This is a genomic window from Pseudomonas baltica (assembly GCF_014235765.1).
In the GTDB taxonomy this organism is placed as follows: domain Bacteria; phylum Pseudomonadota; class Gammaproteobacteria; order Pseudomonadales; family Pseudomonadaceae; genus Aquipseudomonas; species Aquipseudomonas baltica.
The window spans coordinates 230687-288357 of the sequence record NZ_JACMYH010000002.1 but is presented as its reverse complement, the minus strand read 5'-3'; the positions used below and the strand labels follow the sequence as shown (position 1 = coordinate 288357).

The window sequence follows — 57671 nt, the reverse complement described above, 5'->3', positions numbered from 1 at the left end:
CAGGTTCGACGAGTTGTCACAGCAAGCGAGACATCCCGCGCTGCTGCGCTTTTACCGAGCCGGTGTGGTGCCTGCACACACGCCTGTTGAACATGTGCATTTTCTGGCACTGGACGTAGAAACCACGGGCCTTGATGCGCAAGCACACAGCATTGTCAGCATTGGTCTGCTACCGTTTACCCTTCGGCGTATTCAGTGCCAGCATGCGCACTACCAGGTCATACAGCCCGTTTCAGAGCTGAGCGGAAAATCAGTCACGTTCCACCACATCACCCATACAGAAGTTGCCAACGCACCAACATTCGAAACGATCTACGAGACGCTTCTGAGCGCGATGGCTGGGAAGGTGATGGTCGTCCATTACCGCAACATTGAGCGTGCATTTCTCAACCGGGCATTTCTGAATCATTTGGGTGAAGGGCTGCAATTTCCGGTCATCGACACAATGCAACTCGAGGCCAGATTGTATCGCCAGAAACCCGGCTGGCTGGGGCGACTGTTGCGCCGCCCTCCACCATCGATTCGCCTGGCCGACAGCCGAGCCCGGTACAACCTGCCGATGTACCACGCCCATCACGCTCTTACCGATGCACTGGCGACTGCCGAGCTGTTGCAGGCTCAGGTCGCGACGCACCATAGCCTCTCAACGCCTCTTGGATCGCTTTGGAGCTGAGCGACGCAATGGACGCCTAGATCGGTCAGTGGTCATTCCTGTCAGAATGGCTGGCAGTCTGCTTACGGCTCCCTGTAGGGTAACTATCTAACGTCTCCCTGGCCGGGACGCTTTCGATGAACACCGTCCGGGAAGGGTGAGCAAAGGTCACACCCAATTCAGCGAAGGCGTCGACAATGGCCAGGTTGATTGTTTGCTGAACCTCCATGTACACGTTGTAGCTAGGGTCGAGCACAATGTAGACCGTTTCAAATTCCAGGGCACTGCTACCGAAGTTGCGGAAATGGCAGCGGTCAAAGCGGGCGAGCTTTTGCTGCCGGATGATGCCTTCGATACGTTGCGGGACCTCGCGGATCTGTTGAGCTGAACAGCCATAAGTCAACGCCAGCTCGAATACAATTCGGCGCTCCTGCAGCCGCTTGTAGTTCTGAATGGTGCTCCCGATCATCTCGGCATTTGCCATGACAATCTGCTCACCTCCCAGGCTGCGGATGCGCGTGGTCTTTAGGCCCACGTGCTCGACTGTTCCCGAAAGCGAGCCGACAACAATGAAATCTCCCACCTCGAAAGGCTTGTCGACTGCAATGGACAGCGACGCGAAGACGTCAGCCAGAATGTTCTGTACCGCCAGCGCAACCGCGATGCCACCCACACCCAGACTGGCAACGAAGGCCGTGATGTTGACGCCTACATTGGAAAGCATCGCCAGGACAACGACTACCCAAAGAAAAACTTTGGCGCCCCACAGACTCAATGTCGCAAGTGCGCTGCCCTGATAGGTTTCCGCAGTGCTGTGGCGGCGAAAGTAGCGGGCAAGCGCCAGCGCCAGTGCCCGGTTAACCCACAACCCGACTTGCAGGGCAGCGACCACAAACCAGAGACTGCTTACCCGCCCCAGCCAGCGCTCGGGTAAATCCAGAACACCGACACCGATGAGAATCGAGGCCAGCAACAGCAACGTATTACTGGTGCCCGATAACACTTCGACAGCAATGTGACTCAGGTGCGTATTTGGCTGGGCTGACTGCTGCCTGAGTCTTCTTAAGAAGAATCCAATTACTGTCCTCGCCAGCACAAAGCTGACGACTATCAGCGAACCCGCGAAGATCCAGTTAGCTAATGAAATGCCCAGAAATGAGTAATTGATGAAAAAGCTGACGACGTCTTGAAACATGCAGTCCTCGGTCTGATGCAGAGGTGCGCCCGGAATAGGCTGCACCCCTGCCTTTGAACGTTGGGGGAAGGTAGAGAATCAATGGCCTCGCTATCGAGGCTCCGACATGAGTCCTTTTACCAATGAAATACAACCAATCATCAGCACGATGGCGAACGGCAAACCGGTTGACACCGCCATCGCCTGGAGGGCAACAAGGCCGCCCCCCAAGAGCAATGCGATCGCGATTACACCTTCGATAACCGCCCAAAATACCCGCTGCGGGACTGGCGCATCGACCTTGCCGCCAGCGGTGATGGTGTCAATCACCAATGAGCCAGAGTCCGAAGAAGTGATGAAGAATACGATCACGAGGACGATGCCCAGAAATGAAGTGATCTCTTTGAGGGGTAATCCTTCAAGCATCGCAAATAGCTTCAATTCCAGTACAGCGTCCTTGACTCCGACCAGCCCCTGCAAAGTAGCCTGATCAATGGCTGTACCGCCGAAGGTAGTCATCCATAGTACCGATACTACCGAAGGCACGAGCAGTACAGAGATAAGGAACTCCCTTACGGTACGGCCGCGACTGACACGCGCGATGAACATGCCTACAAAAGGCGACCAGCTTATCCACCAGGCCCAGTAAAAGGCAGTCCAGCCCTGGGTGAACTCAGTGTCAGTGCGTCCGAAGGGATTAGACAGTGCGGGCAGATACTCCACATACGTCACTAGGTTTTTGAAAAAGCCGGTGAAGATCGCCAGTGTGGGACCAACCACAATAATGAACACCAACAGCAGCAACGCCAGCCCCATGTTTATCTGGGAGAGCATCTTCACACCCTTGTCCAGACCAGAAAGCACGGACCAGAGCGCAACCAGCGTGATCCCTACGATCAACAAGACCTTGCTGAGGTTCGTGGACTGAATGCCAAACAGGTATTGGAGGCCGGCGGCAGCTTGCTCTGCGCCAATCCCAAGGGAAGTTGCCAGGCCGAACAGCGTCGCGAAAACAGCGAGAATATCGACGATATGTCCCGGCCAGCCCCAGACGCGCTCGCCCAGCAGTGGATAGAAAACCGATCTTATCGAAAGCGGCAGACCTTTGTTATAGGAGAACAATGCCAGCGACAGCGCGACGATTGCGTAGATGGCCCATGGGTGCAAACCCCAGTGGAAGATTGTGGCCGCCATCGCCAGGTCCGCTGAAGCCTTGGCGTCCCCTGCCGCTCCGTTGAGTGGCGCCCAATCCGTGCGGGCACCGCTGGCATCAACGGCGACGCCACCCATGGAGGCCGCGAAATGAGACATAGGTTCGGCAACACCATAGAACATAAGGCCAATGCCCATGCCTGCGGCGAAGAGCATTGAAAACCAGCCGACATAGCTATGATCAGGTTCTGCGTCTCTGCCACCCAATCTGACCTTGCCCAAAGGCGAGACGATAAGAGCTAGGCACAACACGACAAAAATATTGGCAATGCTCATGAAGAGCCACGCAAGATGCCCCGTCAACCAGTTTCGAATTGCACTGAATAGCGGTTCTACTTCGTTTTGCAATGCCAGCGTCAAGACGACGAAGAGCAAAATTGCAGCGGCGGAAATGATGAATACTTTGCCGTGGATATCAAGGGAGAAAGAGAACTCACCCTTGATGTTGTCTTGCCCGATAACATAATCGGTATCGATGAGGTTTGCAGCTCCGCTAGGGGCCGGGATGCCGTCATCACTGGCGGAGGGACCTTTAACGGTCGGATCATCCACAGGTTCTTTACCCATGAGGGGCTCCTTGTTCGAAAGCGCTGATGCGTGATGGTCGTTTGTCACCTTACTGAGTGGCATAACCGGAGGGATGAATTTCCATCGTAACAAAAGATACCGGTTTGTGCTCGCGGGGCCGATCGGCGATCTGAGCGAACCCGGCCCTGAAAGACGCAATGAATGGCCGCAATATTTCAAACTATGATCTGCATGAATCCAGATCATGGCTGTTGAAAACATGAAAATTTCGACTATTACTCTGCTCGTCCTGATTTTGAGCATCATCGTCATACTGCAGATGGGCAAGCTGCGCGATACAGAAAATGACGTCGAGCTCAACTAGATGCGAAGTATCCGGCAAACCTCCCTAATGAACGTCTGCGCGCTTCGCCTGCGGCTCGCAACGCAGCGGGCACCTCCACTCAGGGTGCGCAGATCAACGTCCTATGAATCGCCCCGGATTTTCTAGACACTCTCCAAACTCAGGAAATAACGTTTCTCATACTCTACTGGAGACAGCTGCATAGCACTGCTGTGCCGGCGTTTAGGGTTATAGAACATTTCGATGTAATCGAAAATATCACTTCGGGCGTCTTCGCGCGTTGTGTAGATCTTTCGTCGGATTCGCTCCCGCTTCAAAAGCTGGAAAAAGCTGGAAAAAGCTCTCGGCTACGGCATTGTCGTAGCAGTTTCCTCGTCGACTCATGCTGCTGATTACATTGTTGGTCTTCAAGAAGCTTTGCCAGTCTGAGCTACTGAACTGACTGCCTTGGTCTGAGTGAATCATCACTTGCTGCTGTGGTTTGCGTCGCCATACAGCCATCAACATCGCATCGATAGCCAGGTCGCTGCACATCCTTGGCTTCATTGACCAACCAATTACTTGGCGTGAGAACAGATCCAGCACTACTGCCAGGTAGAGCCATCCTTCATAGGTGCGGATGTAAGTGATATCTGTCACCCAGACCTTGTTCGGCTCACTGACCTTGAACTGCCGCGCGAGGTGATTGGGCGAGGCCACTGTTGGTTTTCCACCGTAAAACCCTGGGCGCCGCCGATAGCCCGTTTGCGAACGCAGCCCCTGCGCCTGCATCAAGCACCCGACTCGATTCCGACCGCATTCCTCTCCCAGCTCACGCAGGTCATCGTGGATTTTGCGGTAGCCGTATACACCTCTGCTTTCCAGCCAAGCGTGTTTGATCAAACCAAGCAGACGTTGATCTTCTTTTGCTCGGGCAGATTGAGGCTCGGCCAGCCAGGCGTAGTAGCCGCTGGGGTGCACCTTGAGGGTTTGGCAAAGGCGCCGCACCGGATAATCAGTCGAGTGCTTCTTGATGAAGGCGTACTTCAGCCGCACTGCTTGGCAAAGTACGCGGCGGCCTTTTTTAAGATGTCTCGTTCTTCAGTCACGCGCTCGAGTTCAGCGCGTAGCTTGCGAAGTTCGGCCTGCTGATCGTCATCTTGCTGACGCTGCTCTTGGGGCTTGCTGTAGACCTTGATCCAGGCGTAGAGGCTGTGCACGGACATGCCCAGGCGCTGGACGACATCGGCTACAGGTTTGCCTTTTTCGGTCACCTGCTTGACCGCTTCGATCTTGAATTCTTCGGGGTAACGCTGACGACTCATGGCACCTCCTATTTGGGCCTCATTATGAGGCTTGGAGGTGTCTACGAAACCAGGGGCGATTCAGTTCGGAGCAACGCTATATTGAAATGGGGGACCGGATAGAGAACAACAAACCTCAGAAAGCAGAAAGCCCCGCATGGCGGGGCTTTCTGACTGCGATATGGCGGTGAAGAAGGGATTCGAACCCTTGATACAGTTTCCTGTATACACACTTTCCAGGCGTGCTCCTTCAGCCACTCGGACACTTCACCGTTTCTCGGCGCACCTGTTCGGTGTGTCGAGGCGCGCTAATGTAGTCGATAGCGTTCGTGATGGCAAAGCTTTTCTGCAAGTTTTTCATGCGCTTAAGCCCAGCGCCAAATTCCCTCGGGCCTGTCAGCGTGACCGGCCAGTCAGTCACGGCGCTTTACCCAGCCGGCAAGGCTGGGTAACGTCGGCGCCACAACACGACAAGGAATACCGGCATGAGTGAGCTGATCGATTACCAACTCGAGGGCGGCATCGTCACCTTGACCCTGAACAACGGCAAGGTGAACGCCATCTCGCCTGCCGTCATCGCGGCGCTCAACGAGGCTCTGGATCGGGCCGTAGAGGCGCGCGCCGTGGTGGTCATCACCGGTCAACCCGGCATCCTTTCCGCAGGTTACGACCTCAAGGTCATGACCTCGAGCCCGGAGAATGCGATCAGTCTGGTCACCCAGGGCTCTACCCTCGCCCGTCGGCTGTTGAGCCATCCGTTCCCGGTCATCGTGGCCTGCCCAGGACACGCCGTGGCCAAAGGTGCGTTCCTGCTGCTGTCGGCCGATTACCGGATCGGCGTGGAAGGCCCGTTCCATATCGGTTTGAACGAGGTGCAGATCGGCATGACCATGCACCACGCCGGCATCGAGCTGGCCAGGGATCGCCTGCGCCGTTCAGCCTTCCAGCGCTCGGTAATCGGTGCGGAAATGTTCGATCCTGCCGGGGCGTTGCAGGCCGGTTTTCTCGATGAGGTGGTGCCGCCCGAGCAGTTGCAGGCCGCCGCCCTCGCTGCAGCGCAACGCTTGCAGAAGCTCAACATGAAGGCCCACGCCAGGACCAAACTCAAGGCACGTAAAGCGTTCCTGGAGACCTTGGACGAAGCCATCCGGATTGACCAGGAGCAAGGCTTCTAAGGCGCGTCAGTACGAGCGGTAGGGACCCTTGCCCACACGTTGGGCCTTCACTGTGGCGGGCGTGAGCAGGCCGCTGCGCAGTGCACTGCGCGATCGATGAACTGAACCGCGAACTGCGCCGCGCCGGAACACTCCTATCCACAGCAGGCCCATACCGGGTCGCCCTGCCAATCTAAGAAGTGAGCATCATGGGCCGAGTGGTCGCCGCCGCGGTATACAGCGCGGGCAAGAAGATTACCGACATCAGCCTCGACGACGGCGCGCAATGGGCGCGGCGTCCGGGGCATTTCGTATGGATCGGCCTGGAACAGCCCGACGCCGAACAGATGAGCCAACTGCAGAAACAGTTCGACCTGCATGAGCTGGCCATCGAAGACGCCCTCGAGGTGCACAGTCGACCCAAACTCGAAACTTTCGGCGATGCACTGTTCATCGTGACCTATTCGCCGATCCGTCGAGACGGCAAAGTCGAGTTCGTCGAGACCCATATCTTCGCCGGACGCGGCTATATCATCACTTGCCGCAACGGCCACTCGGCTTCCTACGCCTCGGTGCGCAAGCGTTGCGAAGCGCGACCATTGCTGCTCGATCACGGCGAAGATTTCGTGCTCTACGCTCTGCTCGATTTCGTCACCGAGAACTACCAGCCGGTCAGCGAGACCATCCACTGTGAAATCGAATCGCTGGAGCGCCGCGTGCTCGGTGGCTCGCTCAACGAAGCCGATATCCAGCACCTGCACGGGCTGCGCCGCGAGCTGCTGCGCATGCGCCGCTATGTGGCGCCCATGGTCGAGATCAGTGAAGAGCTGCAGCGGCTGGACTTCCCGTTCATCGACAAGAACATGCGCCCCTATTTCCGCGACGTGCAGATTCATGTGAACCGGCAGATGGAAGACCTGGCGACCATGAGTGACATCGCCACGCAGACCATCGAGATCGGCCTGCTGCTGGAGTCGTCGCGGCAAAGCCTGACCCAGCGCAAGTTTGCCGCGTGGGCAGCGATCCTGGCCTTTCCCACGGCCGTCGCCGGTATCTACGGGATGAACTTCGAAAACATGCCGGAGCTGACCTGGCACTACGGCTACTACATCGTGCTGGGGGTCATCGCGTCCGGCTGCACCGGCCTGTTCGCCGGCTTCAAGCGCGCTGGCTGGCTGTAGCCGCGCGCTGTCCGACCCTGCCAGGGCACGAGCGTCACGCCGCGGGCGGGGTGCCCTGCGCGACGAAGCGCATCATCCATTCAGCCACGGTGATGCCGTGGTGATCACGGTCCAGGCTGGCAATGGCTTTCTGATACACCGGCTCGCCCAGGTGCTGCTGACGAATGTCGAGCAGCGCTCTGGAATAGTCATGGATGAATTCCGGATGCCCCTGGAAACACAGGACCTGATCACCGATCTGATAGGCCGCGAACGGGCAGAATTCGCTCGACGCCACGACCGATGCGTTCTGCGGCAGCGACGTCACCTGGTCTTGATGGCTGATCAGCAGGGTCAACGTTTCGACTTTCGGACTCATCCAGGACGCACGGTTGGCCAGGCTGTATTCATGGGTGCCCACGCCCCAGCCTTGGGTCGCGCGCTCTGCCTTGCCGCCCAGCAGCAGCGCCAGCAACTGATGGCCAAAGCAGATGCCGAGCAGCTTGTCGCCGCGCTGGTAGCGCTCCAGCAGAAACGTCCTGAGCGTTTCGATCCACGGGTCGGTGGCAAAGGAGTCAGCCTTGCTACCGGTGACCAGATACGCATCGTAGTGGGCATCGGCCGGTGGGTATTCACCGTTCATTACGTTGAACACGGTGAACTTGGCAGGAATGGGCTGGCTGGCGAACAACGTTTCGAACATGCGGCCGTAGCCATGGTATTGCTCGACCAGTTCGGGCCGCAGCACGTCGGTTTCCAGAATGCAGATGTTGAGGGTCATAGGTCACTCGATGGAGAGGGAACGCAGGTAGCAAGCCTGCCCGTTATCGGCGCTGGCTGGCAAGTGAAGCTGCCCCGGATTTGCCCGATGAACGGTAATTCACACCCCCGAGCTTGCATTCGCCTTCTTGGGCGTCTAGCACGGCATGTTCAAAATCGGCAAAAGAGTTCCTTAGTCGAGTTTGATCGAAACGACCCTGCCTACCGTGGCAAAGCGTTCTAAGCCCCGTCAATCAAGGGTTCTAAGGTAAAAGCATGACTATTGATGCGGCCGTATGGGCACATCGAGTCGTGGGGGGTGCACCTTTTCGCCAAGCTCAACCAAGGTTGCAGCATGGGTTGGCGCCAGGAAGAACATAACTCATAGGCAGTCTGCCATGTTCAAACATCCAAAGATCCGCCAGGCCGGACTCATCGTGTTCACCATGACGCTGGTGCTGATCCTGCCCAATCTGGGCAGGCTGTTCAGCTGACGTTTCGCGGTCAAACCTCAGGGCGCTCCCGCCGCACCGGCGCCTGTGCAGGCGCACGTCCGAAATCTAGCCTTGAGTCTGACTCTGGGACTGCGGCGCAGTGGCCACGCTGACCACAGGTGCGCTCGGTGCGACCAGTACCTTGGCGTGCATCTGCTCGAAACCGCCACCGCGACGCATGCCGCGCACCGGGCAGGCATCCAGGTAGTCCAGGCCTATCGCCAGTTTCAAGTGGCGCTCCGGGCGCGCCAATTGGTTGGTCACATCGAAGCTGTACCAGGCATCGTCGAGCCAGGCTTCGGCCCAGGCGTGGCTGGCCATGTGCTCGGTGTCCTCGGTGAACAGGTAGCCAGAGACATAGCGTGCCGGGACCCCCAGGCTGCGGGCACAGGCAAGAAAGGCATGGGTGTGGTCCTGACAGACCCCGGCGCCGCTGGCGAAGGCTTGCGCGGCACAGGTGTCCACGGCCGTCGCACCACTGGTGTAGGTGATGTGCTGGTGCAGACCCTGCATCAGGTCGATCAGGCCATTGCGGTCGCGCCGCGTGTGGCACTGTTCGGCGGCAAAGGCACGCAAGGCGTCGTCGGCCTCGGTCAGCCGGGTGAACCGCAGGAACGGCAGCGGTGACTGTGTCTCGTGTTCGGCCTCGCGGGTTTCGTCGATCTCGACCTGGCCACGCGCGCCGATGATGATCGCGTCGTGCGGCTCGTCCAGGGTCAGCACATGCAGGATGTTGCCGAACGGGTCGAGCTGGGCGCGCACCGGGCGCGGCAGGTCAAGCTGCCAGCTGAGAATGCGCTGGCGTTCGCTGTCGTGCGGCGTAAGGCGCAGGTACTGGATGCTGGCGCGCACCTCGTCATCGTAGTGATAGGCGGTTTCGTGACTGATGTTAAGCCTCATACAGCCTCCAGATAGGCACTGTGGATCGCATTGCCCAACTGGCGCACCAGCGGGATCTGTTCGTTCAACCACTCGTGCAGGCCTTCGTCGAGGATCTCGTCGATACCGGTGTAGCGCAGGCGTGCATCCAGTTCGGCGGCCAGGCGCTGCGCCGGGCGACCATTGGCGCCGGGCAGGTCGGCGAGAATCTGGTTGATCTCCTCGGTACACGCGCGCAGCGAACGGGGCACGTCGGCGCGCAGCAGCAACAGTTCGGCCACCGGCTTGGCGGCCGGTGCATCGCGATAGATTTCGGTGTAGGCCTCGAAGCTCGACAGCGCGCGCAGCAGCGCACTCCACTGGTAGTAACCACGGGCCGAGCTGTCGTCGACCGAATAGGCATCGTCACCGAGCATCTCGTAACGCGCATCGAGCAAGCGCAGGGTGTTGTCGGCGCGCTCGATGAAGGTGCCCAGGCGAATGAAGCGGAACGCATCGTTGCGCATCAGCGTGCCATAGGTCGCTCCACGAAACAGGTGGGCGCGCTCCTTGACCCAGTCACAGAACCGACTCATGCCATAGCGACCCACGCCCTGCTCGGCAATCCCGCGGATCTCCAGCCAGGTGGAGTTGATGTTCTCCCACATGTCGGCGGTGATCCGCCCGCGCACCGCATGGGCGCTGGCCCGTGCCGCCCCCAGGCAGCTGTAGATGCTGGCCGGATTGGCCGGATCCAAAGCAAAAAAATGCAGCAAGCGCTCGGCATGCAGCTGGCCGTGACGTTCCAGGTAGTCTTCCAGGGTGCCGGTGATCAACAGCGGCATGGCGATTTCGTCGAGGCCGTCACCGCGGCCATCCTGCGGCATCAACGACAGCGAATAGCTGACATCGAGCATGCGCGCGAGGTTTTCGACGCGCTCCAGATAGCGCGACATCCAATACAGATCAGAGGCAGTTCTACTTAGCATTGGCAGGCATCCTTAATCCTCGACCACCCAGGTGTCTTTGGTCCCGCCGCCCTGCGACGAATTCACCACCAGCGAGCCTTCACGCAACGCCACTCGGGTCAGGCCGCCTGGCACCACGCGGGTTTCACGGCCGGCCAGAACGAAGGGGCGAAGGTCGATGTGGCGCGGTGCGATGCCGTTCTCGACGAACGTCGGGCAGGTCGACAGCGACAACGTGGGTTGGGCGATGTAGGCATGGGGTCGGGCCTTGAGGCGCGCCCGGAAGTTTTCGATTTCGGCGGCACTCGCGCAAGGGCCTACCAGCATGCCGTAGCCACCCGAGCCCTGGGTTTCCTTGACCACCAGATCGGGCAGGTTGGCCAGCACATGGGACAGCTCCGAAGGCTTGCGGCACTGCCAGGTCGGCACGTTCTTGAGAATGGGTTCTTCATCCAGGTAGAAGCGGATCATATCGGTGACGAAGGGGTAGACCGACTTGTCGTCGGCCACGCCGGTGCCGATGGCATTGGCCAATACCACATTCCCGGAGCGATACGCGGCCAGCAGGCCGGGAACGCCAAGCATGGAGTCGGGGTTGAAGGCCAATGGGTCGAGGAAGGCGTCGTCCAGGCGTCGATAGATCACGTCCACCGGCTTGGGTCCGTCGGTGGTGCGCATGAACACTTTATCGTCACGCACGAACAGGTCCGCGCCTTCCACCAGTTCCACGCCCATTTCGCGCGCCAGGAAGGCGTGCTCGAAGAACGCACTGTTGAAACGGCCCGGGGTCAGCACCACCACGCTGGGATTGTCGATCGCGCTGGAGCTTTTCAGGGTATCAAGCAGCAGATTGGGGTAGTGATCCACGGGAGCGATGCGCTGCGCGGCGAACAACTCGGGAAACAGCCGCATCATCATCTTGCGGTCTTCGAGCATGTAGCTCACGCCACTGGGCGTGCGCAGGTTGTCTTCCAGGACGTAGTAGGAGCCGTCACCGTCGCGCACCAGGTCGACCCCGGAAATGTGCGAATAGATATCGCGGTGCAAGTCCAGTCCTTGCATCGCCAGCTGATACTGCTCGTTGGCCAGCACCTGCTCGGCAGGGATGATACCGGCCTTGATGATGCGCTGGTCGTGATACAGGTCGGCGAGGAACATGTTCAGCGCCTTGACGCGCTGGATACAGCCACGCTCCACGATGCGCCATTCGCTGGCAGGAATGCTGCGTGGAATGGTGTCGAAGGGAATCAGCCGTTCGGTGCCCTGCTCGTCGCCGTACAAGGTGAAGGTGATGCCGGCTCGATGAAACAACAAATCGGCCTCGCGTCGACGCTGGGCAAGCAGTTCCTGCGGCGTATCGGCCAACCAACGGGCGAACTCCCGGTAATGCGGGCGAACTTGGCCATCGGCATCGTACATCTCATCATAATAGGTGCGGCTCATGCCGTACTCCTTGTCACCCGGACCCAAGAGCCTTCGCAAGGCCCGTGCCATCGGCATATGTGCCATTAAATCAAGCGCTTGGAATTCCCAGCCGGGAACCGTGCACCGTTATTGTGCGGCAACGTCCGAACGCCGCTGACATACGCTTCATTGCGAAGCGGATATTTCAAGCGGCTTGAGGCTATGACCAGCATAGACAGATTTGAATTCAATAGCTTGCAGCGTTAGTGCATATTTAATTCATCGGCACCGGCAAAAGCTTGGCGCCCCATTGCGAGTCACCGAATTCCCTTTCGCCGCCACCTTGTGAGCGGCTTTTTTTTGCCTGCGATTCGCTGAGCAGGTGAACCACGGCGCTGCCGTGGTCCACCTGGTTTCAGGCCTGCGGGCGTTGGACCTCGTGCTTCACGCCCCACCCCTCGATTTCACCTCCCAGAGGCTCGACCACGGCTTCGAAATCCTGCTCGAATTCACCGATGCCGCCGTAGGTCGCGTACATCAGCTTGCTTAACTCCAGGTGCCAGGCACCGTCGTCGCGCTCGCTTATCTGGGCATTGAGCGACTCGCCGCGAAACTTGCCGGCAGCCGTCCGCGCCCGGTCTTCATCGGGAAAGACCGCATAGAACTCGATAGGATGAATGCGTGCGAAATCGAAACCGCCCTCTTTCATGCGGCGCAATACATTGCTGCTGATGTCTTCTTGATAGGTTGTGCTCATGAATCGTCTCCCTCAGCAATAACGACGGATAGACTTTCAGTACTTCCAGAACCTCCTCGGAACAAGGAATGGGTGCGGTGCAGCGTCGAGGACGCGGCGCCTGGAATCGAGCCTGTTGCAAGAAGCATGGTACGAAAACGAGCAGCAGGATCCGTGGGGACCCTGCCCGCAGAGTAGCGCGAAGGCCGGGCCCGTGCCAATGGCCCGGATCAGATGAAATTCAAGCGACTTCGGTGATGGCCGTGATTTCCACGCTGTGCTGCGACTTGAGGGTCTTGGCAACCGGCGAGGCAACGTTGTCGGGAAGATTGACTTCATCCAGTCCGGCTGCGACGGGGTACAGCTTGGAGCGAACGAGCGTTGCCGCCTCTTCGATCGACGGGCAGGTGTCAGCACGGATAGCCATGCTGTCCAGCACGCCATCCTTGTTGACGAAGCTGATTTTCCACTCTTTCATCGGTGTACATCTCCTCGACGGAATTCAGGCAGGAATCTGCTTGATACGCTCACACAACGTTGACTCGCAGCGGCGGGGATTCGTTCCGGCCAGCGGATTGCCGGAGGGGTGCCACTCAGCACCGACACGGCCATGAAAAAAGGCCCCGAAGGGCCTTTTACAGTACACCAGGTACTTACTCCTGCTTGCTCTCCACCGCACCTGCGGTGTTGTCCAGCAGGCTCTTGGTCGCGGTCTGGATGAACGAGTCCAGCTTGGCCCGCAATTGCGGCACATCGTCGGCATCGGGGATCAGCTGGGCGTCGAATTCACGGCCCAGCTGATAGCGATACAGCCGCGTGTCCATGTCACGGGGCTCGACCAGAATGCGGTCGCCCTTGATGATCGCCACGGTCTGCTCGCTGCCCGAAGGCTTGATCACGGCGAAGCCGGGGTCGCCGGCAGGCAGGTTGAGCAGGTCGCGTCCCCAGCACTGGTGCTGGCTGGCGCCGCCCAGGCGGCCCATGATGGTCGGTACCACATCGGGCTGCGAGCCGACGGTGTGGTTGACCTTGCCGAATTTCTCCTGGATGCCCGGCCCGACCAGCAGCAGCGGTACGTTGAAGCGGCCCAGGTCCATCTCGGTGATCTGCTTCTGGTTACCGAAGCCATGGTCGCCCAGTACGATGAACAGGGTTTCCTTGAAGTACGGCTCCTTGCGCGCCTTTTCGAAGAACTGGCCCAGGGCCCAGTCCGAGTAGCGCATGGCGGTCAGGTGCAGGTCCAGGCTGCCGCGCCCGGTGACCTTGTCTACTGGCAGATTCGCCGGCAGAGCGTAGGGCACGTGGTTGGACAGGGTCTGCAGCAGTGCGTAGAACGGCTTGCCGGCGGCGCCGCGCTTGGCCAGCTCTTCGTTGCCGCGGTCGAACATGTCCTGGTCGGACACGCCCCAGGTCGGATCGGAGAACACTGGATTGACGAAGTCGTTGCGGCCGATGAACGTGGTCATGCCCTGGTTGCTGAAGAACCCGGACTGGTTGTCCCAGGCGAAGTCGCCGTTGTAGACATACACGTCGTCGTAACCTCGCGCGGCGCTGAGCATCTCCGGCAGGCCGGAGAGCTTGTGGCTGCCCTCGGGGGTCTGCATCAGGTATTCGAAGCCCGGCAGGTTGGGGAAACAGCCCATGGTAGCAAACATGCCCTGATGGGTATGGGTACCGCTGGAGAAGAAGCGATCGAACAGCAGGCCTTCCTGGGCCAGCTTGTCGAAGTACGGCGTGATGCCGCCCTCGGCGCCCAACGCGCCCACCGAATGGCCGGCAAAGCTCTCCATCAGGATCACCACCACGTTCTTGATCGGCAGGGTGTTGGCCTGAGGCGGCTGGAAGTTGCGGCGCACCGCGGCGGTGTCGCTGTCCACCAGGGTGTCGTGGGGCGTCAACAGCATTTCACGGACGGCGCTCTGCGCTTCGTCCTGCGGCAGGGTCGCCTTCCAGATATTGTCGCGGTCTTCGGACATGCGGCTTTTCGCGGCGGCGATCAGCGTCAGCGAGCCGTTGAGGCCCAGCTGGTTGGCGAAGTTCGAATCGGTGGTGTAGGCGTCGCCCCAGCGCAGCGGCGGACCCTGGCGCAAGGTGCCGCGTGCGGCCACCACGGCAATCAGCAGGATGACCACGAACACACCGACGCGTGCATACCACGGCGCCACCGGCTTGCCGACGCTGGCCGCCGTGGCGATACGCGGACGGGTCAGGCGGTCGAAGCCCTTGAACACCAGGCTCAGCAGCCAGGTCACGAAGACCCACGCCAGCAGATAGCGCACCACGGGATAGCCATACCAGATCATGCTCAGCACGGTCTTGGGGTCTTCCTTCACGTACTGGAACACCAGCCCGTTGAGGCGCTGGTGAAACTCGCGGTAGAAGTCCATCTCCATCAGGCCGCACAGCAGCACCACGCTGGACACTACCGTCAGCCAGGCGCGGAACAGCCCGCGCCAGCGCATGGCGCGAGCGCTGAGTACCGCCAGCAGCAGTGGAATCAGCAGGTACACCACCAGGCGCAGGTCGAAGCGCAAGCCATTGAGGAAAGCTTCGACGAAGGTGCTGGCAGGCGTATCACCGATCATCTCGCGGTTGTACATCAGCAAGGCCAGGCGCAATCCGCTGAGCATCAGCATGATTGCCAGGCCGCTGAGCAGGGTATAAGCCAGGTGCGATTTGACGGTCGGTTGCAGGGTGCCGCGCGCGGCCTGCTTTTGACTCAAGGCGTCCGGAGTAGCCATGTGTGGGAAAGGTCCGTTGAGGTCTGTCGGTTAGGGTCTATGGGTGACGCGAAGGTGAAATCTGGGCGCGGATTGTCCGTGAAGACAGGTGAAAATTCCGTTCAGATTCTTTGCTGCGGCCGCGAAACGGCGGTCGGGCCGAGGATGATACGTCGGCAGGGCTGGCAGGTCGAACCCGTTGCAGGTTCGACCTGTTGTATTCAGACCCGTACGTTGCCGCGTGGACCAGCGATGGCCCAGATGATCAGGCCCAATACCGGCAGCAGGATGATCAGCAGTACCCACAGGACCTTGGCCCCGGTCGAGGCACCACTCTTGATGACGTTGATGACCGCCCAGATGTCCAGCGCGAGGATGATCAGGCCGATCAGGCTATTGAAAGTGGAACCCATGTGATACTCCTTGTGGATGGCATGCATCAACTAGGATAGCGGCGTGTCGCAGGGGTTCCGTGGCAACCGAGCGAAAGCTGGAACTGGCGTTCAGACGTGCAGTGCGACGCGCAATGCCTCCAGGGCAGGTACCGCCACGATGTGCAATTCGGCGCCCAGCGCCACCACCCGATCCACGTCCTTGCCGTACACCAGCACCATCTGCAGTTCATCGTCCAGTGGCTGGCTGAAGTTGAACAGCACATAGCCGCCCTCTTCCTTGCTCATGGCTCCCAGTTGCACCTGGATACGATTGAGTGCGGTCAGCGCCTCGACCTTGCTCAGCTGCTTGGGCTTGATATTGAAGGTCACGTCGGGCCCGAACGAGTCGATGATCTGCTGCAGCAGCTCGGGGTAGGTGTCGGCCTGGAAAATGACCGTGTCGGGCAGGCTGCCCACCACGACCCATTCGCCCAGCGGGATGGCAAAGCTGTCGTCGTAGTTGATGTCGGGGTTGGCGGCCAGGAAGGCCTGGGGATCGGCGTAGGCCTGGGCGGCCTCATCGGCAATGCGTTCGATGTCTTCATCGCGCATGCAGCCCGAACCGATTTTACCGATGAGTTCGACAAGTGACTGTTTCATGAGGCAACCCCTGCGGCGCTGGAAAAAGGCCGCAAGGATAGCCGCAATTCAGCCAGGCGGGTATCAGGCCGCCAGCTTCTGCAGCTGTTCGATGGTCAGCGTGGCCCCCATGGCACGCGCGGCGCCCAGCGCATCGATGCCTTGGGCGTCCACCGCGTTCGGGTTGGCGCCTTGCGCCAGCAGGTATTCGACCATTTCCGTGCGATTGAACATCGCGGCCATCATCAGCGCGGTCCGGCCATCGGCCGATGCACCATCGACCGGGGCCCCCTGCTCGATCAGCAACTGCACCATTGGCAGGTTGCCCTTGAAGGCGGCGCCAGCCATGGGCAGTTGGTTCTTGTCGTTGGCAATCAGCGGGTCGGCCTTGTATTGCAGCAGCGCGCGTGCCGCATCGAGGTGGCCGTGATAGGTCGCCAGCATCAACAAGGTATCGCCATTGTAGTTGCGCAGATTGGGCGGCAGGCCCTTCTCCAGCAGGCGCTCGAGCATCTGTGCATCACCGTTGCGAGCGACGTCGAACACTTGTTCAGCGAACTCGGCCGCTTCTTCGTCGTTCATCTGGCGAGCGTCGGGTTGGGTCATGGCAAAACCTCCTGGCAAATGGTTCACGGTAGGCAGTGTTCCCGCTGGGCTTCCAGCCTGCAACAGAGCCTGGCTATCGCCCCTGGAAGCGGGAATTTATTGGCGATTTGTGGTCATAGACAGTAGTGACGCGGGAAAAAATCCGTGCTGCGCCTGTCATTCCCTCCGGGCGACTTACCGTCAGACCCACCACGCCGCGCAAAATGCAGCATGCTCGACGACCATTCATGCAAATTGCACGGAGCCCGAATTTTGCGATATTCACAAGCTGTTGATTTAAAAGGATTTTATATTTAACGAAACTTGGCACACTCGCTGCAACTACCTAGACATGCCTGCCAACTTGCTAGGAGCTGCACATGAACTTCCTCCACGAAAAATTCGTTTCCGTTTTCTCCGAGTACGAAGTGACCACCCAGCCGCGTCCGGATGGTGCTGTCCTGCTGACCCTGCGTGACACCGATGGCAAACAGATCAAACGCTCGATTTCCTACGCTCAGCTGCACACTCCTGAGCAACTGACTTGGGTCATCAGCGCCATTCGTCGCGACCTGGCCGGCGAAGCCAGCCAACTGCCAGCGATCAACATGCTGCAAAGCCAGAACCGCTTCGCGCTGCCGACCTACCACTCGGCCTGATCAGCGCAGGCTGATCTGCCCGGCAAGTGTTGCTCGGCACGTATTCGCTGAACCGCTGTTCGTTTGACTCCTGCTGTTTGATTGAACGCTGTTGCTTGACCTCTGTTTCTTCTAAAGCCCGATACCTGGCGCATCCTGGTATCGGGTTTTTTTTCGCCTCGATAAAAGCCGGATCAGTCGTCCAGCCTCGGAAACAGATCGTTCGCTGGCTGCAACACGTAATCTGGGCACCAGCCGTGTGAATCGGTGAACACACGCAACGCAATCAATCGCCCCCGCTCGCCCATGTCCAGCCAGTGGGCCATGCCCGCTGGAACCACGACGCGATCATCACGCTCGCACAACAGTGCGTACAGGTATCCCCCGACGTGCAGGTTCAACAGCGCGCGGCCGGCCAGCACGCACAGCACCCACTCCCCTGCCAGACGATGCTCGCGCAGCAGTTCGGCCTGCGTCGGGGTGTGCTGCGCGTCGTTCTCGTCGAGCCTGAGCACGTCCACGCCCAGGTAGCCACCTTGAGCCATCCAGGTGTCGACCTCGGCCCGGCAGGTTGCGACAACCTCTTCGGACTCCGCCTCGAACGACACGGGCAGCGTCGACCCGGCGCGCTCGAAGCGCACGCCGAGCTCCGCCAAAGTGGCCGCAATGTCTTCGGCATGGCTCAGCACCTTGTTGGGGATGTCCGCAGTGCTGTGGTGATAGACGCTCAGGCGGCTCATGCAAATTCCTCGAATGGTTTCAGTGACTGGCCACAGGTGGCAGATCATGGGGTGTGCGTCTGAGCATGATCAACGCGGCAGCGAACGCGGCGAGGCTGGCCAGGGCAAAGGTGCCGGTGGCGCCCAGTGATTGCCACAGGTAGCCGGAGTACAGCGCACCCAAGGCGCCACCGACGCCAGCCAGTGCGGCATACAGGGCCTGCCCCTGACCCTGCTGATGGGCGCCGAAACTGCGCTGCACGAAATGGATCGCCGCCGCGTGGAAGCTGCCGAAGGTGGCGGCGTGCATCAGCTGCGCCAGCACCAGCAGCCACAGGTGTTCGGCGAAACTGCCCAGCAGCAGCCAGCGCACGGCCGCCAGAAGGAAGCTGGCGATGAGCACATGACGCAGGGAAAAGCGCGCCAGAATCCGGCTCATGGCCAGGAACATCAAGACCTCGGCCACGACTCCGACGGCCCACAGCATGCCGATCACTGCACGGCTGTAGCCCAACTGCTCCAGGTGCAAGGTAAGAAACGTGTAGTACGGGCCGTGGCTGAGCTGCATCAGGCCCACACACCCATAGAAGGCCAATACGCCGGGGCGTACCAGCTGTTTCATGAAGCCCTCCCCGGTCGTGCGGCGAGGGCCCTCGCCGGCGGGCACATCCGGCACCCACGCGCTGGCCGCGACGATACCGGCCATGATCAACAGCAACGCGTAGGGATAGGTGTCCAGGCTCAGGCTCTCGAATACCCGGCCCAGGCCCACCACCGCCAGAATGAAGCCGATCGAGCCCCACAGGCGGACCTGGCTGTAACGTGCGGTTTGCCCCTGCAGGTGTGCCAGCGTCAGGGTTTCGAATTGTGGCAGTACCGCGTGCCAGAAAAAGGCATGCAGGCCCATGACCATTGCCAGCCAGGCGTAGCCGGTGTCCACCAGGATCAGGGAAAAACTGGCCAGGGTGCAGACCGCGCCGATGCGCACGATGGCCAGGCGTCGACCGGTGCGGTCGCCCAGCCAGCCCCACAGGTTGGGCGCCACGCAGCGCATGAGCATGGGAATCGCCACCAGCTCGCCGATGCGCGCGCTGTCGAAGCCCAGATGGTGGAAGTACAGCGCCAGGAACGGCGCCGTCGACCCGAGCAGGGCGAAGTAGAACAGGTAGAAAGTGGACAGCCGCCAATACGGAACCGAATGGCCCGCAGGCGGCGACATCGCGCTCAAAGCTGGCCCAGTACCGGAGTGTCGACCTTGACCTCGGCATTCTGCCCGCGATGGCGCAGCAGGTGGTCCATCAACACGATGGCCATCATGGCTTCGGCGATGGGCGTGGCGCGGATGCCCACGCACGGGTCATGGCGGCCCTTGGTAATGACGTCCGCCGGCTGGCCGTGGACGTCGATCGAGCGACCCGGCGTGGTGATGCTGGACGTTGGCTTGAGGGCCAGGTGGGCAACGATCGGCTGGCCCGAGGAGATACCACCCAGCACACCCCCCGCATGGTTGCTGAGGAACCCTTCGGGCGTCATCTCGTCGCGGTGCTCGGTGCCGCGCTGGGCGACGCAGGCAAAACCGGCGCCGATTTCCACGCCCTTGACGGCGTTGATGCTCATCAAGGCATGGGCCAGCTCGGCGTCCAGGCGATCGAAGATCGGCTCGCCCAGCCCTGGCATGACGCCTTCGGCCACTACGGTGATCTTGGCGCCGACCGAATCCTGGTCGCGGCGCAGCTGGTCCATGAAGGCCTCGAGCTCCGGGACCTTGTCCGGATCGGGGCTGAAGAAGGCGTTGTCTTCCACGCCGTCCCAGCTTTTGAAAGCAATCGGGATCGGGCCCAGCTGGCTCATGTAGCCGCGGACCTGGATACCCTGGGTGGCCAGGTACTTCTTGGCGATCGCGCCTGCGGCCACGCGCATGGCCGTTTCGCGCGCCGAGCTGCGGCCACCGCCACGGTAGTCACGCTCGCCGTACTTGTGATGGTAGGTGTAGTCCGCGTGGGCCGGGCGAAACAGATCCTTGATCGCCGAGTAGTCCTTGGATTTCTGATCGGTATTGCGAATCAGCAGGCCGATGGAGGTACCGGTGGTACGCCCTTCGAACACCCCGGAAAGAATCTCGACTTCATCGGGCTCCTGACGCTGGGTCGTGTGCCGGCTGGTGCCCGGCTTGCGTCGATCGAGGTCGCGCTGCAGGTCGTCCACGGAAATTGCGAGCCCTGGCGGACAGCCGTCGACGATGGCGACCAGCGCCGGGCCATGGCTTTCGCCAGCGGTGGTGACAGTGAACAGCTTGCCGAAGGTATTGCCGGACATGCAGGGCGCTCCGCGAAATCAACCGAATCAGACAGAGCGCCAGTATACGCAGGGTCGACGGCCAGTTCATCCCTGAACCTTAGCCGGACGCCCCAGTCCAAAGCGCACTTCCCTCGATAGTGGCTCGATGATGTTGCAGATGACGTTCCGATTGGTGGCCTTGATACTGTTCGTCAGCAGCACCGCTGCGCTGGCCGCCACCCCTGATATTGCCAGGCGCCCGATCGAGCTGCAGACCGCTCAGGGCAAGCTGTACGGCTCGCAGCTGGTGCCCCGCGCGGATCGGCCGGTGCCGGTGGTGCTGATGATTTCCGGCTCCGGTCCGACCGACCGGGACGGGAACAATCCCGAGGCGGGTCGCAACGACAGCCTGAAGAAGCTCGCTTTGCTACTGGCGCAGAACAACATTGCCAGCGTGCGCTATGACAAACGCGGCGTGGCCACCGGGCGCAAGGCCACCCCCGACGAGCGTGATCTGAGCGTGGCAGGCTACGTCGACGATGCCGTGGCCTGGAGCGCGCAGCTCAAGCGCGACCCGCGTTTCGGCCCGCTGATCATCCTGGGCCACAGCGAAGGTGCGCTGATCGCCACCCTGGCAGCGCCGCGCGCCAATGCCGATGCGGTGATTTCGCTGTCGGGCAGCGGTCGTCCCCTGGGCGAAGTGTTGCGCGAGCAGATCGGCGAACGCCTGCCAGCCGAACTGCAACCGCGCAGCTACCAACTGATCGAGCGGCTGGAAGCCGGGCAGTATGACCCGGACGTGCCCAAGCCCCTGCAGGTATTGTTTCGCCCCAGCGTGCAGCCTTACCTGATTTCGCTGTTGCGCCAGGACCCTGCGCAGGCCTTCGCCGCCTTGAAGATCCCAGCCCTCATCGTGCAGGGCAGCAACGACATCCAGGTCGGGATTGGCGATGCGCAGGCACTGCAACGCGCCAAGCCCGATGCGCAGCTGGCGCTGATTCCCGGCATGAACCACGTGCTGCGTATCGTGCCGATGGACCTGCCTTCGCAACTCAAGTCGTATCGTGACCACAAGCGTCCGCTGGCGGCGGAACTGGGTCAGGCAGTGGTGAAATTCATCGACGGGCTTTGACGCAACGCGCCAGGGGACCCATGGCAGCGTTCAAGAGTGGGCAGGCATGGCCGATACAAGGTCCGTGAAGAGGATCGCGCCATGACCGAACAAGCCCCACCAGAAGCCGTCGTCGAAGAACCTGCAGCGCCGCCGCGGCCGTGGGCCGAGGTGACCCCCGAGCAGTTCAGGATGCTGCGCCTGGCGCCCCTGCCCGCCGACCGTGCCAGCGGCCCGCGCCCCTTGCGTTTCGTGCAGTTCGGCATGGCCGAGCGCCACGACCCTGCCTTGAGCCTGTTGCGCCTGGACATCCAGTTGCCCGGCCAGCGCGTGCGCAGCGAGCAGAACCGGCTGGATGTCTGGGTCGATCATCAGCTGCGGCAAGTCAGCCTGGGCAGTGACGCAGGCCTGCAACTGGAACCGGTCAACCGTGGCCTGGGGCGCTTCGTCATGGCCCAAGCCGCCGCATGGCTGCAGCGTCATTGGCCGCACTACACGCTGCAAGGCGCGGCGCTGTCGAGCAAGGAGGCGCTGCAACCGGCGGGCCTGGATCGTCGTGATCACGCACTGCGCACCCAAGGCTTGAACGTCGAATACGCAGATGTGCAACGCCTCAAGGGCCAGTATCACCCGATTGCCGTCAGCCAGTTGCTGAGCACCTGGAACGCGGAGAAAGTGCAGGTGGTCGAGGTGCTGGCGGCCAGCGAGATGCTGCAGATGGCCGAGCAGCAGTTGCAGGAGATGGAACTCAAGCTGCATGGGCAGCAGGAACGTATCGGGAAATTCGCGCGCGAGGAAAGCGGCCTGCGCTTCACCATCGCCTGCCTGATTGCCTTCGCCGTGTTCCAGGCCGCGCTGCTGATCTGGATCGCCACCCACCGCTGACAGCGGCACTGGCAAAAACTGTGTGGGAGCGGACTCTGCCCGCGAAGGCGTCACTGCGGTATCGAGCCAAACCGCTGCAGACGTTCGCGAGCGCAACCCGCTCTACAGTTCATGCGTTCTCAGATACGCGAAGCGAACAACGCTTGATGCTCACGGCACTGTGCCGCGCTGAGCATGAACACACCGTGCCCGCCGCGCTGGAACTCAAGCCAGTTGAAATCCACCTCCGGATAGAGCGCCTCGACGTGCACCTGGCTGTTGCCGACCTCGATGATCAGCAGGCCTTTGTCGTTGAGGTGATCAGCCGCCTCGGCCAGCATGCGCCGTACCAGGTTCAGGCCGTCGTCGCCACAGGCCAGGCCCAGTTCGGGTTCGTGCTGGTACTCGGCGGGCATGTCGGCGAAGTCCTCGGCATCGACATAGGGCGGGTTGCACACGATCAAGTCGAAACGCTGCCCCGGCAGGCCTTCGAAACCATCGCCCTGCACCGTATAGACACGCTCTTCCTGGCCATGCCGTTCGATGTTCTGGTTGGCCACCTCGAGCGCCTCGAACGACAGGTCGGCCAGCACTACTTCGGCGTCCTGAAAAACGTCGGCGCAGGCGATGCCGATGCAGCCCGAACCGGTACACAGGTCGAGGATGCGCGCCGGCGGCTGGCTCAGCCAAGGCTCGAAGCTGTTCTCGATCAGCTCGCCGATCGGTGAACGTGGCACCAGCACCCGCGCATCGACAATGAAAGACATGCCGCAGAACCAGGCCTCACCGATCAGGTAGGCGGCCGGCACGCGCTCTTCCATGCGCCGCTTGAGCAGGTGCTGCACACGCACGATCTCGTCGTCTTCCAGGCGGCAATCCAGGTAGCTGTCGGCGATTTCATAGGGCAGGTTCAACGCCCCCAGCACCAACAGACGGGCTTCGTCCCAGGCGTTGTCGGTACCGTGGCCGAAGAACAGCTCTTCGCCATGAAAACGGCTGACGGCCCAACGGATGTGGTCGCGCACGGTGCGCAAGCGGGAAGTGATCACAAAAGCTCCTCGGTCGAATCAAGCCGGAATATTAACAGAGGCCCGTGGGTGATTTTCGCGATGTTCGCTCAATCCGATTCACAGAACGGCTCGAGCAGAGGACAATGCGGCAAAAGCCCTAGCCAAAGGAGCCCCAGATGTCCGTTCCAAAGACGATGTTCCAACTCAGTGGCCGCGGTTTCCCGCCCACCCGGATCGCCAACGCCAGCCTGATCATCATCGATGCGCAGAAGGAATACCTCAGTGGCGACCTGGCCCTGTCGGGCATGGACGATGCGCTGGCCAACATCGCCAGCCTGGTAGCTGCGGCGCGTGCGGCCAAGCGGCCGGTGGTGCACATCCGCCATCTGGGCACCGTTGGCGGGCTGTTTGACCCCCAGGGCCGGCGCGGCGAGTTCATCGAGGGTTTCGAACCGCAGGGCGACGAAGCCGTGGTCGAGAAGCGCATGCCCAATGCCTTCAACAACACCGGTCTGCACGAGCTGCTGCAGAGCTATGGCCACCTGGACCTGATCGTCTGCGGATTCATGAGCCACTCCAGCGTCAGTACCACCGTGCGTGCATCCAAGGACTACGGTTATCGCTGCACCCTGGTGGCCGACGCCTGCGCAACCCGCGACCTGCCCCAGGGCGATGGCGTGCTGGCCGCGGCCAAGGTCCAGGAAGCTGAAATGGCCATCATGCGTGACAACTTCGCCGCGGTTGCCATGACCGGCGACTTGCTCTGACCCCCAGCCGGCCCGATCGCCACCGAGGAATCAATGAAGTCATCCCATGGTTTCAATGCGCGCAGACTCAGGAAACGTGCGTCCGGTGGTTGGCGCTATCGGCTGGGCGCGGGGCTGGGCGCCGTGCTGCTGACCCTTGGCTTGCTGTTGGCGATGGCCGGCGTCGCCACCCTGCTGGCGCATCCGCCGCAGATAATCGGGCTGGACACCACCACCAGCGGCGCGGCCATACTCGCTGGCATGGGGCTGCTGGTGCTTTATCTTGGCCTGTGGCTCTGGCGCCGCAGCCGCCGTGGAATGCGCCGCAGCCGTGAACTCGGCCTGGCCCCGCACCTGATGAAAAAGCACGATTGAGTCGCGTAGACTAGCGCTCCCGTGGTGGAGACCTTCATGCAAGACGACGAATTTTCCCTGTTCAAGGACCAGATGCGCGGCGTGCGGCGCATCCAGCACGATCGCGCCGACACCGGCAGGCCGAAAGCCGACAAGCTCAAGCTGCAGGCACTGCGCCAGGCAGCCACGGTGGGCACCCAGGGCACGACGGTCGACGGGCTGTCCGATCAGTTCGTCATCGACGTCGGCCCCGAGGACGACCTGCACTGGGCGCGCGACGGGGTCCAGGAAAGCCAGATGCGCAAGCTCAAGGTCGGCCAGATTCCCTTCGAAGGCAGCCTCGACCTGCACGGCATGACGGTGGAGAAAGCCCGCGAAACGCTCTGGGCATTCCTCGCCGAAGCCACCCGTTTCGAAATCCGCTGCGTGCGCGTGACCCATGGCAAGGCAGTGCGCCTGGACGGCAAGCGGCCGATGATCAAGAGCCACGTCAACACTTGGCTGCGTCAGCACACGCAGGTGCTGGGTTTCACCTCCTGCCAGCCACGCCATGGCGGCGCCGGCGCGGTGTACGTGATGCTCAAGCGCACCATGCTCGAAGGCCGCGACGAATAACGCTTCGCTTGCACCCGTGCGAGCGGAGCCGTACCCTTCGCGTCTGCGAAATATTCCCCACAGGTTTGATCATGTCCCTGGAACAGAACTACACCGAGATCCTTGGCCAACTCGGCGAGGACGTTAACCGCGAAGGCCTGCTCGACACGCCCAAACGCGCCGCCAAAGCCATGAAGTACTTGTGCCGCGGCTATGAGCAGACTCTCGATGAAGTCACCAACGGCGCGCTGTTCAGCTCCGACGCGAGCGAAATGGTCTTGGTCAGGGATATCGAACTCTATTCGTTGTGCGAGCATCATCTGCTGCCGTTCATTGGGCGTGCTCACGTTGCCTACATTCCCAGCGGCAAGGTGCTCGGGCTGTCCAAGGTGGCGCGTATCGTCGACATGTATGCCCGCCGCCTGCAGATCCAGGAAAACCTGGGCCGGCAGATCGCCGATGCGGTGCAGCAGGTCACCGGCGCACTGGGTGTCGCCGTGGTCATCGAAGCCAAGCACATGTGCATGATGATGCGTGGCGTCGAGAAGCAGAATTCTTCGATGATCACGTCGGTGATGCTGGGCGAGTTCCGCGACAACGCGGCGACCCGCAGCGAATTTCTCAGCCTGATCAAGTAAGCCGTACCCCAACCTCGAGGGCTGCCACATGTTGATGAAAGCGTTGCGTATCGGACTGGGCCAGGTAATCGTGGCGGGCGACCTGCTCACCCGCCCACCGCGTCGCAAGCGCAGCCCCGAAGCGCAGGCCGAGGTCGACCGCGCTGCCAGCGGGCTGACCCTCTATCAGTTCCACGCCTGCCCGTTCTGCGTGAAGACCCGCCGCACCCTGCACAAGCTCAATGTGCCGGTACCCCTGCGCGACGCGAAGAACGACCCGGTGGCGCGCGATACCCTGCTGGCCGAGGGTGGCAAGATCAAGGTGCCCTGCCTGCGTATCGAGGAGGCCGGCAAGGTCACCTGGATGTACGATTCCAAAGTGATCATCGACTACCTGAACACCCGCTTCGCGGCAGCCTGAGTGCTGTCGCCCAGCTGTATCGCCGATTGATCGCGCCGCTGTACCGCATGCGCCTGTACACCTTGGCTTACCCTTGACCGACGCTGCTCAGGACAAGGATCGGACCGCCATGCCCAACCCCACCACCGTCGCCCCGCTGCGTCCGCTGGCCGATACGGCGCCATCTGCCGTGGTGGCCGGTTTCATCGCCATGATGACCGGCTACACCAGCTCGCTGGTCCTGATGTTCCAGGCCGGCCAGGCCGCCGGCCTGACCACCGCGCAGATATCCTCGTGGATCTGGGCACTGTCGATCGGCATGGCGGTGTGCAGCATCGGTCTCTCGCTGCGCTACCGCACCCCCATCACGGTCGCCTGGTCGACACCGGGTGCGGCCCTGCTGATCACCAGCCTGGGCGGCGTGAGTTACCCAGAAGCCATCGGCGCGTTCATCACCTGCGCGGTGCTGGTCACGGTCTGCGGCCTGACCGGCAGTTTCGACCGCCTGCTCAAGCGCCTGCCAGCTTCGCTGGCCGCAGCGCTGCTGGCCGGTATCCTGTTCAAGATCGGCAGCGAGATATTCGTCGCCGCGCAGCATCGCACAGCCCTGGTGCTGTGCATGTTCTTCACCTACCTGATGGTGAAACGGCTGTCGCCGCGCTATGCGGTGCTGGCGGCGCTGGTCATCGGCACGCTGGTTTCCGGCGCGCTCGGCCTGCTCGATTTCAGCCATTTCAGCCTGCAGGTCGCCGTGCCGCAGTGGACCACGCCGTCCTTTTCCCTGGCCGCGACCATCAGCATCGGCATCCCCCTGTTCGTGGTGGCCATGACCTCGCAGAACATGCCGGGTATTGCCGTACTGCGCGCCGATGGCTATCAGGTAGCGGCCTCGCCATTGATCTCGGTGACGGGTATCGCCTCGTTGCTGATGGCGCCGTTCGGCTCCCATGGGGTCAACCTGGCGGCCATCAGCGCGGCCATCTGCACGGGCCCACATGCCCACGAAGACCCTGCCAAACGCTATACCGCGGCGGTCTGGTGCGGCGTGTTCTATGCAATTGCCGGCACGTTCGGCGCCACCCTGGCAGCGCTGTTCGCCGCCCTGCCCAAAGAGCTGGTGCTGTCGATCGCCGCACTGGCGTTGTTCGGCTCCATCATCAATGGCCTGACTCAGGCCATGAGCGAGCCGAAGGAGCGCGAGGCCGCTTTGGTGACTTTCATGGTCACCGCCTCGGGCTTGACGCTGTTTTCGGTAGGCTCGGCGTTCTGGGGGATCATTGCCGGCGTACTGACGTTGCTGATTCTCAACGCGGGCAAGCTCAGCCGTTGATCTGCGCAACCACATCGGCCAACGCCTGGGCTGGATCGACAGCCTGGCTGATCGGACGCCCGATCACCAGGTAATCGGAACCCGCATCCAGCGCCTGGCGAGGTGTGAGGATGCGCCGCTGGTCATCCTGGGCACTGCCGGCCGGGCGAATGCCTGGGGTTACCAGCTGCAGGGTCGGGTGGGCTGCCTTCAAGGCCTGGGCTTCGAGCGCCGAACAGACCAGACCATCCATGCCGGCTTTTTGCGCCAGCGCCGCCAGGCGCAATACCTGCTCCTGCGGCTCGATGTCCAGGCCGATGGCGGCAAGGTCTTCGCGCTCCATGCTGGTCAACACGGTGACGCCGATCAGCAATGGCTTGGCGCCAGAGCGCTGTTCCAGCACTTCGCGGCAAGCCGCCATCATGCGCAGGCCGCCGGAACAGTGGACGTTGACCATCCACACGCCCATTTCGGCAGCAGCCTTGACGGCCATGGCGGTGGTGTTCGGGATATCGTGGAATTTCAAGTCCAGGAACACCTCGAAGCCCTTGGCGTTCAAGGTTTCGACGATGCCCGAGGCGCTGCTGGTGAACAGCTCCTTGCCCACCTTGACCCGGCACAGCTTGGGATCCAGTTGATCGGCCAGCTTCAGGGCCGCTTCGCGGGTCGGGTAATCCAGGGCGACGATGATGGGAGTCTGGCAGACGGACATGGCGGGTTCTCTGAGGCAGGTCGAAATCGGCGCGCATTGTAGCGGATTTTGCCCGGACGCGGGCGCCCTGCACAGCCACCACCACCGGCTCGAAGCAACGCCCCGGCGCGATCGCCAAGGGCTATGATGGAACCACTGCGACCCACTGTCGCTCCAACCTTCACAAGCGCCGCGCATTCTCGGCGCACCGCGCAAGGAGTGTCCCATGCCCTGGTATGCCTGGTTGATATTGTTGGTGGCCATCGGCTCGATCGTTGGTGGCTTGATGGTGCTCAAGCAAAGTGCCCAGAAGCTGCCATTGACCGATGAGCAGCTCAAGAAAGTGCACGAACGCAACGCCGAAATGGATGCGAAGGACGCCCGCAACCGCTGACAGATGTGCAAAGTCCCGAGTGCGCCTGCATTTGGAACGCTCTGTCGGCAGGCCGAAGCTTATCCCCTGAAAACATGCATGAGCCTGTGCATAACCTGGGTGCAATGCCCTGCAGGCCACGGCCCATAAGCGTCTTCACAGACTGCTCAAAAAACGAGCTGTTTCAAGGGTTTATGCACATTCGGCGTGCACCTGCCTGTGGATAAGCTTGGGAGAACAGGCCGCAGGCCACGTACCGCAAGGCTTTGCCGACCTTGATCAATTTATGATCAGTGAATATCGCCGCCCCATCCATTACGCGCCGCACCCCTGATGGCCTCGAGCAGCATGGCGAACGCCGGATTGTCGTTGTTCTCGCGCCAGATGAGATGCAGCTCGCTCTGCACGCCCTCGCCCAGATCGATATCGCGAAACACCACGTTCTTGAACACGACGCTGGTGGCGCATCGTGGCACCAGCGCAACGCCCATGCCGGCATTGACCAGCGCCAGAATGGTCAGCGACGAACCCAGCCACTGCACGTATTGCGGGGTCACCTGAGCCGAACGCAGCATTCCGGTGAGCAGCTCGTTGAACGGCGGATAGGCCGAGTGCGAGTACATCAGGAACGGCTGGCCATCCAGATCCTGCACGCGCACCACGCCGGCGTCGGCCAGCGGATGCCCGGCCGGGGTTGCCAGGACGAACGGCTCACGCACCAGGCATTCGGTCAGGTAGCCGCTGTCGAGCAACGGTGCGCGCGCGATGCCCAGATCGATACGCCGGGCACGCAAGGCTTCGTGTTGCTGATAGGTGTTCATTTCCGACAGGTCGATCTTCACTTGCGGCTGCTTGAGCCGCGCCTCGGCGATGACCTTGGGCAGGAATTCGTACACTGCGCTGCCGACGAAGGCGATATTCACCGAGCCGATATCGCCCTCGGCAAAACGCCTGGCCGACACCGCCGCTTGCTGCGCTCGCTCCAGCAGGTTTTGCGCCTCGACGAAAAACGCCCGCCCGGCTGCGGTGAGCGCCACGCTGCGGGTGCTGCGCGTAAACAGTTCCACCCCCAGGTGGTGCTCCAGCAGTTGGATCTGCCGACTCAAGGGCGGCTGGGTCATGTTGAGGCGTTCGGCGGCGCGGCGGAAATTGAGTTCCGTGGCCACGGTGGTGAAGCAACGGAGCTGGCTGAGTTCGAACATTGATTCAACCTCGGTATCAATCAAGTGCCAACTTGAATTGGACTGAAACAATACCCCAAGTTCATGATCGAGCCCTCCAAAAAAAATAACCATCGGAGTCGCCCTTGAACGTTCAATCCGGTGCCATCGACCCCAGCGTGCTCGCCAGCGCGGTGGCCAAGGTCAAGCGGCATGTGCTGCCACTGTTCGTCGTAATGTTCATCGTCAATTACATTGACCGGGTGAACATCGGTTTCGTCCGCACCCACATGGAAACCGATCTGGGTATCGGTGCCGCCGCCTATGGCCTGGGTGCAGGTCTGTTCTTCGTTGGCTACGCACTGTTCGAAGTGCCCTCCAACATGCTCCTGCAACGCTTCGGTGCCCGCGCCTGGCTTACGCGGATCATGTTCACCTGGGGCCTGGTGGCCATGGGCATGGCCTTCGTCCAGGGCGAAACCAGCTTCTACGTCATGCGCTTTCTGCTCGGCGTCACCGAAGCGGGCTTCTATCCCGGCGTGCTCTACTACTTCACCCAATGGCTGCCGGCCAGCGAGCGCGGCAAGGCCATGGCGATCTTCCTCAGTGGTTCGGCCATCGCCTCGATCATCTCCGGACCCATCACCGGCGCCCTGTTGAGCGTGACCGGGCTGGGCCTGCATGGCTGGCAGTGGATGTTTCTGATCGAGGGCGGCGCTTCGGTGGCGCTGTGCGGGTTCGTCTACTACTGGTTGCAGTCGCACATCCACGAAGCCAAGTGGCTCACCGCCACCGAGCAGACGACCCTGAGCCGCGTCATTGGCGACGAGCAACGTGCCCGTGAAGCCGAGCACGTGGTCAAGCCCTCGATCTTCAAGTTGCTCGCCGACACGCAGATCCTGGTGTTCTGCTTCATCTTCTTTTCGGTGGCCCTGACCATCTACGGCGCCACGTTCTGGCTGCCCAGCATGATCAAGAAGATGGGTAACGTGTCCGACTTCGAAGTGGGCCTGTTCAACTCCATTCCCTGGATCATTTCGATTGCCGCCATGTACGGCTTCGCCGCCCTGGCTGCACGTTTCAAGCATCAGCAGGCGTGGGTGGCGACGACCTTGCTGATCGCGGCCGCAGGCATGTTCATGTCGACCTACGGCGGCCCGGTGTTCGCCTTCGTTGCCATCTGTTTTGCCGCGGTGGGTTTCAAGGCCGCCTCGGCGTTGTTCTGGCCGATCCCGCAAGCCTATCTGGACGCACGCATCGCTGCTGCCGTACTGGCCCTGATCAACTCGGTAGGCAACCTGGGCGGCTTCGTCGCCCCGACCGTGTTCGGTTTTCTGGAAGAAAAGACCGGGTCGATCCAGGGCGGCCTGTATGGCCTGGCCGCCACCTCCGTGCTGGCCGCGATCGTGGTGTTTTTCGCCCGCACCCGACCCCGCGGGCAGAAGCCCGATGACAAGCCGCTGCAACCTGCCGCTGCGCACTGACAAGGAACGCCCCGCCAGGCGGGGCCTGCATCCCGAGGAGAATGCCTGTGAAGATCAAACGCGTAACCGTTACCCCGATCGCTTTCCGCGACCCGCCGCTGCTCAATGCCAGCGGCATCCACGAACCTTATGCCTTGCGCTCGATCATCGAGGTGGAGAGCGACAATGGCTATGTGGGGCTGGGCGAAAGCTACGGCGACGCACCGGCGCTGGCCATTCAGATGGCCATCAAGGACCAACTGCCGGGCCTGGACCCGTTCAACCTCAACGGTCTGCGCCAGATCGTCGCCAGCACGGTGGCCCGGCACAAGCCGGCCAGCGTGAGCGGCGCCGAGTTGGCACCGGGCTCCCATGCCAGCAAGGCGGTGACCAACGCCTATTCGGCATTCGAGGTGGCGTTGCTCGACCTGCAGGCGCGTTCGCTGAACCGCCCGCTGGTGGATCTGCTCGGTGGCGCGGTGCGTGACGAAGTGCCATTCAGTGCCTACCTGTTTTTCAAGTACGCCGAGCACGTCGACTCGCCCTACCCTGCGGACAATTGGGGCGAGGCCTTGAACGAGGAGCAGATCGTCGCCCAGGCCAGGCGCATGATCGAGCAGTATGGTTTCAAGAGCATCAAGCTCAAGGCCGGCACCCTTGAACCCGAGCGCGAAGTGGCGTGCATTCTGGCCCTGAAGAAAGCCTTCCCCGACCACCCGCTGCGCATCGACCCCAACGGCAACTGGTCACTGGAGACCTCGATCCGCATGGCCGAGCTGCTTGGCGACAGCCTGCAATACTATGAGGACCCCTGCCCCGGGCTGGACGACATGGCCGAGTTGCACAAGCGTACCGGGCTGCCCCTGGCGACCAACATGGTGGTGACCGACTTCGCCGAGTTTCGCCGCAGCGTCGAGCGCAACAGTGTGCAGATCGTGCTTGCCGACCATCACTACTGGGGTGGCTTGCGCGATACCCAAGTGTTGGCGAGCATGTGTCACACCTGGGGCCTGGGCGTGTCCATGCACTCGAACTCTCACCTGGGCATCAGCTTGATGGCCATGGCCCATGTGGCGGCGTCGGTGCCGAACCTGGATTACGCCTGTGACACGCACTATCCGTGGCAGGAGCCGGATGAAGAAGTGATCAAGGGCGGCAAGCTGCCCATCGTCGACGGGTGCGTGAAGATCAACAAGACACCAGGCCTGGGGCTGGAACTGGATCGCGACCAGCTGGGCATGCTGCATGAGCAGTTTCTGCGCTGCGGGATTCGTTCTCGCGACGACGTGCGGCAGATGGCCAAGTACAAGCCGGACTGGAAGGCCGTGAAGCCACGGTTTTGAGTTTTGGGGGAGTGATCCGAAGGCCTCTTCGCGGGTAGAGGGCTCGCCGCCCGCGAATGTTTCAGCCACTCGGAAACCCGTCTTTTGCACCTGCCGATATTCGGATTTCCGAACGAAGCTTTCGCTCCTCACCCCCTGCTACATGCCCAACCTCCCCAGCCGGCTTGCCTGCGAGCCACATCTCCGCCTTTGGCACGACTCATGCTCTACACTCTTCAACGAAGCCGGTAACTACCCAGCCGCCGGATTTCGCCGTACCCCGAGGGCCTGCGGGCTCGATAAAAAAAACAAAGTCGAGGATTCATTGATGCGTATCGTTCCAAAACTCCTGAGCGCCGCCATTGCCGCCGCGCTGATCAGTACTCCAGCATTGGCTGCCGAACTCACCGGCACTCTGAAGAAAATCAAGGATTCGGGCACCATCACCCTCGGTCACCGCGACGCATCCATCCCCTTCTCGTACATCGCCGATGCGTCCGGCAAGCCGGTCGGCTACTCGCACGACATCCAGCTCAAGGTAGTCGAGGCCCTGAAAAAGGACCTCGACATGCCCGACCTGAAGGTCAAGTACAACCTGGTCACCTCGCAGACCCGTATCCCACTGGTCCAGAACGGCACCATCGACCTGGAATGCGGTTCCACCACCAACAACGCCGAACGCGCCCAGCAGGTCGATTTCTCCGTAGGCATTTTCGAGATCGGCACCCGTCTGCTGAGCAAGAAAGATTCCTCCTACAAGGATTTTGACGACCTGAAAGGCAAGAACGTCGTCACCACCGCCGGCACCACCTCCGAGCGCATTCTCAAGTCCATGAACGCCGACAAGCAGATGGGCATGAACATCGTCTCGGCAAAAGACCATGGCGAGTCCTTCCAGATGCTCGAATCGGGCCGCGCCGTCGCCTTCATGATGGACGACGCCCTGCTCGCCGGCGAAATGGCCAAGGCCAAGAAGCCCACCGACTGGGAAGTCACCGGCACGCCGCAGTCCTATGAGATCTACGGCTGCATGGTGCGCAAGGGTGACGAGCCGTTCAAGAAAGCGGTCGACGACGCGATCAAGGCCACCTTCGCTTCCGGCGACATCAACGGCATCTACGACAAGTGGTTCAGCCAGCCGATCCCGCCAAAGGGCCTGAACCTGGGCTTCCCCATGAGCGACGAGCTCAAGGCGCTGATCGCCAACCCCAACGACAAGCCGGCTCCCGACAAGAAGTCGTAAGCACCACCCTGCCTTCACTCGAGCGCCGCCCGGCGCTCGAGTGAAGGCCTGTGCCCGTGAATCAATTTCCGAGGGGTATTCCCCATGAATTACAACTGGGACTGGAGTGTCTTCTTCAAGTCCACTGGCGTCGGCAGCGAGATCTACCTGGATTGGTACATCTCCGGCCTGGGCTGGACCATCGCCATTGCCGTGGTCGCCTGGATCATCGCCCTGCTGCTGGGCTCGGTGCTGGGTGTCATGCGCACCGTACCGAGCCGCTGGGTCTCGGGCATCGCGACCTGCTACGTCGAACTGTTCCGCAACGTGCCGTTGCTGGTGCAGCTGTTCATCTGGTATTTCCTGGTCCCCGACCTGCTGCCCGAAGGCATGCAGGAGTGGTACAAGCAGGACCTCAACCCGACCACCTCGGCATTCCTCAGCGTAGTGGTGTGCCTGGGCCTGTTCACCGCGGCGCGTGTCTGCGAGCAGGTGCGTACCGGTATTCAGGCGCTGCCCCACGGTCAGGAATCGGCCGCCAGGGCAATGGGCTTCCGCCTGCCGCAGATCTACTGGAACGTGCTGCTGCCGCAGGCCTACCGCATCATCATTCCACCGCTTACCTCCGAATTCCTCAACGTGTTCAAGAACTCGTCGGTGGCATCGTTGATCGGTCTGATGGAATTGCTGGCGCAAACCAAGCAGACCGCGGAGTTCTCGGCCAACCTGTTCGAGGCCTTCACCCTGGCCACGCTGATCTACTTCACCCTGAACATGAGCCTGATGCTGTTGATGCGCGTGTTCGAGCGCAGACTCGCCGTGCCTGGGTTGATCTCCCTGGGAGGTAAATGATGGACTTCAGTGGAATCATTCCGGCGCTGCCGGGCATGTGGAACGGCATGGTCATGACCTTGCAGCTGATGGTGCTGGGCGTCATCGGCGGCATTGCCCTGGGCACGGTACTGGCCTTGATGCGCCTGTCATCGAACAAGCTGCTGTCGCGCTTCGCCGGTGCCTACGTCAACTACTTCCGCTCCATTCCGTTGCTGCTGGTCATCACCTGGTTCTACCTGGCGGTGCCTTTCGTGCTGCGCTGGATCACCGGCGAAGACACCCCGGTCGGTGCCTTCACCTCGTGCCTCGTGGCGTTCATGATGTTCGAGGCCGCGTACTTCTGTGAAATCGTGCGCGCCGGCGTGCAGTCCATCTCCAAGGGCCAGATGGGTGCCGCGCAAGCGCTGGGCATGAACTACGGTCAGACCATGCGCCTGATCATCCTGCCCCAGGCGTTCCGCAAGATGACCCCGCTGCTGCTGCAGCAGAGCATCATCCTGTTCCAGGACACGTCGCTGGTCTACACCGTGGGCCTGGTGGACTTTCTCAACTCGGCGCGCGCCAGCGGCGACATCATTGGCCGGGCCAATGAATTCCTGATCTTCGCCGGCGTGGTGTATTTCCTCATCAGCTTCAGCGCCTCCCTTCTGGTCAAGCGTCTGCAAAAAAGGTTAGCCGTATGATCTCCATCAAGAATATCAACAAGTGGTATGGCGACTTCCAGGTGCTCACCGATTGCAGCACCGACGTCAAGAAAGGTGAAGTGGTCGTGGTGTGCGGGCCTTCGGGTTCGGGCAAGTCGACCCTGATCAAGTGCGTGAATGCGCTGGAGCCTTTCCAGAAAGGCGACATCGTGGTCGACGGCACGTCCATCGCCGATCCCAAGACCAACCTGCCCAAGCTGCGTTCGCGCGTGGGCATGGTGTTCCAGCACTTCGAGCTGTTTCCGCACCTGACCATCACCGAAAACCTGACCATCGCGCAGATCAAGGTGCTGGGCCGCAGCAAGGAAGAAGCCACCAAGAAGGGCCTGCAGCTGCTCGAACGGGTCGGCCTCTCCGCCCACGCCCACAAGCACCCCGGCCAGCTGTCCGGCGGCCAGCAGCAGCGCGTGGCGATTGCCCGCGCCCTGGCCATGGATCCGGTAGTCATGCTGTTCGACGAACCGACTTCGGCGCTCGACCCGGAAATGGTCAACGAAGTGCTCGACGTGATGGTGCAGCTGGCCCACGAAGGCATGACCATGATGTGCGTGACCCACGAAATGGGTTTTGCCCGCAAGGTGGCCAACCGGGTGATCTTCATGGACCAGGGACAGATCGTCGAAGACTGCCCCAAGGAAGAATTCTTCGGCGATGTCAGCGCGCGGTCCGATCGCGCCCAGCAGTTCCTCGCCAAGATCTTGCAGCACTGATGACCGGCCGTCCTGCGCCCGCTCTGCCGGGCGCAGGACGCTGGCTGCTTGAAGGCGACTGTGATGAAATGCCTGCCCGCCACAAAGCCTGACCTGATCGTGAAGCCCCGCCTGATTCGCCAATTGTTCCTGCCGCCGCTGATCCTGCTGTTGACGCTGGGCCTGGGCTACGTGGGTTTTCTGGTCAGCGAGCACAACAGCATTCGCGCCCTGAGCGAAAACGGCGAACGGCAGCTTGAACTGCACGCGCGCGCCGTCGAAAGCGAAATCACCAAGTACACCTACCTGCCCAGCCTGCTGGAACTCGAGGACAGTGTCTCGACCCTGCTCAACGAGCCGGACGGCGAGCACCGCCAGGCGGTCAACGATTACCTCGAAGGCCTCAATCGGCGCAGCCGCAGCCGCGCCATCTACGTGCTCGACACCACCGGCCGTGTGCAGGCCACCAGCAACTGGCGCGATGCCGACAGTTTTCTCGGTGAGGACCTGTCATTCCGCGGTTATTTCCAGGCCGCCATTCGCGGCCAGCCCGGGCGTTTCTACGGCATCGGCAGCACCACCGGCGAGCCCGGCTACTTCCTCGCCCACGGCCTGGAGGAGCACGGCAAGCTGATCGGCGTGGCCGTGATCAAGGTGCGCCTGGAAGCACTGGAAGAGCGCTGGCAGAAGGCTCGCCTGGAGGCCTTCGTCAGCGACGAGAACGGCATCATCATTCTTTCCAGCGATCCGGCGCGGCGCCTGAAGTCGGTGCGTCCGTTGACTCCGGAAATCAAGGAACGCCTGGCGCGCAGCCTGCAGTATTACTGGTGGCCGCTCAACGAGCTCGAACCGCTCGCTCGCCAGCGCCTAGCCGACGGGGTGGAGTTGCTCACCTTCACCACCCACACCGACAAGCCAGGCAAGGACATCGACGTCACCTACCTGTCGCAGTCGCGGCGCCTGGCCGACACGCCCTGGCGCTTCACCCTGCTGACCTCCATGCAGGACCTGCGGCACGAGGCCATCGTGCAGGGCGTGCTCGTGGCCGTGGCCTTTGCCCTGCTAGCGTTCTTGCTGATTGCCTGGAACGAGCGACGCAAGGTGCTGGCCACCCGCCTTGCCGCCCGTGAAGCGCTGGAACAGGCCAACAGCCATCTGGAGCGGCGCATCGCCGAACGTACCCAGGACCTGCGCGCCAGCAACGAACGCCTCAAGGGCCAGATTCGCGAACGCCGCCAGGCCGAGGAAACCCTGCGCAAGGCCCAGGACGAGCTGGTGCAGGCAGGCAAGCTGGCCGCCATCGGCCAGATGTCCACCAGTATCGCCCACGAACTCAATCAACCGCTGGCAGCCTTGCGCACCCTGTCGGGCAATACCGTGCGCTTTCTGGAACGCGGTGCGCTGGACACGGCCAGCACCAACCTGAGCACCATGAATGAACTGATCGACCGCATGGGGCGCATCACCGCCAGCCTGCGCTCCTTCGCCCGCCGCGGCGACGACAAGGGCCAGGCCAGCCTGGGCAAGGCGCTGGACGGTGCGCTGCAGGTGCTCGCCAGTCGCATCGAGGCCAGTGGCCTGAACGTGCAGCGCAACTGCAGCGAAATGCAGCTGGCGATCGACCAGACCCGTCTGGAACAGATTCTGGTCAACCTGATCGGCAACGCCCTGGATGCCACTGCCGGCCAGCCGCAGCCCACGCTCTGGCTGGACGGCCGCATGGAGGGTGAGCGCTACGCCGTGCAGGTGCGCGACAACGGCCACGGCATCGACGTCGAGACACGCAAGCATCTGTTCGAGCCCTTTTTCACCACCAAGCCCGGCGAGCACGGGCTGGGGCTGGGGCTGACCCTGTCGGCCAGCCTGGCGGCGGCCGCCGGTGGCAACCTGGCCGTCGAGCACCCCGCCGACGGTGGCACCACTTTCATTCTCAGCCTGCCGCTTGCGGCAGCGTCGCCCAGCGAGTCGCCATGAACGCCTTGACCGTCCTGATCGTCGAAGACGACCCCCACGTACTGCTCGGCTGCCAGCAGGCCCTGGCGCTGGAAGACATTCCCAGCCAGGGCGTGGCCAGCGCCGAGGCCGCGCTGGCCTGCATCGGCGACGACTTTGCCGGCATCGTGGTCAGCGATATCCGCCTGCCCGGCATGGACGGCCTGGAACTGCTGAGCCAGCTGAAGGCGCGTGACCCCAGCCTGCCCGTGGTGCTGATCACCGGCCACGGCGACATTTCCATGGCCGTGGGGGCCATGCGCAGCGGCGCCTATGACTTCATGGAGAAGCCCTTCTCGCCCGAGCGCCTGGTGGACGTGGTGCGCCGCGCGCTGGAGCGACGCGGGCTGGCGCGCGAGGTCAGTTCGCTGCGCCGGCAATTGGCCGAACGCAGTTCGCTGGAAGGCCGCATCATTGGCCGCTCGCCCGCCATGCACAACCTGCGCGAGCTGATCGCCAACGTCGCCGACACCTCGGCCAACGTGTTGATCGAGGGTGAAACCGGGACCGGCAAGGAACTGGTCGCCCGCTGCCTGCACGATTTCAGCCGGCGCCAGCCACAGCCATTCGTGGCGCTCAATTGCGGCGGCCTGCCGGAACAGCTGTTCGAAAGCGAGATCTTCGGCCATGAGGCCAATGCCTTCACCGGCGCCGGCAAGCGCCGCATCGGCAAGATCGAGCATGCCGACCAGGGCACGCTGTTTCTCGACGAAGTGGAAAGCATGCCGATACCGCTGCAGATCAAGCTGCTGCGGGTACTGCAGGAGCGCACACTGGAACGCCTGGGGTCGAACCAGAGCATTGCCGTCGACTGTCGCCTGATCGCCGCCACCAAGGCCGACCTGGACGCGTTGAGCCGACAGAACCAGTTCCGCAGCGACCTGTATTACCGCCTCAACGTGGTGACCCTGGAACTGCCGCCGCTGCGCGAGCGCCGTGAAGACATTCTCGAGCTGTTCGAGCATTTCCTGCAGATGGCCGCGCTGCGCTTCGACCGTGAGCCGCCCGAGCTCGATGCACCAACCTTGTCGCGCCTGATGAGCCATGACTGGCCCGGCAACGTCCGCGAGCTACGCAACGTGGCCGAGCGCTACGCACTGGGTTTGCCGGCCTTCAAGAAAAACGGTGCAGCCACCGTGGTCAGCCTGGGCTTTTCCGAAGCGGTGGAAGCGTTCGAGCGCAACCTGCTGACCGAGGCCCTGCAGCGCACGGCAGGCAATCTGAGCCAGGCCAGCCTGGAGCTGGGCATGGCCAAGACCACTCTGTTCGACAAGGTCAAGAAATACGGGCTGAACTGAGATAGGTGATTGGCTTGCGGGCCTCTTCGCGGGCGCTGCACTGTCCCACAAGCGTTTGGGCTAAACGGAGCCCCTGTGGGAGCGGGCTCTGCCCGTGAAAAGGCCCTCCCCGACACCCAGTCAGCTACAACCCCGCCAACACCCCCTCGCGCTGGCGCTGCTGCGCCAGGTAAGGCAGCACCGCACCCAGCAGCGGCGCCTTGAAGGCTTCCTGGAAACGATGCGCCAACCCCGGTATGAGCCGTAACTGACTGCCTTGGATATGCGCCGCCAGATGCACCCCGTGCATCACCGGCAACAACGGATCGGCCGTGCCGTGCACCACCAGTGTCGGCACCCGCAGGCGATTGAGCAGCGCCACGCGGCTGGGCTCGGCAAGAATCGCCAGGATCTGCCGCTGCACCCCTTGCGGATTGAACGCCCGATCGTATGACAGCTGTGCCTGATGCAGCAATTCGGCGCGGTCGTCGGCGACCTGCGGGCTGCCCAGCGCCGCGAGCAAATCGGCCTGCTGCTCCAGTGCCAGTTCACGGTTCGGCGCGCTGCGCTTGGCCAGCAATTGCAGCAACGCCGGGCGCGGCTCGGGCAGGCCCGGCGCACCCGAGCTGGACATGATCAAGGTCAGGCTCTGCACCCGCTGCGGCGCACGATCGGCCAGACGCTGAGCGATCATTCCACCCATGCTGGCGCCCAGCACGTGAAAACGCTGCACCTGCAGGGCGTCCATCAGCCCCAGTGCGTCGTCGGCCATGTCGGTCAGGCTGTACGGGGCCGACACCGCCAAGCCCAGCTTGTAGCGCAGCACCTCGAATGTGAGGTTGGCCGACGGCGGCGCCTGTGACCAGGTGGACAGGCCGACATCGCGATTATCGAAGCGAATCACTCGAAAGCCCTGCTCACAGAGGGCGCTGACCACCTCGTCGGGCCAATCGATCAACTGTCCACCCAGCCCCATTACCAGCAACAGCGCAGGGTCCTGCGCACGTCCGATACTTTGATAGGCCAGGCTGACCTGAGCCAGCGGAGCGTGTTGAAGCGGAACATCGACATCGCAGCGCGCAGCTGCAAAAACCCACTGCCCGCACAGCAGCGCGGCCAGGAACACCAATAGACGCATGACTTACACCAGAACGCAGAACCCCATTGAGGCGCAAGTCTGATGACTTTTCATGCAGCGCGCTGCCACAGTTCTGTGACCGTTTGATGAACTCCGCCATACGGTCTTCCGTCCGATCTCAGGCCAGCCGCTGACGGGCCTGGCGCGCCGCCGCCACCATGTTGATCAGCGCCGCTTCGGTTTCGGGCCAGGCACGGGTCTTCAACCCGCAATCAGGGTTGACCCACAGCCGTTCGGCCGGGATCCGCGCCGCGGCCCGGGTCAACAGGCGCAGCATCTGCTCGGTGTCAGGCACGTGCGGTGAATGGATGTCGTAGACCCCCGGACCCATGTCGTTGGGATAGTCGAAGGCCTCGAACGCCTCCAGCAGCTCCATGTCCGAGCGCGATGTCTCGATGGTAATCACATCGGCATCCATGGCCGCGATGGCCTGGATCACGTCGTTGAACTCGCTGTAGCACATGTGCGTATGAATCTGCGTGGCATCGGCCACGCCACTGGAGCACAGGCGGAACGCCTGCACGGCCCACTCCAGATAGACAGGCCACTGCGCTCGGCGCAGCGGCAGGCCCTCGCGAAATGCCGCTTCGTCGATCTGGATGATGCGTACCCCCGCGCGCTCCAGGTCCTGCACTTCGTCGCGAACCGCGAGGGCCAACTGCCGCGCCTGGACTTCCCGGGGCAGGTCTTCGCGGGCGAACGACCATGCCAGCAAGGTCACCGGACCGGTCAGCATGCCCTTGACCCACTTGGCCGTCTGCCGCTGGGCGTAAGTGATCCAGTCCACGGTCATGGCGTGGTCGCGGCTGATGTCGCCGTAGATGACCGCAGGCTTGACGCAGCGCGAGCCATAGCTCTGCACCCAGCCGAACCGCGTCAGCAGATAGCCGTCCAGTTGCTCGGCGAAGTATTCCACCATGTCGTTGCGCTCGGCCTCGCCGTGCACCAGCACATCCAGGCCCAGGCGCTCCTGGACCTGGATCGCATGACGAATCTCGCAATGCATGGCATCGGTGTAGTCGTTGGCCGAGAGCTTGCCGGCCTTGTAGGCCTGGCGGGCCAGACGAATCGACGCGGTTTGCGGGAAGGAACCGATAGTGGTGGTGGGAAACGCCGGCAGGCGCAAATGCGCGCGCTGTACTTCGATGCGCGCGGCGAAGGCCGACGGCCGCCGACAGTCGGCGGCCGTGACCGCAGCCAGACGCGCTTGCACGGCAGGCTTGTGAATGCGCGGCGACTGCAGCCGGCTGGCCTGAACCGCCTGGCTCTGTGCCAGGGCCTGGCGTACCTGCGCAGCATCGGGCGTGTTCAGCGCCTGGCCAAGTACGGCGATCTCCTCGCACTTCTGCACGGCGAAGGCCAGCCAGCCCTTGAGTTCGGCATCGAGCCGGTCCTCGCGGCGCACATCGACCGGGCTGTGCAGCAACGAGCACGAGCTTGCGACCCACAGGTTGGCACCGAAGCGTTCGCGGGCCTGGTGCAGCGATACCAGTGCCTGCGCCAGATCGCAGCGCCAGACGTTGCGACCGTTGACCACTCCGAGCGACAGCACCTTGTAGGTCGGCAGACGGTCGAGCACGGCAGGCAGCTGTTCGGGTGCACGCACCAGGTCGACGTGCAGGCCGTCCACCGGCAGGCCCACCGCCAGGCCAAGGTTATCGTCGAGGCCGCCAAAGTAGGTCGCCAGCAGCTTCTTAAGCGGCGAATACTGAAGGATGTGATAAGCGCGCTCGAACGCGTTCTTCCATTCCTGGGGCAGGTCCAGACACAAGATCGGTTCGTCGATCTGCACCCACTCGACGCCCTGCCTGGCCAGGCGCGAGAGGATTTCACCGTACACCGGCAGCAGTCGTTCGAGCAGATCGAGCTTGTCGAAGGGCTGCCCCTTGGTCTTGCCCAGCCACAGGTAGGTGAGCGGCCCGATCAGCACCGGCTTGACCTTGTGCCCCAGGGCGATGGCCTCGTCGACTTCCTCGAACAATTGCTCCCAGCTGAGCAGGAAGCGCTGGTCGGCGCTGAACTCGGGCACCAGGTAGTGATAGTTGGTATCGAACCACTTGGTCAGCTCCAGTGCGTGCTGCGCCTGGCCTGCTTCGCCGTTGCAGCAGGTGTGGGCACCGCGGGCCATGGCGAACAGGGTATCGAGCGTGGGCCGGCCGTCGCTGCCCAGGGCCTTGGCGAATCGACTGGGCACCGCGCCGAAGGCCAGCGAATGGGCGAGCATCTGGTCATACCAGGCAAAGTCGCCCACCGGCAGCAACTCGACACCGGCCTGCGCCTGCAGCTGCCAGTGACGGGCACGCAGCTCGCGCCCTGCAAGGCGCAGCCCAGCCTGGTCGATGTCGCCTTTCCAATACGCTTCGAGCGCCTTCTTCAGTTCGCGGTCGGCGCCGATGCGAGGAAAGCCGAGGGTGTGGGCCAGTGCCATGGGTGCAGCTCCTTGTAAATGATGGCGCCATTGTCGACAACCCGGGCAACATGAGACAAACTCAATCTTTTCGTGTTGATCACAAGTTCTGCTCATGGAGACCCCGGTGCTCGAAATCCGTCACCTGAAAACCCTGCATGCCCTGCGCGAGGCCGATAGCCTGGTGGAAGCCGCCGAGCGTCTGCACCTGACCCAATCGGCACTCTCCCATCAATTCAAGGAGCTGGAAGAGCGCTTGGGCCTGCAGCTGTTCGTGCGCAAGACCAAGCCGATCCGCTTCACCAGCGCCGGGCTGCGCCTTCTGCAATTGGCCGATGCCACGCTGCCACTGCTACGTGGCGCTGAGCGCGACATCGCCCGGCTGGCCGGTGGCACGGCGGGTCGGCTGCACATGGCCATCGAATGCCACAGCTGCTTCCAATGGCTGATGCCGACCATCGACCAGTTCCGCGATGCCTGGCCGGAAGTGGAACTGGACCTGGCCTCCGGCTTCGCCTTCGCGCCACTGCCAGCCCTGGCCCGCGGCGACCTCGACCTGGTGGTCACCTCGGACCCGCTGGAACTGCCCGGCATTACCTATGTGCCGCTGTTCACCTACGAAGCCATGCTGGCGGTGGCCAACCAGCACGCGCTGGCGGGCAAGCCCTTCATCGTGCCGGAAGACCTGGCCAGTGAAACACTCATCACCTACCCGGTGGAGCGCGATCGACTGGACATCTTCACCCGCTTCCTGGAGCCGGCCGATATCGAGCCGGCGCAAGTGCGCACCTCGGAACTGACGGTGATGATGATGCAGTTGGTGGCCAGCGGCCGAGGCGTGTGTGGCATGCCGCACTGGGCGTTGCACGAGTACAGTTCACGGGGCTATGTGAAGGCCAAGCGCCTGGGCGACAAAGGCCTGTTCGCCACGCTGTACGCGGCCGTGCGTACCGATATGCTCGACGCTCCGTACATGCGCGACTTTCTCCTCACGGCCAAGGACACCTCGTTCTCGACCCTGGACGGCGTCAGCGCGGTACGTTGATCGCCTGCTGCTGGAAACGCCCTCAGCGGGCCATCCCCTCAGTGGACTATCCCCTCAATGGACTATCTAAGTAGCGCCCTGGCCTGGCGCGCAAGGTTCGTAATGTCGAGCGCGATGACCGCACCGGTCATCACCTCGACCTCAGGAACCGGGTTACATGCGCGATGCCAATCACACCTCCACTACTCGCCCGCTCGCATACCGCATCTATCCGATGCGCCACGACCACCTGTTGCAGGAAGGCTCCCTGCTTTGGGAACGCGCGCGCGCACGCTTGCAAGCACTCTTGCGCAGCGCCCCGCGCGCCCGCGATGCCCGCTCGATGCCCAACGCGGCGCCTGCGCAGGAGCAGGCACTGCAGCAGCGCTGGCGCGACTACTGGAACGGCCGCGCTGCGCATACTGCCATCTCGCGCCGCGCTGCAGCCGAGCAGGCCTTCCTCGACCATCTGCAGGCAGCCGCACGCCTGGCCTACTACCACGGACAGTTGAGCCACGCGCAACTGCTGCCACTGCTGACCTTGCTGGAAGGCGCCAACACCGCCGCAACAGCGTCGATCCATGTGCACACCCTTGCTCTGCACAGGGCCGAGGGCGCAAGACTGCAAGCGCCTGGCGCACTGCTGCTGACCCAGGTCGGCGACGAGCCTGCGGCGCAGTTGCTCTATCTGCCCTGCGGCGATCCGGCGCTGATCGCATTCGCTGATCGGCGCGCGTTGCACACCTATCTGCTGAAACACCGCTCGCAGATATGGACTCGGGCAACGGAGCAGACCGATGCCGCGATCGAGCTGAGCTATCCGCCAGCACAATTGGCCAGCGCCTGCGAGCAATGGCTGGACGACTGCGGCAGGCGCTATGTGGAAGAGGCACGCACCTTCCTCGCCGCCCGTGAACGGAACTCGAGCGCAAGCCCCGGCGAAGCCGCTATGCTGTCGGCCAGCGAACCGCCATTCGCCCGCCTGGCCTCGTTCGACGCACCCGAACCGGCGCAGCCGAGCGATGATTTTGCAGCCTTCGGCAGTCTGAGTCCGGACATTCCCCAGAGCCAGCGATGGGCCGAGGTCAAGCGCCAGCACCAGGCAATGCTGGACCTGCTCGGCGATGAGCTTCGCGCGGGCGCAGACAGTCCCGGGTGGGTGCGCTTGAAAGCATTGCTGACGACCCTGACCGGCACCCAGCAGCGCGCAGCCCAGGCCGCGGCAGGGTTGCTCGAGTCTGCAAGGCTGGAGGACCTCTATCGTCTGCGCTACTTGCCCAACGTGCACTATTCGGCGCTTTACCAGGCCCGTCTGGACGGTCTGCGCGCCGAAGTGGCCGTGCAACAGGCGCTGGGCCTGTTGACCACGGCTCAGGTACAACTGATGCGCGCCGTGGTGTCGCATCCGCAAGCCAGCAAGCGCGGTACCGAGGCCGGTATTGCCTGCGCCCTGTCCATGTCCATGTCGAACGTGACGGGCAGCGGCACCACCACCCATGTCCATGAACTGCACGGCGTGGCGGCATTCATGCACCCGCAGGCCCTGGAAGGCACAGGCTTTGTAATGCTGTACTGGCCGGGGCTGGGCGGCGGGCTGCAGGCCTTCCAATCGCTGGCCCAGCTCAAGCGTTCGTTGTTGCGCCTGGACAGCAGCGCAGACGCCATCACCTTGAAGCTGTCCCCGGTCGCGGGCGATATCTTCGACTACGGCCTGCAAGGTCAATTGCACGCCTGCGAGGCGCAGGCCAGCGAGCTCATCGAAAAGCTGCCCGCCGCGACCCACTCGGCGCAGCGCCTGGAAGCCTTGCAGCGACTCACCACAAACACCTGCGAGCAACTGCTGGTACCCACTCACGCCGCGCGGGACCGGGCCTATGTTCAACTGACCCAGGAGGGTTTCAGTGACCGCCTGGAAAGCGGCCTGCCCACTTGGCTGAAAACCCTGGAGGCCGATGATCGCCTGCGCCTCAAGTCGCTGATCAGCGATTACATCGGCGCCGCACGCGCGTCGAATCGTCAATTGGAACGTGATCTGCCGGACCTGGACCAGTACGCCGACGCGTTGCTGCAGCAGCGACTGCGCAGCGATTTCAACCTGACCGAGGACGTCGCGGTGGTGATCGATATCCCTGACCGGGTAGTCCATCGCAGGCACCCGGTGGCCGGCTCCGGGGCGCCCGGCACACCCCAGCACAGCGTGCCCACACCCGATGCCAAGCGCACACCGTGGCCGCTCGGCCGTCTGGCGCAGCACAATATCGATGCCGACATGTTGCAGCGCCTGGGCTTCATGCGCGTGCAGGTGACCGGTGCCGATAACGAACAATGCGTGCGAGTGGCGGCAGGTATCGACCTGAACTACCTGCGGCGAACGATCACCGACCTGAATGTGGCGCAAGCGTGCGAAGACAAGATCCGCCAAGTGTTTCTCGGCCGCACGGACCAGGCCCCGTACGCCTTGGCCCATCAACGTGAGTGCCTGCTCGAACCGGTGCGGCTGATGCTGCACATGCAAAGCGAGTACGCGCGCCATCAAGGCAGTATCAGCCGCAGCGGCATCGCCCTGGCATTGCTTGCCACCGATGCCGGCAGCGCTCTGGCCTATCAGGCAGGTGGCCGTGACGTGCAACTGCTGCCGGCTCGGCTGATGGCCGGCGGCAGCGATACCGACGATTCCCCCACCACGTTGTCCGGGGTGATCTTCATTCATGATCGCAAGGGTGGCCAGACCCTGCTGTACTTGCCCGACGCCCCCGACCAGCGCTGCCTGCGCGAGTTCGCAAGCCTGGAAGAAGCGCGTCTGCGCCTGTTCGCCCTGACGTTCGACGGCAAGATGGCCGACTATCTGGCCGATCGGGCCATCGTCGGCAACACCGCCAGCCACAAGGCGCGGATCGAACAGGCAGGCTTGCGCGGCTTCGACCGCTTGATTGGCATCGGGCGCCCCTGGCCGGCAACGACTTCGCTCGCCAGCCATCTGCTCGACGCGCACATGGGCCGGCTGGTCGAAGCCCAGCGCCGACGTGGGCGCAGCAACGACGCCTTGTATTTGCAGCAAGCGGCGCTGGCCCATGGCAATGTCTTCAACTACCTGAAAATGGCCATCGGCGTGCTGCCGTTCGTAGGCACTGCCGTGGCCTTGTTCGACGCCTGGACGGCCGCCAATGCAGCGGTCGGGGCGCTGCGTGGCGGCGAGCTCGGCGAAGCGCTCAACCAGCTCGAGGCCTTGCTCTGCGCCCTGATCGACGCGGCCATGGACGTCCTGCCGGGCGCCGTTTCGGTACCTGGTGGCGGCCGCATGCTCGCGCGCAATCGCCACTGGTCGATGCTGGCGCGGCGTGCAGGCGCACCCGGCCCGACCCAGCACGCCCCGACCGGCCTGCCCAATCCATTCGCCGGCTATCAGTACACCCTCCCGCTTGACCTCAGTGGCTTGCAGCCCGCCAGCCATGGCCTCTACCGGGGCATCTATCGCCACGCCAAAGGCGATTTCATCCTGCGCGACGGCCTGCCCTACCAGGTCACGCTGCACGTCAGCCCCCAGACCTGGCGGCTGCACGGCACCACGGGCAAGACCTACCGACAGCCCATTGCACTGGACCCGACCGGGCACTGGCAAACCCACGGAGCGCTGTACGGCACACTGGTGGAGAACGGTCTGGCCGGCGGCGGTGGCGTGCTCGGCTACCTGGGCCACCGCGCGGCGGATGGCCTGCAACCGCTCTGGCCCGCCGCCATCCGCGAACGCCTGCCACGCTGGCTGGTGGATCGCCAGTACCGTCGCCACTTCGAACTGTCCAGCAGCATCGATCACCACAACAAGCTGCTGCGCGAGCAACTGAACCGCAACGAAGCGCTGATCATGGAACACGCGGCCGACCCGCGCCAACGGGCCAGTGCCGAAGCCGCCTGCGCCAGTGACATCGTCCGGGGCGAGGCGCTGTACCGACTGCTGCAGGAGCATGAAGGCTACGTGTCGCGCGACTTTCTCAAGCGCAACCGGCAGTTCCAGAGCGAGGTGGCCTATATCGTTGCCGGGCGCAGGATCAACCATGCGAACCTGGCCAGGCGCTGGATCACCGAACTGACCGACACCCTCAATCAAACCCGTCCTGCCGGCGAACTGTTCGATCTACCACAACGGCAGATGCTCGAACAGCGCCGCAGCCGCCTGGCCCTGGACGAGCAATTCGGCCTCATGGAGCAGCGCCTGCAGCAGGCGCGCAGCTGGGCCGAACGCGTGACCCAGCGCAGCCAACGCGCGCCCCTGCGTGAGGTGCTCGAGGGCACGGCCGAAGTCGACCTGGAGATTGCCCGGGCCTCCAACCTGACCCAACTGGCGCACAAGACCGCCAACGCCAGTGATATTGCGCAGATGTTCCACCTGCTCGACACCCACGCCATGAGAAACCGCTTCCACCATGGCTTGGAAAGCCATTTCCAGTTGCTGGAAACCGCCGCCGGGCTGCGGGATAGGCAGAACGTGCTGCGCAGTTCACGGCAGATCTACGTCGAGTACCGCAACCAGCTGAACACGTGGGTACGCAACCGTCCGGATCGCTTCGAGCTTGCTCCGTTCGAAGGCATGATCCAGTCCCTGAATCGCTTGATCGAACATGCCGACCGGACGATGCCGCAACTGAGCAACGGGGCGCAGCGAGCGAAACCCGCGAGTCGCGCCACACGACGAGTGTTCGAAACTCACGAACATGATTTCTTCATCGGTGACGCTGGCCAGGCGGCAGACGGCGAGAAGATTTTCACCCTGACCGGTGCGGGCGGCAGGCTCGAAACCTATCGGCGCGTGGCGGGCCAGTGGCGCTTGCAAGATGCCCCGTCAGACGGTTCGGCGCATACTCCATCGCGCCCTCTGCCCGCGCTGATCGCCGAGGGCCAGGCCTGGCTCGACGCCACCCCCGCCCATGAACGGCGGGTGCAGCGTTATGCGCTGCCAGGGGAGGCGCCCGCGAATCTGGAAGACCTCATGGTCAATCAGGGCCGGCAGCTGGAACTGCGTGCCCACGCGATCGAACAGCAGGCGCCGGCGCACGAACTTGCTCAACGCCTGCGCGCCCGCGCCAGAGAGCTCCGAGCCAAGGGCCGGGCATTGCGGATTCGTCAGGCCATGAACAGCCAAACGCCGACCGAGGGTTATCTGGACTATCTGGTCGAACAGCGCCAGGTCGATATCGTGCAGGTGGGGACGCGCCGCGACATCGCGAGCGCGAGGGATGAGGCTGATTTCCTGCAGGAGTACGTCATCCGCGACATCGGCGTCCAGCCGCCCGTGCCCCTGTGGTACGCGCACTTTCACTATCGTCGGGAACGGGCTGCCTTCGAGCACTTCGACAAGGCGCACATCAAGCGCGCCGAGCAACGCACGCTCGGCTTGCGCTGGCAAGAGGCCCACGGCAGCGATGCACAGCACATCTGGCGCGGGCCCATCGGCAAGCCGCTGGCGGTGAAACTCTTCGGGGGATTGCAGGCGTGAACCGCCTGCCATGAACCGCTGCGCGACGCCCTCGCCGGCGAATGAAAACCGGCTGTCGAGGCACGTCGCTGCAGCTCGCTACATCAGGAACACAGTGGCCAGGCCAAGGAAGATGAAGAACCCGCCGCTGTCGGTGACAGCGGTGATCATCACGCTGGCGCCCATCGCCGGATCGCGCCCGAACCTGGCCAGGGCCATCGGAATAGACACCCCCATGAACGCGGCAAGCAGCAGGTTCAGGGTCATCGCCGCGGTCATCACCACGCCCAGCGACCAGCTGCCATACAGCAGATACGCCACCACCCCGATCACACCGCCCCAGACCACGCCGTTGACCAGCGCCACGCCCAGCTCCTTGCGCATCAGCCGCTTGGTGTTGCCGTTGCCATGGCTGACCTGGTCGAGGGCCATGGCCCGCACGATCATGGTAATGGTCTGGTTGCCAGAGTTGCCGCCGATACCGGCCACGATCGGCATCAGCGCGGCCAGGGCCACCAGCTTCTCGATCGAGCCCTCGAACAGGCCGATCACCCGCGACGCCATGAACGCCGTGATCAGGTTGATCGCCAGCCATGACCAGCGGTTGCGCAGCGAACGCCATACCGAGGCAAAGATATCCTCTTCCTCGCGCAGACCGGCGGTGCGCAGCGCTTCGCTTTCGCTTTCTTCACGAATCAGGTCGACCATCACGTCGATGGTCAAGCGGCCGATGAGCTTGCCGTGCTTGTCCACCACCGGCGCAGAGATCAGGTCGTAACGCTCGAACGCCTGCGCCGCTTCGTAGCCGTCTTCATCGGGATGGAAACTCACGGTGTCGCTGGCCATGATATCGGCCACTTGCTTGTCCGGGTCGTTGACCAGCAGGCGCTTGATCGGCAGTACGCCCTTGAGAATGCCGTCGGAGTCGACCACGAACAGTTTGTCGGTGTGGCCCGGCAGCTCCTTGAGACGGCGCAGGTAGCGCAGCACCACTTCCAGGCTGACGTCTTCGCGGATGGTGACCATCTCGAAGTCCATCAGCGCGCCGACCTGTTCGTCCTCGTAGCTGAGGGCCGAACGCACGCGCTCGCGCTGCTGTGCGTCGAGGGTTTCCATGAGCTCGTGAACCACGTCGCGCGGCAGTTCGGAGGCCAGGTCGGCGAGCTCGTCGGCGTCCATTTCCTTGGCCGCAGCGAGAATCTCGTGGTCATCCATGTCCGCGAGCAGCGTCTCGCGCACCGAGTCGGACACTTCCAGAAGAATATCGCCATCACGCTCGGCCTTGACCAACTGCCAGACCGTCAGACGTTCTTCCAGGGGCAAGGCTTCGAGTATGTAGGCGACGTCGGCGGAGTGAAGATCATCGAGCTTGCGCTGCAACTCGACCAGGTTCTGCCGGTGAACCAGATTCTCGACCAGCTCGTTGTGCTGGCCTTCCTGGCGGTGAGCCAGACTTTCGACGATACGCTGGCGCTGCAACAGGTCGACGACCTGGGCCAGGCGATCCTGCAGGCTTTCTTGCGTTTTCTTTGCTTCTACTTCAGACATAGGCGAACTCCACTCCCAGCAGTGGGCACGCCGGGAGAATCAATCAGTCGATTCTTGATTGGTATACAGCTTCAGCGAGTAACTACTGGGTAAGTCCATGGAAATTTTCCAAAGCCCCGGCGGGGCTGACGGGCGCAATCATACACAACTTGTACGGATTCATAGTGAAAAAAACTGGGTGAAACAACTGCTTGCGTGCGGCGCTCGATGTTCGCGCAGTACGGGGGTGGGACGACGCATTCGGTAAACAAAGCACAATGCGTGCAACGACAGTCGTGGCTAGGCTGCAGGACGACATGAACCGCAACCAAGGACGAACACCGGTGCGCATACCCTCCTCCACTCTTTTGCTGCTGGCCTTGGCGGCCCATCACTCGGCCAACGCTGCCGTGGTGCAACGCTGCCACGGCCCTCAGGGCCACATCACGTTCACCCACTCGAACTGCCCCGAAACCCAGCCCTGGGCCTATCAGCGCGCGCTGAATCCCTCGTCCGGAAGAAAACCCATGGCGCGCAAGGCTGCGCCCCGCCCTCTGTCGGTGACCATCGTCGAAGACGGAACGCGCACGCCCCTGGCTGCGCCAGCCGCGGCGCCGCAGTCGGCAACGAAAAAAGCCAGCCGTTCGAAGAAAAAGCGAAAACCCAGGTATCTGGCCGGGGAGCAGACGCCACCGTCCAAAAAACTCAAAACGCGGAAAGCAAAAAGCCCGCAATAAATGCGGGCTTTTCACTTGTATGGTGCACTCGACAGGATTCGAACCTGTGACCGCTCGGTTCGTAGCCGAGTACTCTATCCAGCTGAGCTACGAGTGCAGGTGGTATTTTGTTGGACCAGGCTACCACTGGTTGAAACAGAAGCTGCAGACATTGCTGAAAACAACTTCTTGATTGGTGCACTCGACAGGATTCGAACCTGTGACCGCTCGGTTCGTAGCCGAGTACTCTATCCAGCTGAGCTACGAGTGCATTTGTTGCCGCGCATTATAGGCCGTCGAATTCTTTTGTAAAGCACTTTTTTCAGTAATTTCAACAACTTACGAAAAAAGCCAGGTTCAACGTACTACGCAAATAATGGCGGAGAACGGGGGATTCGAACCCCCGACACCCTTTTGAGGTGTACTCCCTTAGCAGGGGAGCGCCTTCGGCCACTCGGCCAGCTCTCCGCAACACGGGGCGTATATTAACCACCTTCTTCCCCGTTTGCAAACATAAAAAACGATAAAAATTAATGGCTTGGTTCGTCGTCCTTCTCTTTCTTGATCCGCAGGTAGATTTCTTCGCGGTGGACGGCCACTTCCTTGGGTGCATTCACCCCGATTCGTACCTGGCCACCTTTCACTCCAAGCACCGTGATGGTGATTTCGCCGTCGCCAATGATCAGGCTTTCCGCGCACCGGCGAGTCAGAATCAGCATACCTTTCTCCTTACGCTTTCATTTCAGGGACAACACAGTCTGCAAACAAGGGCACGAACCCATGGTGGGAAAGCCATGGACATAGCCCGAAAACAAAGAAGGGCGCGGTTAGCCGCGCCCTTCTCTCACTGCCTGTTACTCACCCTGTCGGGCGGCATCGAGCTCGAAGGCCGTGTGCAGCGCGCGCACGGCCAGCTCCAGGTACTTTTCCTCGATGACCACAGAGACCTTGATCTCGGAAGTGGAGATCATCTGGATGTTGATGCTTTCCTTGGCCAGGGCTTCGAACATGCGGCTGGCGACGCCGGCGTGCGAGCGCATGCCGACACCGACGATCGACACCTTGGCGATCTTGGCATCGCCGACCACCTGCCGCGCACCGATCTCGCTGGCGGTCTGTTCCAGCACGGCCAGGGCCGCCTGATAGTCGTTGCGGTGCACGGTGAAGGTGAAGTCGGTGGTGTTATCGTGAGAGACATTCTGCACGATCATGTCGACTTCGATGTTGGCCGCGCTGATCGGGCCGAGGATCTTGAAGGCCACGCCGGGGGTGTCTGGCACGCCACGGATGGTCAGCTTGGCCTCATCGCGGTTGAAGGCGATGCCGGAAATGATCGGCTGTTCCATGGATTCCTCTTCATCAATGGTAATGAGGGTACCCGGACCCTCCTGGAAGCTGTGCAGGACGCGCAGCGGGACGTTGTACTTGCCGGCGAATTCCACCGCACGGATCTGCAGCACCTTGGAACCGAGACTGGCCATTTCGAGCATTTCCTCGAAGGTGATCTTGTCCAGGCGCCGGGCCTGGGCAACCACGCGAGGGTCGGTGGTGTAGACACCATCGACGTCGGTGTAGATCTGGCACTCGTCGGCCTTCAGCGCGGCCGCCAGGGCGACGCCGGTGGTGTCCGAACCACCACGACCCAGGGTGGTGATGTTGCCGCTTTCGTCGACCCCCTGAAAACCTGCCACCACCACCACCCGGCCGGCCTTGAGGTCGGCGCGGATCTTCTGGTCGTCGATCTGCAGGATGCGCGCCTTGTTGTGCGCGCTGTCGGTCAGAATGCGCACCTGGTTGCCGGTGTACGACACCGCATCCACGCCGCGCTTGATCAGCGCCATGGCCAACAGCGCAATGGTCACCTGCTCGCCGGTCGAGACAATCACGTCCAGTTCGCGAGGTACCGGCTGGTCGCTGATCTGCTTGGCCAGCGAAATCAGGCGATTGGTCTCGCCACTCATGGCCGAAAGCACGACCACCAGGTCATCGCCGGCATCGTGGAATTTCTTCACCTTGTCGGCAACCTGTTCGATACGTTCGACAGTGCCAACCGAGGTGCCGCCAAATTTCTGTACGATCAAAGCCATTTCAAAGCCGCCTCAGCCCGTGAAGGGCGCCCATTAAATACAACACCGGGCTCGCCGTGCACAGCACGAGCCCTGCGAGGGTTGAATCAGATCGCGTGTTCGACGAAAGGCACGGCCAGGGCCAGCGCAGCGTCCAGGGCGCTGGCATCGATGCCGCCACCCTGAGCCATGTCCGGGCGACCACCGCCCTTGCCACCGACGGCCGTCGCGGCCTGTTTCATCAGGTCGCCGGCCTTGAGCCGGGCCGTCAGCTCCTTGGTCACCCCGGACACCAGCACGACCTTGTCGTCGTGCACGCCGCCAAGCAGGATGACGGCCTGGCCCAGCTTGTTCTTCAACTGGTCGACCAGCGCCAGCAGCGCCTTGCCGTCCTGACCGTCGATGCGCGCGGCCAGCACCTTCACGCCCTTGACCTCGACCGCCGAGGAAGAAAGGTCGTCGCCAGCGGCGCTGGCGGCCTTGGCCTGCAACTGTTCCAGCTGCTTCTCCAGGGCGCGGTTGCGTTCGATCACGGCCGCCAGCTTGTCGATCAGGTTGTCGCGGCTGCCCTTGACCAGTTGCGCGGCTTCCTTGAGCTGCTCTTCGGCCTGGTTCAGGTAGTTCAAGGCGGTCGCGCCGGTTACCGCTTCGATGCGGCGCACGCCCGAGGCGACGCCACCTTCGCTGGTGATTTTCAGCAGGCCGATGTCACCGGTGCGCTTGGCATGGATGCCCCCGCACAGCTCCACCGAGAAGTCGCCACCCATGGTCAGCACGCGCACGGTGTCGCCGTACTTCTCGCCGAACAGGGCCATGGCGCCCTTCTGGCGCGCCTCGTCGATCGGCATCTCTTCGGTCTGCACCGGGGTGTTCTTGCGAATCTCGGCGTTGACGATGTCTTCCAGGGCCTTGATCTGCTCGGGCTTGATCGACTCGAAGTGGCTGAAGTCGAAGCGCAGGCGCTGACTGTCGACCAGCGAGCCTTTCTGCTGTACGTGATCGCCCAGCACCTGGCGCAGGGCGGCGTGCAGCAAGTGGGTGGCGGAGTGGTTCAGGCCGGTGGCCTGTTGCAGGGTCTGGTCGACCACGGCACTGACCTCGGCACCGACCGCCAGATCGCTCAATACGGCCACGCCATGGTGCAGGAAGGCGCCGCTGGTCTTGGTGGTGTCGCGCACATCGAAGCGCGAACCGCCGGCCAGCAGGTAGCCACGGTCACCGACCTGGCCACCGGACTCGCCGTAGAACGGCGTCTGGTCGAGGATCACCACGCCCTCCTCGCCTTCCTTGAGCACGTCGACGGCGACACCGTCCTTGTACAGCGCAACCACCTTGCCGTTGCCGTGGGTGGCGTCGTAACCCAGGAACACGGTCGGAACGTCGACCTTGATCAGGCTGTTGTAGTCCATGCCGAACGAGCTGGCGGAACGGGCGCGTTCGCGCTGGGCGTTCATCTCGCGCTCGAAGCCGGCTTCGTCCAGGGTGAGCTCGCGCTCGCGGGCGATATCGCCGGTCAGGTCCATCGGAAAGCCGTAGGTGTCGTACAGCTTGAACACCACATCACCTGGAACGACGCTGCCCTTGAGCTCGGCCAGATCCTGCTCGAGGATCTTCAGGCCCTGCTCCAACGTCTTGGCGAACTGCTCTTCCTCGGCCTTGAGCACGCGTTCGATGTGCGCCTGCTGGCCCTTGAGTTCGGGGAAGGCATCGCCCATCTCGGCGACCAGCGCAGCGACGATCTGGTAGAAGAAGCTGCCCTGGGCACCCAGCTTGTTGCCGTGACGGCAGGCGCGGCGAATGATGCGGCGCAGCACGTAGCCACGGCCTTCGTTGGACGGCAGTACGCCGTCGGCGATCAGGAAGCCGCAGGAACGGATGTGGTCGGCCACGACCTTGAGTGACGCCTGGCCCTGGTTGGCGCAACCGATGGCGCTGGCCGATGCGTCGAGCAGGCTCTGGAACAGGTCGATTTCATAGTTGGAATTGACATGCTGCAGCACCGCGCTGACCCGTTCCAGGCCCATGCCGGTGTCCACCGACGGCGCCGGCAAGGGATGCAACACCCCATCGGCGGTGCGGTTGAACTGCATGAACACGTTGTTCCAGATCTCGATGTAGCGGTCGCCGTCTTCCTCGGGCGAGCCGGGTGGGCCACCCCAGATGTCGGCACCGTGATCGTAGAAGATCTCGGTGCAGGGGCCGCACGGGCCGGTGTCGCCCATGGTCCAGAAGTTGTCGGACGCATAGGGCGCGCCCTTGTTGTCGCCGATGCGGACCATGCGCTCGGCCGGCACGCCGATCTCTTTGGTCCAGATATCGTAGGCTTCGTCATCGCTGGCGTAGACCGTGACCCAGAGTTTTTCCTTGGGCAGGTTCAGCCACAGCTCGGAGGTCAGGAAGGTCCAGGCGTAGGTGATCGCGTCGCGCTTGAAATAGTCGCCGAAGCTGAAGTTGCCGAGCATCTCGAAAAAGGTGTGGTGGCGGGCGGTATAGCCGACGTTTTCCAGGTCGTTGTGCTTGCCACCGGCACGCACGCACTTCTGGCTGCTTACGGCACGGGTGTAGGCCCGCTTTTCCTGGCCCAGGAAGCAGTCCTTGAACTGGTTCATCCCCGCGTTGGTGAACAGCAGGGTCGGGTCGTTGCCCGGGATCAGGGAGCTGGAGGCGACTCGGGTATGGCCTTGCTCCTCGAAGAAGCGAAGGAAGGCTTCACGGATTTCTGCGCTTTTCATAGGTTCTTCCACGACAGGCTGCGGCCAGAGGCCAGTGCGCACGCCCGGCAGGCGGTGCGACGGCAAAGGGCCGCATTATATAGGCCCTGCGGCCGGGGTACAGCGTGTTTATACGATTGGCCCACTCAATTGGACAGCAGAACGCTCAGGTGCGGGCGAAATCGGCGAATACGTCGATGACCTGCTCGATCTGCGCCGCATCCACGTCCAGATGGGTGACCATGCGCAGGCGTGGCGCGGCACTCACGGTGACACCGCGGGTGGCCGCGAAGTCCTTGAACGCGCCGGCGCGGCCATCCAGATGTACATAGACCATGTTGGTCTGCACTGCCTCGACGGTGTAACCCAGCGCCAGCAGGCCCTCGGCCAGACGCGCGGCGTGGGCGTGATCCTCGGCCAGGCGCTGCACCTGATGATCCAGCGCGTACAGGCCGGCGGCGGCGAGGATTCCGGCCTGGCGCATGCCGCCGCCGACCATCTTGCGCAATCGTCGTGCCTTGGCGATGTAGTCCAGGCTGCCGCACAGCACCGAACCGACCGGGGCGCCGAGCCCCTTGGACAGGCAGACCGAAACCGAATCGAAATAGCGGGTGATCTGCTCGGCCTCGACTCCAAGCTTGACCGCCGCATTGTACAGCCGGGCGCCATCGAGGTGCAGTTGCAGCCCATGCTCGCGAGTGAAATCGCGGGCCTGGGCCAGGTAACTCAACGGCAGCACCTTGCCTTGCATGGTGTTTTCCAACGCCAGCAGTCGGGTGCGGGCAAAGTGGAAATCATCGGGCTTGATCGCCGCCCTGACCTGATCCAGGTCCAGCGTGCCGTCGGCCTGGAACTCCAGCGGTTGTGGCTGGATCGAACCCAGCACAGCGGCACCGCCGCCCTCGTACTTGTAGGTATGGGCCTGCTGGCCGACGATGTATTCCTCGCCACGCTCGCAGTGCGCCATCAGGCCGAGCAGGTTGCTCATGGTGCCACTGGGCACGAACAGCCCGGCAGCGAACCCCAGGCGTTTTGCCAGTTCGGCTTCGAGGCGGTTGACGGTCGGGTCTTCGCCATAGACATCATCGCCGGTGGGCGCCGCGTGCATGGCCGCCAGCATGGCGGGAGTAGGCTGGGTAACGGTATCGCTGCGCAGGTCGATGATGGACATGATGGCCTCGGGTTCGTGTCAGCTTCTATTAC

49 protein-coding genes, 4 tRNA genes and 1 pseudogene (1 of these 54 cut by a window edge) are annotated in these 57671 nt (G+C 62.4%); 24 read left to right on the top strand and 30 right to left on the bottom strand.

Annotated features, from left to right (window positions below; translation table 11 throughout):
- On the top strand, window positions 1-673 hold the 3' portion of the coding sequence (locus H7993_RS10765; protein WP_185794356.1) for a 3'-5' exonuclease. The gene continues 47 nt to the left of window position 1, outside the view; 673 of the gene's 720 nt are visible here — the last part of the coding sequence; its start codon lies beyond the left edge, outside the window; the stop codon is at window positions 671-673.
- A 25-nt stretch (window positions 674-698) separates the two neighbouring features.
- On the opposite strand, the gene H7993_RS10760 is transcribed toward H7993_RS10765, so the two are convergent.
- The 4 genes and pseudogenes from H7993_RS10760 to H7993_RS10745 all read right to left on the bottom strand — a co-directional run bounded on the left by H7993_RS10760 (window position 699) and on the right by H7993_RS10745 (window position 5464).
- On the bottom strand, window positions 699-1847 hold the full coding sequence (locus H7993_RS10760) for a mechanosensitive ion channel family protein (RefSeq protein WP_185794355.1): 1149 nt from the start codon (window positions 1845-1847) through the stop codon (window positions 699-701).
- Between the two features lie 90 nt (window positions 1848-1937).
- Window positions 1938-3605, bottom strand: a complete 1668-nt coding sequence (locus H7993_RS10755) for a BCCT family transporter (protein ID WP_185794354.1) — start codon at window positions 3603-3605, stop codon at window positions 1938-1940.
- Between the two features lie 447 nt (window positions 3606-4052).
- Window positions 4053-5213: pseudogene (locus H7993_RS10750) on the bottom strand (IS3 family transposase).
- A gap of 161 nt (window positions 5214-5374) precedes the next feature.
- Window positions 5375-5464, bottom strand: a tRNA-Ser gene (locus H7993_RS10745).
- 213 nt (window positions 5465-5677) lie between these two features.
- Between H7993_RS10745 and H7993_RS10740 the strand changes: the two genes are divergently transcribed.
- Entirely contained in the window at window positions 5678-6367 is a 690-nt protein-coding gene (locus tag H7993_RS10740; protein ID WP_122476290.1) for a crotonase/enoyl-CoA hydratase family protein, read from the top strand.
- Between the two features lie 188 nt (window positions 6368-6555).
- Window positions 6556-7527 (top strand): magnesium and cobalt transport protein CorA, encoded by a 972-nt coding sequence (locus H7993_RS10735; RefSeq protein ID WP_185794353.1) that lies wholly within the window; start codon window positions 6556-6558, stop codon window positions 7525-7527.
- A gap of 34 nt (window positions 7528-7561) precedes the next feature.
- Here the strand turns inward: H7993_RS10735 and H7993_RS10730 are convergent, their stop codons facing one another.
- The 10 genes from H7993_RS10730 to H7993_RS10685 form a co-directional block, all read right to left on the bottom strand.
- On the bottom strand, window positions 7562-8287 hold the full coding sequence (locus H7993_RS10730; protein ID WP_185794352.1) for an amidotransferase: 726 nt from the start codon (window positions 8285-8287) through the stop codon (window positions 7562-7564).
- 538 nt (window positions 8288-8825) lie between these two features.
- Window positions 8826-9659, bottom strand: a complete 834-nt coding sequence (locus H7993_RS10725) for a transglutaminase family protein (RefSeq protein WP_122476294.1) — start codon at window positions 9657-9659, stop codon at window positions 8826-8828.
- The gene (locus H7993_RS10720) at window positions 9656-10606 is read right to left on the bottom strand and encodes an alpha-E domain-containing protein (protein ID WP_122476296.1); all 951 of its coding nucleotides are present in this window, start codon (window positions 10604-10606) and stop codon (window positions 9656-9658) included. Before H7993_RS10720 ends, H7993_RS10725 begins: the two co-directional genes overlap by 4 nt.
- A gap of 12 nt (window positions 10607-10618) precedes the next feature.
- Complete coding sequence (locus H7993_RS10715; RefSeq protein WP_122476298.1) at window positions 10619-12028, bottom strand: circularly permuted type 2 ATP-grasp protein; 1410 nt, start codon at window positions 12026-12028, stop codon at window positions 10619-10621.
- A gap of 376 nt (window positions 12029-12404) precedes the next feature.
- Entirely contained in the window at window positions 12405-12746 is a 342-nt protein-coding gene (locus tag H7993_RS10710; RefSeq protein WP_122476300.1) for a ribonuclease E inhibitor RraB, read from the bottom strand.
- Window positions 12747-12966: 220 nt separating this feature from the next.
- Window positions 12967-13203 (bottom strand): hypothetical protein, encoded by a 237-nt coding sequence (locus H7993_RS10705; RefSeq protein WP_122476302.1) that lies wholly within the window; start codon window positions 13201-13203, stop codon window positions 12967-12969.
- Window positions 13204-13378: 175 nt separating this feature from the next.
- Window positions 13379-15466: an LTA synthase family protein gene (locus H7993_RS10700; RefSeq protein ID WP_185794351.1), complete on the bottom strand. Its 2088-nt coding sequence runs from the start codon at window positions 15464-15466 to the stop codon at window positions 13379-13381.
- A 200-nt stretch (window positions 15467-15666) separates the two neighbouring features.
- Window positions 15667-15858 carry a PLDc N-terminal domain-containing protein gene (locus H7993_RS10695; protein WP_043185491.1) on the bottom strand — a complete coding sequence of 64 codons (192 nt, stop codon included), beginning with the start codon at window positions 15856-15858 and terminating at the stop codon, window positions 15667-15669.
- Between the two features lie 90 nt (window positions 15859-15948).
- Complete coding sequence (locus tag H7993_RS10690; protein WP_122794999.1) at window positions 15949-16479, bottom strand: hypothetical protein; 531 nt, start codon at window positions 16477-16479, stop codon at window positions 15949-15951.
- 63 nt (window positions 16480-16542) lie between these two features.
- A complete protein-coding gene (locus H7993_RS10685) occupies window positions 16543-17064 on the bottom strand; it encodes an ankyrin repeat domain-containing protein (RefSeq protein ID WP_185794350.1) in 522 nt (173 codons plus the stop codon).
- A gap of 359 nt (window positions 17065-17423) precedes the next feature.
- Between H7993_RS10685 and H7993_RS10680 the strand changes: the two genes are divergently transcribed.
- Window positions 17424-17702, top strand: a complete 279-nt coding sequence (locus H7993_RS10680; RefSeq protein WP_043185483.1) for a DUF3509 domain-containing protein — start codon at window positions 17424-17426, stop codon at window positions 17700-17702.
- Window positions 17703-17875: 173 nt separating this feature from the next.
- Here the strand turns inward: H7993_RS10680 and H7993_RS10675 are convergent, their stop codons facing one another.
- The 3 genes from H7993_RS10675 to aroC are packed head-to-tail and all read right to left on the bottom strand — an operon-like array spanning window position 17876 to window position 20716.
- The gene (locus H7993_RS10675) at window positions 17876-18421 is read right to left on the bottom strand and encodes an acireductone dioxygenase (RefSeq protein ID WP_185794349.1); all 546 of its coding nucleotides are present in this window, start codon (window positions 18419-18421) and stop codon (window positions 17876-17878) included.
- A 19-nt stretch (window positions 18422-18440) separates the two neighbouring features.
- The gene (locus H7993_RS10670; protein ID WP_185794348.1) at window positions 18441-19619 is read right to left on the bottom strand and encodes an MFS transporter; all 1179 of its coding nucleotides are present in this window, start codon (window positions 19617-19619) and stop codon (window positions 18441-18443) included.
- A gap of 5 nt (window positions 19620-19624) precedes the next feature.
- Window positions 19625-20716 (bottom strand): chorismate synthase, encoded by a 1092-nt coding sequence (gene aroC / locus H7993_RS10665; protein WP_185794347.1) that lies wholly within the window; start codon window positions 20714-20716, stop codon window positions 19625-19627.
- Between the two features lie 139 nt (window positions 20717-20855).
- Between aroC and H7993_RS10660 the strand changes: the two genes are divergently transcribed.
- A complete protein-coding gene (locus H7993_RS10660; protein WP_244647019.1) occupies window positions 20856-21809 on the top strand; it encodes an alpha/beta hydrolase in 954 nt (317 codons plus the stop codon).
- 81 nt (window positions 21810-21890) lie between these two features.
- On the top strand, window positions 21891-22673 hold the full coding sequence (locus tag H7993_RS10655) for a hypothetical protein (RefSeq protein WP_185794345.1): 783 nt from the start codon (window positions 21891-21893) through the stop codon (window positions 22671-22673).
- Window positions 22674-22792: 119 nt separating this feature from the next.
- Here the strand turns inward: H7993_RS10655 and prmB are convergent, their stop codons facing one another.
- Window positions 22793-23701 carry a 50S ribosomal protein L3 N(5)-glutamine methyltransferase gene (gene prmB / locus H7993_RS10650; protein ID WP_185794344.1) on the bottom strand — a complete coding sequence of 303 codons (909 nt, stop codon included), beginning with the start codon at window positions 23699-23701 and terminating at the stop codon, window positions 22793-22795.
- Window positions 23702-23838: 137 nt separating this feature from the next.
- Between prmB and H7993_RS10645 the strand changes: the two genes are divergently transcribed.
- The 6 genes from H7993_RS10645 (at window position 23839) to H7993_RS10620 (ending at window position 27703) form a co-directional block, all read left to right on the top strand.
- A complete protein-coding gene (locus tag H7993_RS10645; protein WP_122476322.1) occupies window positions 23839-24429 on the top strand; it encodes a cysteine hydrolase family protein in 591 nt (196 codons plus the stop codon).
- Between the two features lie 33 nt (window positions 24430-24462).
- Window positions 24463-24783: a hypothetical protein gene (locus H7993_RS10640; protein ID WP_185794343.1), complete on the top strand. Its 321-nt coding sequence runs from the start codon at window positions 24463-24465 to the stop codon at window positions 24781-24783.
- A gap of 36 nt (window positions 24784-24819) precedes the next feature.
- The gene (locus H7993_RS10635; protein ID WP_122476326.1) at window positions 24820-25377 is read left to right on the top strand and encodes a Smr/MutS family protein; all 558 of its coding nucleotides are present in this window, start codon (window positions 24820-24822) and stop codon (window positions 25375-25377) included.
- A gap of 71 nt (window positions 25378-25448) precedes the next feature.
- The gene (folE, locus tag H7993_RS10630) at window positions 25449-25994 is read left to right on the top strand and encodes a GTP cyclohydrolase I FolE (protein WP_122476328.1); all 546 of its coding nucleotides are present in this window, start codon (window positions 25449-25451) and stop codon (window positions 25992-25994) included.
- A 28-nt stretch (window positions 25995-26022) separates the two neighbouring features.
- Entirely contained in the window at window positions 26023-26394 is a 372-nt protein-coding gene (locus H7993_RS10625) for a glutaredoxin family protein (protein ID WP_122476330.1), read from the top strand.
- Window positions 26395-26503: 109 nt separating this feature from the next.
- Window positions 26504-27703 (top strand): benzoate/H(+) symporter BenE family transporter, encoded by a 1200-nt coding sequence (locus H7993_RS10620; RefSeq protein WP_185794342.1) that lies wholly within the window; start codon window positions 26504-26506, stop codon window positions 27701-27703.
- On the opposite strand, the gene pyrF is transcribed toward H7993_RS10620, so the two are convergent.
- Window positions 27693-28394: an orotidine-5'-phosphate decarboxylase gene (gene pyrF, locus H7993_RS10615; protein WP_185794341.1), complete on the bottom strand. Its 702-nt coding sequence runs from the start codon at window positions 28392-28394 to the stop codon at window positions 27693-27695. The genes H7993_RS10620 and pyrF overlap by 11 nt on opposite strands.
- Window positions 28395-28599: 205 nt before the next feature.
- On the opposite strand from pyrF, the gene H7993_RS10610 reads away from it, so the two are divergent.
- Window positions 28600-28767, top strand: a complete 168-nt coding sequence (locus H7993_RS10610) for a DUF2897 family protein (protein WP_084139696.1) — start codon at window positions 28600-28602, stop codon at window positions 28765-28767.
- Window positions 28768-29036: 269 nt separating this feature from the next.
- Here H7993_RS10610 and H7993_RS10605 read toward each other — a convergent pair whose 3' ends face one another.
- Window positions 29037-29948 (bottom strand): LysR family transcriptional regulator, encoded by a 912-nt coding sequence (locus H7993_RS10605; protein ID WP_185794340.1) that lies wholly within the window; start codon window positions 29946-29948, stop codon window positions 29037-29039.
- Window positions 29949-30085: 137 nt separating this feature from the next.
- Here H7993_RS10605 and H7993_RS10600 point away from each other — a divergent pair, with 137 nt between their 5' ends.
- From H7993_RS10600 to aauR, 8 genes are all read left to right on the top strand, one after another.
- Window positions 30086-31390, top strand: a complete 1305-nt coding sequence (locus H7993_RS10600; RefSeq protein ID WP_185794560.1) for an MFS transporter — start codon at window positions 30086-30088, stop codon at window positions 31388-31390.
- A gap of 47 nt (window positions 31391-31437) precedes the next feature.
- Window positions 31438-32712, top strand: coding sequence for an enolase C-terminal domain-like protein (locus tag H7993_RS10595; protein ID WP_185794339.1), 1275 nt, complete (start codon window positions 31438-31440; stop codon window positions 32710-32712).
- Between the two features lie 307 nt (window positions 32713-33019).
- Window positions 33020-33934, top strand: a complete 915-nt coding sequence (locus H7993_RS10590; protein WP_122476338.1) for a glutamate/aspartate ABC transporter substrate-binding protein — start codon at window positions 33020-33022, stop codon at window positions 33932-33934.
- Window positions 33935-34018: 84 nt separating this feature from the next.
- On the top strand, window positions 34019-34765 hold the full coding sequence (locus H7993_RS10585; protein WP_122476340.1) for an amino acid ABC transporter permease: 747 nt from the start codon (window positions 34019-34021) through the stop codon (window positions 34763-34765).
- Window positions 34762-35430: an amino acid ABC transporter permease gene (locus tag H7993_RS10580; RefSeq protein WP_163007425.1), complete on the top strand. Its 669-nt coding sequence runs from the start codon at window positions 34762-34764 to the stop codon at window positions 35428-35430. The genes H7993_RS10585 and H7993_RS10580 overlap by 4 nt, the downstream gene beginning before the upstream one ends.
- On the top strand, window positions 35427-36161 hold the full coding sequence (locus tag H7993_RS10575; RefSeq protein ID WP_122476344.1) for an amino acid ABC transporter ATP-binding protein: 735 nt from the start codon (window positions 35427-35429) through the stop codon (window positions 36159-36161). Before H7993_RS10580 ends, H7993_RS10575 begins: the two co-directional genes overlap by 4 nt.
- Before the next feature lie 63 nt (window positions 36162-36224).
- Entirely contained in the window at window positions 36225-38114 is a 1890-nt protein-coding gene (gene aauS, locus H7993_RS10570; protein WP_185794338.1) for a two-component sensor histidine kinase AauS, read from the top strand.
- Window positions 38111-39430, top strand: a complete 1320-nt coding sequence (gene aauR / locus H7993_RS10565) for a two-component response regulator AauR (protein WP_122476348.1) — start codon at window positions 38111-38113, stop codon at window positions 39428-39430. The genes aauS and aauR overlap by 4 nt, the downstream gene beginning before the upstream one ends.
- Window positions 39431-39554: 124 nt before the next feature.
- Here the strand turns inward: aauR and H7993_RS10560 are convergent, their stop codons facing one another.
- Together H7993_RS10560 and metE are read right to left on the bottom strand one after the other, a co-directional pair.
- The gene (locus H7993_RS10560; RefSeq protein ID WP_122476350.1) at window positions 39555-40547 is read right to left on the bottom strand and encodes an alpha/beta fold hydrolase; all 993 of its coding nucleotides are present in this window, start codon (window positions 40545-40547) and stop codon (window positions 39555-39557) included.
- Between the two features lie 118 nt (window positions 40548-40665).
- Window positions 40666-42975, bottom strand: a complete 2310-nt coding sequence (gene metE / locus H7993_RS10555; protein ID WP_185794337.1) for a 5-methyltetrahydropteroyltriglutamate--homocysteine S-methyltransferase — start codon at window positions 42973-42975, stop codon at window positions 40666-40668.
- A 106-nt stretch (window positions 42976-43081) separates the two neighbouring features.
- Between metE and metR the strand changes: the two genes are divergently transcribed.
- Both metR and H7993_RS10545 read left to right on the top strand, forming a co-directional pair.
- A complete protein-coding gene (metR, locus tag H7993_RS10550) occupies window positions 43082-43999 on the top strand; it encodes a transcriptional regulator MetR (protein ID WP_043193202.1) in 918 nt (305 codons plus the stop codon).
- A gap of 157 nt (window positions 44000-44156) precedes the next feature.
- Complete coding sequence (locus tag H7993_RS10545; RefSeq protein WP_185794336.1) at window positions 44157-49469, top strand: dermonecrotic toxin domain-containing protein; 5313 nt, start codon at window positions 44157-44159, stop codon at window positions 49467-49469.
- Between the two features lie 78 nt (window positions 49470-49547).
- On the opposite strand, the gene mgtE is transcribed toward H7993_RS10545, so the two are convergent.
- A complete protein-coding gene (gene mgtE, locus H7993_RS10540; protein WP_122476355.1) occupies window positions 49548-50996 on the bottom strand; it encodes a magnesium transporter in 1449 nt (482 codons plus the stop codon).
- A 296-nt stretch (window positions 50997-51292) separates the two neighbouring features.
- Here mgtE and H7993_RS10535 point away from each other — a divergent pair, with 296 nt between their 5' ends.
- Window positions 51293-51712, top strand: coding sequence for a hypothetical protein (locus H7993_RS10535; RefSeq protein WP_185794335.1), 420 nt, complete (start codon window positions 51293-51295; stop codon window positions 51710-51712).
- A 20-nt stretch (window positions 51713-51732) separates the two neighbouring features.
- Here the strand turns inward: H7993_RS10535 and H7993_RS10530 are convergent.
- The 7 genes from H7993_RS10530 to ltaE all read right to left on the bottom strand — a co-directional run bounded on the left by H7993_RS10530 (window position 51733) and on the right by ltaE (window position 57639).
- Window positions 51733-51809: transfer RNA gene (locus H7993_RS10530), tRNA-Arg, on the bottom strand.
- A 76-nt stretch (window positions 51810-51885) separates the two neighbouring features.
- A tRNA-Arg gene (locus tag H7993_RS10525) sits at window positions 51886-51962 on the bottom strand.
- A gap of 106 nt (window positions 51963-52068) precedes the next feature.
- A tRNA-Ser gene (locus tag H7993_RS10520) sits at window positions 52069-52159 on the bottom strand.
- 62 nt (window positions 52160-52221) lie between these two features.
- Complete coding sequence (gene csrA / locus H7993_RS10515; protein ID WP_122476357.1) at window positions 52222-52410, bottom strand: carbon storage regulator CsrA; 189 nt, start codon at window positions 52408-52410, stop codon at window positions 52222-52224.
- A gap of 135 nt (window positions 52411-52545) precedes the next feature.
- Entirely contained in the window at window positions 52546-53778 is a 1233-nt protein-coding gene (locus H7993_RS10510) for an aspartate kinase (RefSeq protein WP_122476359.1), read from the bottom strand.
- 86 nt (window positions 53779-53864) lie between these two features.
- Entirely contained in the window at window positions 53865-56489 is a 2625-nt protein-coding gene (gene alaS / locus H7993_RS10505) for an alanine--tRNA ligase (RefSeq protein WP_185794334.1), read from the bottom strand.
- A 145-nt stretch (window positions 56490-56634) separates the two neighbouring features.
- Window positions 56635-57639 (bottom strand): low-specificity L-threonine aldolase, encoded by a 1005-nt coding sequence (ltaE, locus tag H7993_RS10500; RefSeq protein WP_185794333.1) that lies wholly within the window; start codon window positions 57637-57639, stop codon window positions 56635-56637.
- Window positions 57640-57671: the final 32 nt, after the last annotated feature.

Excerpts from the sequence above, each read along its gene's own strand:
- H7993_RS10760 (WP_185794355.1), bottom strand. The coding sequence starts at position 1,847 with ATGTTTCAAGACGTCGTCAGCTTTTTCATCAATTACTCATTTCTGGGC.
- H7993_RS10755 (WP_185794354.1), bottom strand. The coding sequence starts at position 3,605 with ATGGGTAAAGAACCTGTGGATGATCCGACCGTTAAAGGTCCCTCCGCC.
- H7993_RS10740 (WP_122476290.1), top strand. The coding sequence starts at position 5,678 with ATGAGTGAGCTGATCGATTACCAACTCGAGGGCGGCATCGTCACCTTG.
- H7993_RS10735 (WP_185794353.1), top strand. The coding sequence starts at position 6,556 with ATGGGCCGAGTGGTCGCCGCCGCGGTATACAGCGCGGGCAAGAAGATT.
- H7993_RS10730 (WP_185794352.1), bottom strand. The coding sequence starts at position 8,287 with ATGACCCTCAACATCTGCATTCTGGAAACCGACGTGCTGCGGCCCGAA.
- H7993_RS10725 (WP_122476294.1), bottom strand. The coding sequence starts at position 9,659 with ATGAGGCTTAACATCAGTCACGAAACCGCCTATCACTACGATGACGAG.
- H7993_RS10720 (WP_122476296.1), bottom strand. The coding sequence starts at position 10,606 with ATGCTAAGTAGAACTGCCTCTGATCTGTATTGGATGTCGCGCTATCTG.
- H7993_RS10715 (WP_122476298.1), bottom strand. The coding sequence starts at position 12,028 with ATGAGCCGCACCTATTATGATGAGATGTACGATGCCGATGGCCAAGTT.
- H7993_RS10710 (WP_122476300.1), bottom strand. The coding sequence starts at position 12,746 with ATGAGCACAACCTATCAAGAAGACATCAGCAGCAATGTATTGCGCCGC.
- H7993_RS10705 (WP_122476302.1), bottom strand. The coding sequence starts at position 13,203 with ATGAAAGAGTGGAAAATCAGCTTCGTCAACAAGGATGGCGTGCTGGAC.
- H7993_RS10700 (WP_185794351.1), bottom strand. The coding sequence starts at position 15,466 with ATGGCTACTCCGGACGCCTTGAGTCAAAAGCAGGCCGCGCGCGGCACC.
- H7993_RS10695 (WP_043185491.1), bottom strand. The coding sequence starts at position 15,858 with ATGGGTTCCACTTTCAATAGCCTGATCGGCCTGATCATCCTCGCGCTG.
- H7993_RS10690 (WP_122794999.1), bottom strand. The coding sequence starts at position 16,479 with ATGAAACAGTCACTTGTCGAACTCATCGGTAAAATCGGTTCGGGCTGC.
- H7993_RS10685 (WP_185794350.1), bottom strand. The coding sequence starts at position 17,064 with ATGACCCAACCCGACGCTCGCCAGATGAACGACGAAGAAGCGGCCGAG.
- H7993_RS10680 (WP_043185483.1), top strand. The coding sequence starts at position 17,424 with ATGAACTTCCTCCACGAAAAATTCGTTTCCGTTTTCTCCGAGTACGAA.
- H7993_RS10675 (WP_185794349.1), bottom strand. The coding sequence starts at position 18,421 with ATGAGCCGCCTGAGCGTCTATCACCACAGCACTGCGGACATCCCCAAC.
- H7993_RS10670 (WP_185794348.1), bottom strand. The coding sequence starts at position 19,619 with ATGTCGCCGCCTGCGGGCCATTCGGTTCCGTATTGGCGGCTGTCCACT.
- aroC (WP_185794347.1), bottom strand. The coding sequence starts at position 20,716 with ATGTCCGGCAATACCTTCGGCAAGCTGTTCACTGTCACCACCGCTGGC.
- H7993_RS10660 (WP_244647019.1), top strand. The coding sequence starts at position 20,856 with ATGACGTTCCGATTGGTGGCCTTGATACTGTTCGTCAGCAGCACCGCT.
- H7993_RS10655 (WP_185794345.1), top strand. The coding sequence starts at position 21,891 with ATGACCGAACAAGCCCCACCAGAAGCCGTCGTCGAAGAACCTGCAGCG.
- H7993_RS10645 (WP_122476322.1), top strand. The coding sequence starts at position 23,839 with ATGTCCGTTCCAAAGACGATGTTCCAACTCAGTGGCCGCGGTTTCCCG.
- H7993_RS10640 (WP_185794343.1), top strand. The coding sequence starts at position 24,463 with ATGAAGTCATCCCATGGTTTCAATGCGCGCAGACTCAGGAAACGTGCG.
- H7993_RS10635 (WP_122476326.1), top strand. The coding sequence starts at position 24,820 with ATGCAAGACGACGAATTTTCCCTGTTCAAGGACCAGATGCGCGGCGTG.
- folE (WP_122476328.1), top strand. The coding sequence starts at position 25,449 with ATGTCCCTGGAACAGAACTACACCGAGATCCTTGGCCAACTCGGCGAG.
- H7993_RS10625 (WP_122476330.1), top strand. The coding sequence starts at position 26,023 with ATGTTGATGAAAGCGTTGCGTATCGGACTGGGCCAGGTAATCGTGGCG.
- H7993_RS10620 (WP_185794342.1), top strand. The coding sequence starts at position 26,504 with ATGCCCAACCCCACCACCGTCGCCCCGCTGCGTCCGCTGGCCGATACG.
- pyrF (WP_185794341.1), bottom strand. The coding sequence starts at position 28,394 with ATGTCCGTCTGCCAGACTCCCATCATCGTCGCCCTGGATTACCCGACC.
- H7993_RS10610 (WP_084139696.1), top strand. The coding sequence starts at position 28,600 with ATGCCCTGGTATGCCTGGTTGATATTGTTGGTGGCCATCGGCTCGATC.
- H7993_RS10605 (WP_185794340.1), bottom strand. The coding sequence starts at position 29,948 with ATGTTCGAACTCAGCCAGCTCCGTTGCTTCACCACCGTGGCCACGGAA.
- H7993_RS10590 (WP_122476338.1), top strand. The coding sequence starts at position 33,020 with ATGCGTATCGTTCCAAAACTCCTGAGCGCCGCCATTGCCGCCGCGCTG.
- H7993_RS10585 (WP_122476340.1), top strand. The coding sequence starts at position 34,019 with ATGAATTACAACTGGGACTGGAGTGTCTTCTTCAAGTCCACTGGCGTC.
- H7993_RS10580 (WP_163007425.1), top strand. The coding sequence starts at position 34,762 with ATGATGGACTTCAGTGGAATCATTCCGGCGCTGCCGGGCATGTGGAAC.
- H7993_RS10575 (WP_122476344.1), top strand. The coding sequence starts at position 35,427 with ATGATCTCCATCAAGAATATCAACAAGTGGTATGGCGACTTCCAGGTG.
- aauS (WP_185794338.1), top strand. The coding sequence starts at position 36,225 with ATGAAATGCCTGCCCGCCACAAAGCCTGACCTGATCGTGAAGCCCCGC.
- aauR (WP_122476348.1), top strand. The coding sequence starts at position 38,111 with ATGAACGCCTTGACCGTCCTGATCGTCGAAGACGACCCCCACGTACTG.
- H7993_RS10560 (WP_122476350.1), bottom strand. The coding sequence starts at position 40,547 with ATGCGTCTATTGGTGTTCCTGGCCGCGCTGCTGTGCGGGCAGTGGGTT.
- metE (WP_185794337.1), bottom strand. The coding sequence starts at position 42,975 with ATGGCACTGGCCCACACCCTCGGCTTTCCTCGCATCGGCGCCGACCGC.
- H7993_RS10545 (WP_185794336.1), top strand. The coding sequence starts at position 44,157 with ATGCGCGATGCCAATCACACCTCCACTACTCGCCCGCTCGCATACCGC.
- mgtE (WP_122476355.1), bottom strand. The coding sequence starts at position 50,996 with ATGTCTGAAGTAGAAGCAAAGAAAACGCAAGAAAGCCTGCAGGATCGC.
- H7993_RS10535 (WP_185794335.1), top strand. The coding sequence starts at position 51,293 with ATGAACCGCAACCAAGGACGAACACCGGTGCGCATACCCTCCTCCACT.
- csrA (WP_122476357.1), bottom strand. The coding sequence starts at position 52,410 with ATGCTGATTCTGACTCGCCGGTGCGCGGAAAGCCTGATCATTGGCGAC.
- H7993_RS10510 (WP_122476359.1), bottom strand. The coding sequence starts at position 53,778 with ATGGCTTTGATCGTACAGAAATTTGGCGGCACCTCGGTTGGCACTGTC.
- alaS (WP_185794334.1), bottom strand. The coding sequence starts at position 56,489 with ATGAAAAGCGCAGAAATCCGTGAAGCCTTCCTTCGCTTCTTCGAGGAG.
- ltaE (WP_185794333.1), bottom strand. The coding sequence starts at position 57,639 with ATGTCCATCATCGACCTGCGCAGCGATACCGTTACCCAGCCTACTCCC.